The following is a 57,671-nucleotide window of genomic DNA, read 5'->3' on the forward strand; positions in this document are numbered from 1 at the left end:
GTCCTTCTCGATCAGGTGCCAGCCGCTCCAGGCGTCGCCGTCCACGAGGTCGGCCTCGCGCAGGTCGAGCAGCGGGTCGAGGTCGCCGAACGACTCGGCGACGGGCTCGACGCGCTCCCAGTGCACGCGCGTCGGCGCGTAGAGCTCGCGCGCGCGGGCGTCGTCGCCGGCCGCGTACGCGTCGGCGAGCTCCTGCGTGCCGGCGATCAGCGTGCCGACCTGGTCCTTGACGTACGCGACGTAGGACGCCTCGGCGGCTGCGAGCTGCTCGGCGACGTCGCCCGTGGGCCCCGTGCCGGCGCCCGAGTCGGTCACCGTGAACGCCGCGCGGATGCCCTCGCCGACCATGCCGGGCTTGCAGGCCGTGAAGTAGTCGCCCGGGCGGGCCTGGATCACGAGGTCACGCGAGATGCCGGGGCCGATGTTCTCGACCTCGGACACGACCCGCAGCCCGTCCTCGCCCAGCAGGTAGAACTCGGTGACGTCGTCGCCGGTGTTGGTGACCGTGAACGTCAGCGTGCCGGAGGGCGCGGACGTGGTGGAGACGTCGCACGCGTCGGCGCTGGACGACACCGTGATGGGGCCGCCATCCCCGGCCGCGCCGGTCGCGGCGTCGGTCGGCGTGTTGGCGACGCACGCGGCCAGCAGGGGCAGCGTGAGCGCGGCCGTGAGGCCGCCGCGCAGGCGGGTCGTGCGGACGGTGGGCCGCGGGGCGGGGCGCAGGGTCGGGGACACGGGTCTCCTCGGGAGCGGGCGCGGGGTGCGCGGGCGTCGGTGCGGGTGGGGCACGCGGTGTCGCGTGCGGGGGTGGGGCGGCGGTGGGGCGGCGGCTCAGGCCGGCGGGGCGGCCGCGGCGACGGGCGTCGGGGTCGCACGGCGCGGCGCGCCGCCGCGCACGGTGCGCAGGAAGACGGTGCCGGTCGGGACGACGTAGCAGGTCCACGCGATCGCCTGCAGCCACGTCGTGGCGGGCGAGAAGTTGAGGACGCCCTTGAGCAGCGCGCCGTACCAGCTGGACGGCGGCACGGCGGCGGAGACGTCGAACGCGAGGTCGTGCAGCCCGGGCAGGAGGCCGGCCTCCTGCAGGTCGTGCACGCCGTAGGCGAGCACGCCGCCCGCGACCACGACGAGGAAGGCGCCGGTCCACGCGAAGAAGCGCCGCAGGTCGAGGCGGACGGCGCCGCGGTAGAGGGCCCAGCCGAGCGCGATCGCGACGACGAGGCCGAGCAGGGCCCCGAGCAGCGGTGCGGCGCTCGTGCTGCCGGCGGCGCGTGCCCCGGCCCACAGGAAGAGCGCGGTCTCGAGGCCCTCGCGACCGACCGCGAGCAGCGCGACGACGGCGACCGCGCGGCGCCCGGACGCGACCGCGCCGTCGAGCTTGTGCTCGAGGTCGCCGCGCAGCGTGCGCGCGGTCCGCGCCATCCAGAAGATCATCCACGTGAGCAGGCCCACGGCGACGATGGACAGCGAGCCGCCGATGGCCTCCTGCGCCTCGAACGTCAGCCCCTGCGGACCGAACGTGAGGAGCGCGCCGAACGCCAGGGACGCGAGCGCGGCGACGCCGACGCCCGCCCAGACGGCGGGCAGCTGGTCGCGGCGTCCGGTGCGCACGAGGTACGCGACGAGGATGCTGACGACGAGGGCGGCCTCGAGGCCCTCGCGCAGGCCGATGAGGAAGTTCGCGAGCACGGGCGTCCCTGGTGGTGCGGGGGACGGCGGGCGGGGGACCCCGGACGCCGGGTGAGGTAAGGCTCACCTCATCGGTCGGGAGCGTACTCCTGCTCCGCGCGTGCGCACACCCCCGGACCACGTGGCGCGGCTCACGCCGCCAGGCGCTCCAGCAGCGTGGGCCACGCGTCGGCGAACGCGGGCAGCAGCGGGCGGTCGGGCACCTCGGCGAGGGGCACCCACGCGACCGCGAGGCTCTCGGCGTCCGTCACCGCGGGCTCGAACGGCGTCAGCGCCTCCGCGAGCACGGTCGTGTACGACCAGTCGGGGTGCGTCAGCACGTGCTCGCCGCGCACCGCGACCGTCGCGGGGTCGACCCCGGCCTCCTCGTGCGCCTCGCGCAGCGCGGCGTCGACGGCCGTCTCCTGCGGCTCGCGCGCACCGCCGGGCAGCCCCCAGGTGCCGCCCTGGTCGCTCCACGGCGCACGGTGCTGCAGCACGACGTCGGTCGCCGCACCGGTCGCGTCGCGCCGCACGAGCAGCAGCCCGGCCGCGCCGTGCAGGCCCCAGTGGCGCCGCCCGCACGCGCACTCGACCCAGCCGTCGCCCGGACGGCGGTGGGTCGGGCGCGGCGCGCTCACGCGGACGTCAGCCGACGATCTCGCAGATCGCGGTGCCCGCGCTCACGCTCGAGCCGACGCCCGCCGTGAGCGACTGCACCGTGCCCGCGCGGTGCGCGACGAGCGGCTGCTCCATCTTCATGGCCTCGAGCACCACGACGAGGTCGCCCTCGGCGACCTGCGCGCCCTCGGCGACCGCGACCTTGACGATCGTGCCCTGCATGGGCGACGCGAGCGTCGTGCCGTTGCCGGCGGCGCGCGTGCTGCGTGCGCGCGGCGAGCGGCGCGGACCGGCGCCGGGACGCGCGCGCCCGGGCCCGGTGCCCGGCACGCGGCCCAGGCCGAGCGCGGCGGGCAGCACGACCTCGAGCCGCTTGCCGCCGACCTCGACCACGACGCGCTCGAGCGCCGCGTCGGGCTCGTCCTCGGTCTCCTGCGCCGGGGCGGGCGTGCGGCCGAGCGCCGCGACGGTCTCGGCGAACTCGGTCTCGATCCAGCGCGTGTGCACCGAGAACGGCTGCGCGTCGTCGGCGGGCACGAACGCCTCCGAGTCCAGCACGGCGCGGTGGAACGGCACGACCGTCGGGATGCCGACGACCTCGAGCTCGGCCAGCGCGCGGCGCGCCCGCTCGACCGCCTGGCGGCGCGTCGCGCCCGTGACGATGACCTTGGCGATCATCGAGTCGAACAGTCCCGACACGGTGTCGCCCTCGGCGACGCCCGAGTCGACGCGCACGCCCGGCCCGGACGGGTAGCGCAGCCGCGTGATGCGGCCCGGTGCGGGCAGGAAGCCGGCGGCCGGGTCCTCGCCGTTGAGGCGGAACTCGATCGAGTGCCCGCGCGTCTCGACCTCGGTGTAGCCCAGCGGCTCGCCCGCGGCGATGCGCAGCTGCTCGCGCACGAGGTCGATGCCGCTGATCTCCTCGGTCACGGGGTGCTCGACCTGCAGACGCGTGTTGACCTCGAGGAACGACACCGTCCCGTCGACGCCCACGAGGAACTCGCACGTGCCCGCGCCGACGTACCCGGCCTCGCGCAGGATCGCCTGCGACGCCGTGACGAGCGTCGCGCGCTGCTCGTCGGTGAGGAACGGCGCGGGCGCCTCCTCGACGAGCTTCTGGTGGCGGCGCTGCAGCGAGCAGTCGCGCGTCGAGACGACGACGACCGTGCCGTGCTGGTCCGCGAGGCACTGCGTCTCGACGTGCCGCGGCCGGTCGAGGTACCGCTCGACGAAGCACTCGCCGCGCCCGAACGACGCCACGGCCTCGCGGACCGCCGACTCGTACAGCTCGTCGATCTCGTCGGCCGTGCGCGCGACCTTGAGGCCGCGCCCGCCGCCGCCGAACGCCGCCTTGATGGCGATCGGCAGGCCGTGCTCGGCGACGAACGCGTGGATCTGAGAGGCGTCCGCGACCGGGTCGGGCGTGCCCGCGACGAGCGGCGCACCGGCGCGCTGCGCGATGTGCCGCGCGCTGACCTTGTCGCCGAGGCCCTCGATCGCGGCCGGCGGCGGGCCGACCCACACGAGGCCGGCGTCCATGACGGCCTGCGCGAAGTGCGCGTTCTCGGACAGGAAGCCGTAGCCGGGGTGCACGGCGTCGGCGCCCGAGCGGCGCGCGACGTCGAGCAGCTTGGCGACGTCGAGGTACGTCTCGGCGGCGCGGGCGCCGTCGAGCGCGTACGCCTCGTCGGCGACGCGCACGTGCAGGGCCTCGCGGTCGGTGTCCGAGTACACGGCGACCGACGCGATCCCGGCGTCACGGCAGGCACGGGCGATGCGGACGGCGATCTCGCCGCGGTTGGCGACGAGGACCTTGGTGATGGCGGGCACGGCTCACGGTAGCGCGCGATCCGTCCGGGTCCGCGGTGTCGTCCGGGCGGCGCCGCAAGATTGCCGCATCCCCCCAGCGCGGCCCGGTTCGTTTTGGAGGAACCCACCACTGCGCGTCGCCCAGGGGCCCTGCTGCCCGGCGCGGTTGTGGCGACCGCACAACCCGCGCCTCGGCGGGGAGGGGCCGCGGGGTGGGGAGGGGGAATGGCGGGTGTCGTGCGACGTCGTGGCGGCTCAGCGGCGCCAGAGGCCAGGGATCGTGAGGTCCACGTCGGCCAGCAGGTGGCGCAGCAGCGGCAGGCTCACGCCGACGACGGCGTGGTGGTCGCCCTCGATCCGCTCGACGAACGGCCCGCCCAGCCCGTCGATCGTGAACGCACCCGCGACGGCGAGCGGCTCGCGCGTCGCGACGTAGGCCGTGACCTCGTCGTCGGACAGGTCCGCGAAGTGCACGACCGTCGACGCGGTCGCCCCGAGCGTCGCGCGCGTGCCGCCGTTCTCCGGGTCGCGCTCGTCGACGAGCCAGTGGCCCGTGTGCAGCACGCCCGACCGGCCGCGCATCGCGTGCCACCGTGCGACCGCGTCGTCGGCGTCGCGCGGCTTGCCGAGGACGTCGCCGTCGAGCTCGAGCATCGAGTCGCAGCCCAGCACCACGACGTCCTCGTCGTCGTCCCAGCCCGCGACGTCGAGCTCGTCGAGCCGGCGGGCGACGTCCTCCGCCTTGGCCTGCGCGAGCACGAGCACGGCGTCGGCCGGGTCGAGCGCGCCGAAGCGCTCGCGGGCCGCGGCGAGCACCGCGTCCTCGTCGACGCCGGAGACCGCGACGAGCGGGTCGAGGCCGGCGGACGCGAGGGTCGAGCGGCGGGCGGGGGAGGCGGAGGCGAGCAGCAGCCGGGTCACGTGCCGACCCTAGCCGCCGGTAGAGCCCGTCCGGGCCGTCGGACGGCGTGCGTGCGGACGGTCCGGACGTCGTCGCGGGGGCGCAGGTGGTCGACGCGCGTCGGGACGTCCGACCCCTGCCGGACGCACAGGCGGGCAGGGCAGAATGACGCACCGGACCGCAGGGGCGAGGAGACCACGGTGAACGACACGACGCAGGTGCACGAGCACGACGACGAGCTCGACGAGATCGACGAGATCGACGGCCACCTGGTCGAGGACGACCCCGACCTGCTGCTGCCGGCCGCCCTGCCGTGGCGGCGACGCACCGCGATCGAGATGGTCGTGTCGGGGCTCATCGGCCTGTACACGTCGTTCGTGCTGTCGATCGAGGCGCTGACCCTCGCCGCGGACAAGGACGCGAAGCTCAGCTGCGACCTCAACTCGTTCATCAGCTGCGGCACGGTCGCGAAGTCGTGGCAGGCCGAGCTGTTCGGCTTCCCCAACGCGTTCCTCGGGATCGCCGCCGAGGCGGTGGTCATCACCCTGGCGGTCGCGCTGATCGGGGGCGTGGTGTTCCCGCGCTGGTTCATGCTCAGCGCGCAGGCGATCTACACCGCCGGCCTGGTGTTCGCGTGGTGGCTGTTCCAGCAGTCGTTCTTCGAGATCGGCGCGCTGTGCCCGTGGTGCCTGCTGATCACCGTGACGACGACGCTCGTCTGGGCGGGGTTGACCCGCATCAACGTCCGGGACGGGCACATGTCGTTGCCGGGGCGTGCGGGTCCGTGGGGTCGGCGCTTCGTCGCGTCGGGCAACGACTGGTTCATCACCGCGGCCGTGCTCGTGCTGTTCGGTGCCGTGATCTTCGCGAAGTACGGCTGGACGCTGCTCTGACCCGTCCCGACGGCCCGGTCGCGTCCTGGACGTGACCGGGCCGTCGTGCGTCCCCGGCCGGTGACGGCGCGCGTGACGGGCGGCGTGGCACGGGTTGACGGGCCGATCGACCCTCCGTAGTCTCCCGTTTCAGCAAGATTGCAGGCTCATCGCAATCCGTTGCAGCCTGTGCGCCCCGGGTCCGCCCGGGTCACCTCCTCCACGCGGCGCACGCCGCACCGGTCGGCGCACCGACGCGCCGACCTCCCGCCCGACACCGTCGTCGAGCCCGACCGAGGAGAGTCCCGTGCCCCGACCCTCACCGCGCCCCGCCAGCGGCGCACCCGTCCCGCCCGTGGCCCCGGCGCCCGCCCTCGGTGGTGCGACCGCCCGGCGCGCCGCCACCGACACCGCCACGGTGCGTCGGCTCACCGCCGCGGCTCTCGCGCTCGTGCTCGCGGCCGCGGCCCTCGTGGTCGCCGTCGCGCGCCCCGCCGCGGCCGGCCCGCCCGACGACCGCCCCGGCGTCACCCTCTTCCAGTGGACGTGGACGTCGATCGCGCGCGAGTGCACCGACGTCCTCGGCCCCGCCGGCTACGGCTGGGTCCAGACGTCCCCGCCGCAGGAGCACGCCGTGGTCGGCGGGCAGTGGTGGACGTCCTACCAGCCCGTGAGCTACCGCATCGAGTCCAAGCTCGGCACGCGCGCCGAGTACGCCGCCATGGTGTCGGCGTGCCGTGGCGCGGGCGTCGAGGTGATCGCCGACGCCGTCGTCAACCACATGAGCGGCCAGACCGGCGGCACCGGCTGGGCCGGCACGCAGTTCTCCACCGAGCGGTACCCCGGCCCGGCCGGCGGCTACGGCCCGCAGGACTTCAACGACTGCCGCACCAACATCGCGAGCTACCAGGACCGCTACCAGGTGCAGCACTGCCGCCTCGTCGGCCTGCAGGACCTGCGCACCGGCTCGGAGTACGTCCGCCAGGAGATCGCGGACTACCTGCTGGACCTCGTGTCGCTCGGCGTGCGCGGCTTCCGCGTCGACGCCGCCAAGCACGTCCCCGCGGCCGACCTCGAGGCGATCCTCGGCAAGGTGCGCGCGACGCCCCAGGGGCGCGACGTCTACGTCGTGCACGAGGTCATCGGCGCCGGCGGCGAGCCGATCCAGCCGGCCGAGTACCTCGGCTCGGGCGACTCGCACGAGTTCTCCTACGCGCGCCACCTCAAGGGTCAGGTGCAGTCCGGCCGGCTCGCGTCGCTGCGCGACCTGCGCACGCAGCCCTGGCTGCTGCCGTCGGACCGCGCGGGCGTGTTCGTCGACAACCACGACACCGAGCGCAACGGCGAGACCCTCAGCTACAAGGACGGCACCGACTACCGGCTCGCGAACGTCTTCATGCTCGCGTACCCGTACGGGTGGCCCACCGTCCACTCCGGGTACGCGTTCAGCGACCACGACGCCGGCGCGCCGCAGTCCGGCAGCGGCGAGGTGCTCGACGCCGCGTGCGGGCAGGGCACCTTCACGTGCGCGCACCGCTGGAACGAGACCGCGCACATGGTCGGGTTCCGCAACGCGGTGACGGGCACGGACCTCACGCAGTGGTGGGACGACGGCGGCAGCCGCATCGCGTTCGGTCGCGGCGACCGCGGGTACGTCGCGCTGAACGCCGGGTCGTCCGCGCTGACGCGCACGTTCGCGACGTCGCTGCCCGCGGGGGCCTACTGCGACGTGATCAGCGGGCAGGCGGCCGGTGGCGCGTGCACCGGGACGACCGTCACGGTCGACGCCGCGGGCCGCGCGACGTTCACCGTCCCCGCCGAGGGATCCGTCGCGCTGCACGTCGGCCAGCGACCGTCCGGGACGACGACGCCCACGCCCACCCCGACGCCCGCACCCAGCCCGACGGGCGCCGCGCAGGTCGCGTTCGGCGTCACCGCGACGACCGTGTGGGGGCAGGACCTGTACGTCGTCGGCGACCACGCGGCCCTCGGCGGCTGGGACCCGGCGCGCGCCGTGCCCCTGTCGTCCGCGACCTACCCGGTGTGGCGCGCGACCGTGACGCTCCCGCCGGGCACGGCCGTGCAGTACAAGTACGTCCGCAAGCAGGGCGCGACCGTCACGTGGGAGTCGGGGGCGAACCGCACGCTCACGGTGCCCGCGAGCGGCACGCTCACGACGACGGACACGTGGCGCCCCTGACCGGGGACCGGACGACGTCCGCCCGCCCGGCCCTCCGTGCGGAGGTCCGGGCGGGCGGCTGAGACGGGGGCGGCGTCGGGCGCGTGGAGGTGACCGGCGCCGCCCCTCCCGTCGTGCGAGGGACGACGGCCGGCGTCAGCCCGCGAGCGCGCCCGGCAGCACCGCCAGCGGCACGGACCCGAGCCGCAGCGCCCGCGCGTGGAAGTCGCGCAGGTCGAACACCTGGCCGCGCGCCTGCGCGGTCGCGCGCGCGGTGTCCCGCGCCTGCTCCCACAGGCGCTGCCCGACCTTGTACGACGGCGCCTGCCCGGGCCAGCCCAGGTACCGCGTGTACTCGAAGCGCACGAACGACTCGGGCATGTTGACGTTGGCGCGCAGGAAGTCCCACCCGGTGTCGGGCGTCCACGCCGCACCCACCTCGGCGGGGGCCGGCAGGCCCAGGTGCATGCCGAGGTCGAACACGACGCGCGCGGCCCGCAGCCGCTGGCCGTCGAGCATGCCCAGGCGGTCGCCCGGGTCGTCGAGGAACCCGAGGTCGGCCATGAGCCGCTCGGCGTACAGCGCCCAGCCCTCGCCGTGGCCGGACGTCCACGACGCGAGGCGCCGCCACGAGTTCAGCGTCGCGCGCTCGTGCACGGCCTGCGCGATCTGCAGGTGGTGCCCCGGGACGCCCTCGTGGTAGACGGTCGTGCGCTCGCGCCACGTCGCGAACGACGTGACCTCCGGCGGCACCGACCACCACATGCGCCCGGGGCGGCTGAAGTCGTCGCTGGGGCCCGTGTAGTAGATCGCGCCCGTGCGGGACGGTGCGATGCGGCACTCGAGCGTGCGCACCGGCACCGGGATGTCGAAGTGCGTGCCGTCCAGCGCCTCGATCGCGGCGTCGGACGTCGCCTGCATCCACGCGCGCAGCGCGTCGGTGTCGCCCAGCCGGCGCGCCGGGTCCGCGTCGAGCAGCGCGACGGCCTGCTCGACGGACGCGCCCGGTCCGGCGATCTGCTCGGCGACCTGCTGCTGCTCGGCCTGCACGCGGGCGAGCTCCTCGAGGCCCCACGCGTACGTCTCGTCGAGGTCGACCTCGGCGCCCAGCGCCTGCCGCGACCACAGCGCGTAGCGCTCGCGCCCGACCGCGTCCTGCTCGGGGGCGAGCGGTGCGATCTCCTCGGTCAGCACCTGCGCGAGGCGCGCGTACGCGTCGCGCGCGCCCGCGGCCGCGCGCTCCAGGTCGGCACGCAGCGCGTGGTCGTCGCCCAGCACGCGGCGCGCGTCGTCGCCGCGCACGAGCCGCGTGAACGCGGACTCGTCGGGGTCGGCGACCTCGCGGGCCTGCGCGACGACGGCCTCGACCTGGCGGCGGGCGGCGACGTCGCCGCGCGCGGCGGCCGCGCGCAGCGACGCGACGTACGAGTCGAGCGCCGCGGGCACGGCCGCGAGCCGCGCGGCGACGTCGTCCCACGCCTGCTCGGTGTCGGTCGCCATGAGGTCGAAGACCTCGACGACCTCCTGCGACGGCGACGCGATGTTGTTGAGCTCGCGCTGGCGCTCGCCCGCGTCGAGCAGGTCGAGCTCGGTGCGCAGCGCGTAGCCCATGGCGGCGACCGTGACCTCGTCGACCGCGTCGGCCGGCGCGAGGCCCTCGAGGGCGAGCAGCGTCGAGCGGGACTGGTCGGCCCGCTCGGCCCACGCGTCGGGCGAGTAGTCGGTGAGCTCGCGCTCGTGGCCGGGCACGCCGAGGTGGGTCGCGTGGATCGGGTGCAGGCGGGCGAGCGTCGCGACGAACGCGTCGGCGACGGCGTCGACCGGGCTGGCGGGGCGGGGATCGGTGGCGGGGGTGGTCACGCGCAGCACCCTACGACGACGCCGCGCGCGGCCGCCGCCGCCCGAGGCCGCGCGGCGCGCACCGCGGGATGGCTGCCCGACCCTCGTCCGGCCCGCCGACCCCGTCCTCCGTCGCGGGTCGGACGCGCGACGCGCGACCGATGACGGCCCCGCACCGCACCGCCCCGCACCGCACCGGCGCGGCCCGCGCGACCGTCGCCGGCGTGCGCGACCGTCAGGGGTGCAGGCTCCACCGCCACGCGTCGGGCCCGCGTACCGGACCCGTGGCGCCGCGCAGCCGCCCCGGCGCGGTCCAGCGGGCGCGCGCCGCGCGCGCCACGGCCTCGGTGTCGTCGCCGACCGGCTCGTGCCCGCTCGCCGCGGCGACCAGCCCCGCGACGAGCGCCGCGAGCTCGACGTCGTCCGGCGTGCCGCGCACGACCTGCACGTGCGGGTCGACGCGCGGCGCCACGCCGCCCGACGAGCCGTCCGCCGGCGCGCTCACGCGTCGCCCTCGTCGTCGTCCTCGTCCTCGTCGAGCAGGACCGGGCCGCCGCGCCCCGCGCCCCACTCGCCGACCACGTAGCCGCGGTCGCCCAGGGTGCGCGCGATCTGCGCGCCGCCGTCGTCGACGATGTCGATCACCGCGTCGAGCGTGAGGTCGGTGACCGTCGGGGGCAGCTCGACCACGAAGCCGAGGTGGAACGTGTCGTGGTCCCCGGGAGCCACCGGCGCGTCGGCGTCCCCCTCGGTCTCGTCCCACGTCATGCCCGTGAGGTCCGCGTGCAGGCCCAGCCGGTCGTGCAGCAGGTCGTACAGGCGCGCGTTGAGCGTGCCGACGCGGGACTCCAGCGCGAGCACGCGCGGGTCCTCGTCCGCCTCGCGCGCACCGAACTCGGCGCGCACGCCCACGGCCGTCTCGACGTACGCGTGCAGCGCCGCCGACAGCTCGTCGACCGTCGCGTGCAGGTCGCGCGCGTCGACCCCCGTGAGCGGCTCGCCGCCGTGCGACGCGGGGTCGTGCTCGTCGTCGTGGCCGTGGCCGTCGTGCTCGTCGGTCATGCGGGGCTCCGGTCGTCGCTCCGGTCGTGGGTCACAGCGGGATGTTCCCGTGCTTCTTGGGGGGCAGGCTCGCGCGCTTGGTGCGCAGCAGGCGCAGCGCGCGCACCACCTGCGACCGCGTCTGCGACGGTGCGATCACGTCGTCGACGTACCCGCGGTCCGCGGCGTCCCACGGGTTGACGATCGCGTCCTCGTACTCGTCGGTGAGGCGACGGCGCTCGGCCTCGACGTCGCCGCCCGCGTCCGCGACCTTCTTCAGCGCGCCGCGCTGCAGGATGTTCACGGCGCCACCCGCACCCATGACGGCGATCTGCGCGGTCGGCCACGCGAGGTTCACGTCGGCGCCGAGCTGCTTGGAGCCCATGACGATGTACGCGCCGCCGTAGGCCTTGCGCGTGATGACCGTGACGAGCGGGACCGTCGCCTCGGCGTACGCGTAGATGAGCTTCGCGCCGCGGCGGATGATGCCGTTCCACTCCTGGTCGGTGCCCGGCAGGAAGCCCGGCACGTCCACGAACGTCAGCACCGGGATGCCGAACGCGTCGCACGTGCGCACGAACCGCGCGGCCTTCTCGGCGGCGTTGATGTCGAGCGTGCCGGCCATCTGCATCGGCTGGTTCGCGACGACCCCGACGGGGTGCCCCTCGACGTGGCCGAACCCGACCACGACGTTCTGCGCGTACAGCGCCTGCACCTCGAGGAAGCTGCCGTCGTCCAGGACGGTCTCGAGCACCGTGTGCATGTCGTACGGCTGGTTGTCGGAGTCCGGCACGAGCGTGTCGAGCACGAGGTCGTCGTCGGTGACCTCGAGGTCGGCGTCGTGCGCGAACGCGGGCGGCTCGGCGAGGTTGTTGGTCGGCAGGTACGCGAGCAGCGTGCGGACCCAGTCGATCGCGTCGTCCTCGTCCGAGGCCATGTAGTGCGCGACGCCCGAGCGCGTCGAGTGCGTCGTCGCGCCGCCCAGCTCCTCGAAGCCGACGTCCTCGCCGGTCACCGAGCGGATCACGTCGGGGCCCGTGATGAACATGTTCGACGTGCCGTCGGCCATGACGATGAAGTCGGTGAGCGCGGGGGAGTACACCGCGCCACCCGCCGACGGCCCGAGGATGAGGCTGATCTGCGGGATCACGCCCGAGGCGGCGACGTTGCGGCGGAAGATCTCCGCGAACTGCGTGAGCCCCGCGACGCCCTCCTGGATGCGCGCGCCGCCGCCGTCGCTGATGCCGACCAGCGGCACGCCCGTGCGCAGCGCGAGGTCCATGACCTTCGTGATCTTCTGGCCGTGGACCTCGCCCAGCGAGCCGCCGAAGACCGTGAAGTCCTGCGAGTACACGCACACCGGCCGGCCGTCGACCGTGCCGTGCCCGACGACCACGCCGTCGCCCTCGACGCGCCGCTTCTCGAGCCCGAAGTTCGTGGACCGGTGCCGCACGAACGCGTCGATCTCGGTGAACGAGCCCGGGTCGAGCAGCGCCTCGACGCGCTCGCGGGCGGTCTTCTTGCCGCGCGCGTGCTGCTTGGCGGCCGCGTTCTCCTCGGCCGCGTCGACGGCCGCCGCGCGGCGCGCGCGCAGGTCGTCGAGGAGGGCCGCGGTGGTGCGGGGCGGGCGGGCCGGCTGCGGCGTCGCGGGCGTCGGCGCGGTGGGGTCGGTCTGCGTCACCCGACCGAGGCTAGTTGTCGCAGGGCCACCACGGGCGTGCACCGGCTCGACCGTGTTGTCGCGACCGCGCTGTGGAGACCCCACAACTCGTCCTGCCCGGGCGGCAGGCCGTGCGCCATCATGGGCGGATGACGAGCGCGCGACCGCCCCTCGACGTCGGCACGCTGCGCGAGCTGCTGCTCGCTCCGGCCGGGCCGCTCGCGCGGCTCGACGTCGTGCCGGCCTCGGCGTCGACCAACGACGACGTCGTCGCGGGGCTGCGCGCCGAGCCCGACGCGTGGCCGCACGCGAGCCTGCTGGTCGCGGAGCACCAGACCGCGGGCCACGGGCGCGCCGGGCGCACCTGGAGCACGCCCGCCAGGGCCGCGCTGACCTGCACGTTCGTCGCCCGTCCGCGGTCGGCGCCCGCGACGTACGGCTGGTTGCCGCTGCTGGCGGGCCTCGGCACCGTGCGCGCCCTGCGCGCGACCGCGGGCGTGCGCGCGGTCCTCAAGTGGCCCAACGACGTGCTCGTCGAGCTCGACGACGCGGCCGCGCCGCTCGACGGCTGGGGCACCGCGCGCAAGGTCGCCGGGATCCTCGCGTCGGCCGTGCCGCAGGTGCCCGCCGTCGCGGTGGGGATCGGCGTCAACGTCGACCAGGGCGCCGACGAGCTGCCCGTGCCGTGGGCGACGTCGCTCGCGCTCGCGGGTGCGCGCGCGGCGGACCGCGCGACCGTGCTCGTCGCGCTCGTCGCGTCGCTCGACGAGGTCGCGCGGCGGTGGTCGGAGCACGACGGCGACGCGGCCGCCGCGGGCCTGCTCGACGAGGTCGCGTCGGTGTGCGCGACGCTCGGCCAGGACGTGCGCGTCGAGCTGCCCGGCGGCGGGGTCCTCGCTGGTACCGCGCAGGGTCTGGCGGCCGACGGCGCGCTCGAGGTCCGGGACGCGGCGGGCGTCGTGCACCGCGTGCTCGCGGGCGACGTCGCGCACGTGCGCGTGACCGGCACCACAGGGGCGTGAACTAGGCTCGGACCCGTGCAGGACGGCGTCGCAGGACCGGGTGACGGACCCGGGGACGTGCCCGCGACCACCGTCGCGGGCACCGCGGAGGTACCCCCGCGCACCGGCCGCACGACCGACCAGCTCGACGAGCTCCTGCTCGGCGGCCCGCGCACGCTGACGGCGCGCGACCTCGCACGGATCGCGCACGTCGACCTCGAGATGGTCCGCACGTTCTGGCGCACGCTGGGCCTGCCGAGCCACGGCGACGACGAGGTGATGTTCACCGAGGCCGACGCGCGCGCCCTGTCGATGGCCGCGTCGCTCGTCGCCGAGCACGGGCTGGACCTGCGCACGGTCGTCACGGTCATCCGGTCGCTCGGGCACACCTCCGACCGGCTCGCGCTGTGGCAGGTCGAGGCGCTCGTCGAGGACATGTCGACGCGGTACGAGCTCGACGACACGTCGGCGCGCCTGCTCGTGCTCGACCGGTTGCGCGACCTCGCGCCGGTGCTCGAGCAGCAGCTCCTGCACTCGTACCGGCGCCAGCTCGCGGCGGTCGCCGACCGCTACGCGGCGGAGTTCGGCGACGCGCGCGGCCGCGCCGCCGACGCGGGGGCGCTGCCGCTCGCCCGGGCGGTGGGGTTCGCGGACATGGTGTCGTTCACGCGACGCACCGCGGGCCTGGGCTCGACCGACCTGTCGTCGTTCGTGCAGCGCTTCGAGACGGCGGCGCGCGACGTCGTCGTCGGTGCCGGCGGGCGCGTCGTGAAGACGATCGGCGACGCCGTGCTGTTCATCGCGGACACCCCCGGTGCGGGCGCCGCCGTCGCGGTGGGCCTGGCGGACGCGTTCGGCGACTCGCTCGACGTCGCGGCCGCGCGCGGCACGGGCGGTCTCGCCGAGGGCGCGCGGGGCGTCACGCCCGTGCGCGTGGGCCTCGTGTGGGGGCGCGTGCTGTCGCGGTTCGGCGACGTGTTCGGCCCGAGCGTCAACCTCGCGGCGCGGCTGACCGACGTCGCCGAGCCGTCCACCGTGCTCGTCGACGCCGCGACCGCGCAGGTGCTCGGCGGCGACCCGCGGTTCCGCCTCGCCGAGCAGCCGGTGCGCGACCTCCCGGGCCTCGGCCCGACCGCGTCGTTCCGGCTGTCGCGCGCGGACTGACGGCGGGCCCGGACGGCGTGCGCGCCGCGCCGCGGTCGGCCGAGCCACCCGCTGACGTCGACCGCGAGCGTGTGGCGTCCCGGCCGCTGGGTGGCCGCTGTGCAGCACGGCCCCGGTTCGTCCCCGGCCCCGACGCGCGTGCCGGCCGACGTCGACGGCGTGCCGGTGCCCGAGCTCGCCGCCGTCGACGAGCCCTCGTCCGGCGTCGGTCGTCCACAAGGTCGTCCGGGCTCCCGCCCTCGGGTCCGCGACGCTGCCAGGGTCGCAGCACGGGTCGCGACCAGACGTACCAGACCACCGTCCACGTCCCCGACGCGCACGCGCTCCCCGAGCCCGTGCGCGCCGTCGTCCTGCGGCACGACGGCGCCGCGACCGTGGCCCAGCTCGCGGCAGCAGGCGTCGCTGGGCGCACGGTACGAGGTCGGGTCGCCGCGGGACGGTGGCAGCGACCCTTCCGCGGGGTCGTCGTGCTGCAGTCCGGTGCGCTCGCCTGGCGGCAGACCGCGCACGCCGCACTCCTCGCCGCCGGCCCCGGCGCCGCGTTGTCGCACCGGTCCGCCGCGTTCGTCCACGGACTTGCGGCGACCCCGGGGACCGACGTCGTCGTCAGCGTGCCGGTACCACGCACGGTCCGGCCGCAACCGGGCCTGCGGGTCCGTCGACGGCGGTCCATGCCCCACGCGAGCGGCAGGCTCCGGACGGTCGACGTCGTCGAGACGGTGCTCGACCTGCTCGACGAGGCGCAGGACGAGGACGCCGCGGTCGCGGTCGTCACCGAGGGCGTCCGCCGCGGCGTCGCCCCGGTGGTGCTCCTGCACCGGTCACGGCTGCGTGCCTCGCTGCACCACCGGGCGCTGCTGAGAGCCGTGCTCGGCGACCCGACGCTCGCGGTCGAGTCCCCGCTCGAGCACCGGTACGTGCGGGACGTCGAGCGCCGTCACGGCCTGCCGCGGACCGTCGGCCAGGTCCGGCAGCGCGTCGACGGCGCGTGGATCCGTGCTGATCGCGTGCACCAGGGTCTGCGCGTCCGCATCGAGCTCGACGGCCGGCTCGCGCACCCGAGCGGCACGACCGACCGTGACGTGTGGCGCGACAACGCGGTGCTCCTCGAGCACGACGACCTCACGCTCCGCTACCGGTGGTCCCACGTCGTGGGCCGGTCGTGCGCGGTCGCCCTGCAGGTGGCGGCCGCGCTCACCCGGGCGGGGCGTCCGACCCGCGTGCGTCGGTGCCCGGAGTGCCCGTGAGGCCAGCGTGTGCGGCGTTGCGGCTCCCTGGAGGCCGGAACGTCACACAGCCCGTCGTGCTGCCCGGGGGCGACGGGTGCGATCGGCACGCGGGTGGCGCCACGGGCGTCCAGCAGGCGCGCCGAGTCAGGCCGGGGACTGCGACCCGTCCACGTCGACCGGGTCCAGCAGGGCGGGGAAGTTGTTCGCGACCGCGTTGACGCGCGTCGAGACGGGGACCGCCGTGAGCCGCGGGGGTGCGACCGTGAGCAGGTCGCGCGCCTCGTCGGCGCCGACCGCGGGGTCGAGCCACGCCGACCACGCGTCGCGCGGCAGGATCACCGGTTGGCGGTCGTGGATCGGGGCCATCGCCTCGGTCGCGGGCCGCGTCACGACCGTGACGGTGACGAGCCAGCGGTCGGGCGCGTCGTCCGCCTTGCTCGGGTCCCGCCAGAACTCGTAGAGCCCCGCGAGCGCCGCGAGGTCGTCGTCGGCCGGGTGGATCCAGAACGGCTGCTTCGGGGCCCGGCGCGGGCGGGGAGCCCCGGCGGGCGCGTCCGGCGGGGCCTGCCACTCGTAGTAGCCGTCGGCCGGGAGCAGCGCGCGGCGCGCGGCGAACGCGCGCGCGAACGCGGGCTTGTCGGCGACGGTCTCGACGCGCGCGTTGATCATGCGGCTGCCGACCGACGGGTCCTTCGCCCACGACGGCACGAGCCCCCACCGCGCGACCCGCAGCTGGCGCGTGATCTCGCCGGTCGCGCGGTCGGCGCGCTCGACGACCATGCGGACGCCGTCGGTCGGGGCGACGTTCCACGACGGCGGCAGCAGCCGGACGTCGTCGGCGACGGTCGCGACCGCGAACTCGTCGGCGATCGCCTGGTCCTCCCGGAACGACGCGTACCTCCCGCACATGCGCGCCAGCCTCCCACCGCCCACCCACACGCGCCGTCCGGGCGCCGAGGTGCGCGTCGACCCGCACGACGTGCGTCGCCCGCGCGCGCGCCGGGCGGGTGCCGGGCGTCGGGGGCGTGACGAGGCCCACGCCCCGTGCGACGTGACGCTGCGCACGAGTTCGTCGAATCGATTCGTGGCCGCCCTGGCGCGGTGCGACCATGGAAGGACCATGCGCGAGCCCGACCCGCAGGTGCCCGTCCCCGACGCCCCCGCCGTCCCGGCCCCCGGCACCGTCACGCCCTCCGTCCCCGCACCCTCCACCGCCGCCTCCGCCGCGCCCGCGACCGCCGCCGCAGCCGCCGCGGACGCCGCCGCGCCCGGCCCCGCCGTCCCGGGCGCCCCCGGGACCGCCGGCGCCGCCGACGCGCCCGACTCCCCGCGGTACCGCCCCGACGCCAAGCACGTGCTGCTGCTGGGCACGATGGCCGCGCTGCCCGCGGTCTCGACCGACATCTACCTGCCGTCGCTGCCCGAGGTCGCGCGCGACCTCGGCACCACCGCGGCGGCCGCGCAGCTGACGATCGCCGGGATGATGGTCGGCGGCGCGCTGGGCCAGCTCGTCGTCGGGCCGGTGTCGGACCGGTTCGGTCGGCGGCTGCCGGTGCTCGTCGGGGTCGCGCTGCACGTCGTGACGTCGCTGCTGTGCGCGATCGCCCCGGCCATCGTGCCGCTCGTCGCGCTGCGCGTCGCGCAGGGGTTCTTCAACGCCGCCGCCACCGTGGTGGCGATGGCGCTCATCCGCGACCGGTTCGTCGGGTCGGACGCGTCGCGGCTGATGTCGCGGCTCATGCTCGTGATCGGCGTCGCGCCGCTGTTCGCGCCGTCGGTCGGCGGGCTGATCGCCGGTGAGCTGGGGTGGCGCGCGGTGTTCGTGGCGCTCGCGCTGTTCGGTACCTCGGTGTGGGTGCTGGTGCTGCTCAAGATGCCCGAGACGCTGCCCGCCGAACGGCGCCGCACGGGCGGCGTGCGCACCGCGCTCGCCGGGTACGCGCACCTGCTGCGCGACCGGCACTTCGTCGCGCTCGCGGTGCTGCCGGGCCTCATGATGGCCGTCCTCATGACGTACGTCGTCGCGTCGCCGTTCGTGCTGCAGGAGGGCTACGGGCTCACCGAGCACCAGTTCGCGCTGCTGTTCGCCGTGAACGGCGTCGGGCTCGTGCTGGGGGCGCAGGTGAACGCGGCGATCGTGCGGCGCGTGTCGCCCATCCGGATCCTGCGCGTCGTGCAGGTGGCGACCGTCGTGCTCACGGGGGCGCTGCTGGTCGTCGCGCTCACCGGCGCGGGCGGCCTGTGGGGGCTGCTCGTCGTGCTGTGGCTCGTGCTCGCGCTGGTGAACTTCGCGCCGCCCAACGCGTCGGCGATCGCGCTGGGGCGGCACGGCGCCATCGCGGGCACGGCCGCGGCCTTCATCGGCGCGTGCCAGGCGGGCCTGGGCGGCCTGGTGAGCAACCTGTCCGGCCTGTTCGGCGGCGACGCGGTCGCGATGGCCGCGGTCATGACGGGCACGAGCGTCCTCGCGCTCGCGATCCTCGCGTTCGCGACGCCCGCGTTCCGCCGCGGCGGGGCCTGGTCGCTGGGCTGACGCCCGGCGGGACGCCCCGCGTCAGGCGCCGAACGCCACCCGCAGGCGCGCCACCGCGTCCTCCAGCACGTCCCGGCGCTTGACGAACGTGAACCGCACCCACGTGCGCAGCGCGTCGTGCGCCGCGGTGCCCGGGCGCGTGAAGGCACTGACGGGCACGCCCACGACACCGGCCCGCGCGGGCAGGTCGCGGCAGAACGCGACGCCGTCGCGTGCGCCGAGCGGCGCGGCGTCGGCGAGCACGAAGTAGGTGCCGTCGGGCCGCACGACGTCGAAGCCGGCGTCCCGCAGGCCCGCGAGCAGCAGGTCGCGGCGCTGCGTGAGCGACACGACGAGGTCGTCGACCCACGCGAGCGCGGCGGGGTCGGTGAGCGCGTGGGCGACCGCCGGCTGGAACGGTGCGCCCGACACGTACGTGAGGAACTGCTTGACCGTGCGCACCGCCGTCACGAGCTCGGCCGGGCCGGTGACCCACCCGATCTTCCAGCCCGTGAACGAGAACGTCTTGCCGCTCGACGACACCGTGAGCGTCCGGTCCGCCATGCCGGGCAGCGTCGCGAGCGGCACGTGCGGCACGCCGAACACGAGGTGCTCGTAGACCTCGTCGGTCACGACCAGCAGGTCGTGCGCGACCGCGAGGCGCGCGACCGCGGCGAGCTCGTCGGGCCGCAGCACCGCGCCCGTGGGGTTGTGCGGCGAGTTGAGCAGCAGCAGCCGCGTGCGGGGCGTCACGGCGGCGGTCAGCGCGTCGACGTCGAGCCGGAACCCGTCGGGCGTCGCGCGCAGCGGCGCCGTGGTGTGCGCGGCGCCGGCCATCGCGACGACCGCCGCGTACGAGTCGTAGTACGGCTCGAGCGTCAGCACCTCGTCGCCCGGGCCGACCAGCGCGAGGACGGCGGCCGCGAGCGCCTCGGTCGCACCGGTCGTGACGAGCACCTGCGTCTCGGGGTCCACGACGAGGCCGTACCGGGCGCGCTGGTGCGCGGCGACCGCCGCGCGCAGCGGCGCGGTCCCGGGGCCGGGCGGGTACTGGTTGACGCCCGCGAGGATCGCGTCGGCCGCGGCGCGCGCGACGGGCGCGGGGCCGTCGACGTCGGGGAACCCCTGGCCGAGGTTGAGCGCGCCGGTGCGCGCGGCGAGCGCTGACATCTCCGCGAACACGGTCGCGCGGACCGTGCCGTCGGCGTCGAGGAGCCCCGACGCCGCCGCGACCTGCTGCCACCGGCTGCTCACGCCCGCGAGCATAGGGCGGAGCGCCTCGGCCCGGTCCGACCGGTCGCGCGTCCGGCCCGGCTCAGAGCAGCCCGGCCGCCGCGAGCAGCCCGCTGACCACCAGCAGGGCGAGCGACGCCCACGCGGTCACCACCCACCACTCGGCGCGGTGGTGTCGCATCTCGCGGCTCTGCGTGCGGACGGCCATACCCCCACGATCGGCAGGTCCGGGCCGCTCGACAACGTCTGCGCCGGTGGGTCGTGAAGTTCACCCGGTCGGCCGCGACGCGGCGGTCCGCCACCCGCGACCCGCGCGGGTCAGCGCGTCGCGGTCTCCAGGTCCTGACCGAGGCTCGCGAGCTGCTCGCCGAGCCGCTGCAGCGCGCCGCCGGCCTCCGAACCCGCGCCGGAGGTCACGGCGTCGAGCTCGGTGCGCGCGGCCTCGACCTTGTCGCGCGCGGTCTGCAGCGCGTCGGCGGAAGCCGCCTCGCCGTCGGCCTTCGCCTGCTCGAGCGCGGTCCGGGCGTCGTCGACCGCCGACTGCGCCGACGTCACGGCCGCGTCGGCGCGCGTGCGGCTCTGCTCGTCGAGCGACGCGAGCGCCGCGCGGGCCTCCTCGACGCGCGCGGCCGCGGCGTCGGCGTGCGTCCGGGCCTCGGCGAGGGCCTCGCGCACCGAGTCTCCGGCCTCCGAGATGCCGGCCGCGGCGTCCTGCGCGGCGGTCGCGACCTCGTCGGCGATGTCCCGCGGGTCGCCGTCCGCGCACGCGCTCAGGCCCAGGGCCAGCGCGCCCGCGGTGGCGAGCCCGAGCAGGAGTCGCGCGGGGCGGTGACCGACGGGGCGGCGGGCGGGCGTGGGGGCGGTCACGGTGGCTCCTTCTCGACGGGGGCCGGGACCGTCGTGGTCCCGGGAGGCGACAGTCTGCCGCGCGGCGGGTGCCGCCGCGCGCCGTCTCACGAGGTCCTCACACGGCGGCCGTCGACCCCGCCCGGCCGGCCGTCGTGGGCCCGGGCAGGGCGACGCCCCCGCCGGCGTGGCCGGCGGGGGCGTCGGGAGCGGTGACGAGGGGGCGCCCCGTGGGGAGGGACGCCGGACCGTCGGGGAGTCGGTCAGGCCCCCGCCCGCTCGCGGCGGCCACGGACGTCCTCCAGCGACGTGCCGTAGTAGGCCGCGGTCATGATGTCCTTCATGTCGTCGATCATCGGCATGCGCGGGTTGGCCGGTGCGCACTGGTCCTCGTAGGCGCCCATGGCGACCTCGTCGAGGCGCGACATGAACTCCTGCTCGTCGACGCCCTGCGCCTGGAACGACGCCGGGATCCCGACCTTGGCGCGCAGCGCCTCGACCGCGATCGCGAACGACTCGACGCCCTCCTCGGGGGTCGACGCCGGCAGGCCGAGCATCTGCGCGATCGCCGCGAACCGCTCGGGAGCCACGTAGGACTCGTACTTCGGCCAGCTCGTGAGCTTGGTCGGGACGGTGCCGTTGTAGCGGATCACGTGCGGCAGCAGGGTCGCGTTCGTGCGGCCGTGCACCAGGTGGTACGTCGAGCCGACGACGTGCGCCATGGCGTGCACGATCCCGAGGAACGCGTTGCCGAACGCCATCCCGGCGATCGTGCCGGCGTTGTGCATCTTGGCGCGCGCGTCCTTGGTGGCCGGGTCGGCCGGGTCGCCGTTCACCGACTGCGCGAGGTTGTCGAAGATCAGGCGGATCGCCTGCAGCGCCATGCCGTCGGTGAAGTCGTTGGCGTAGACCGCGACGTACGCCTCGATCGCGTGCGTCAGGGCGTCGAAGCCCGAGTCGGCGGCGAGCGAGCGCGGCATCTTCGACGTGAGCACCGGGTCGATGATCGCGACGGTCGGCGTCAGCGCGTAGTCCGCGAGCGGGTACTTCTTGCCCGCGTCGGGGTCGGAGATGACGGCGAACGGCGTGACCTCGGCGCCCGTGCCCGACGTGGTCGGGATGCAGACGAGCTTGGCCTGCTCGCCCAGCGTCGGGAACTTGAACGCGCGCTTGCGGACGTCGAAGAACTTCTGCTTGAGGTCCGAGAACACGATCTCGGGGTGCTCGTACAGCAGCCACATGACCTTGGCGGCGTCCATCGGCGAGCCGCCGCCGAGCGCGATGATCGTGTCGGGGCGGAAGTGCCGCATGTTCGCGGCGCCCTTCTGCACGGTCTGCACGGACGGCTCGGGCTCGACCTCGTCGATGATCTGCACGGCCACGTTGTTCGAGCGGCGCCGCAGCACGTCGAGGACCTTGTCGACGAACCCGAGGGTCGTCATGGTCGTGTCGGTGACGATGGTGACGCGCTCGACGTCGGCCATGTCCGCGAGGTAGCGGATGGCGTTCGGCTCGAAGTACGTCTTGGCGGGGACCTTGAACCACTGCAAGTTGTTGTTCCTCCGGCCCACGCGCTTGACGTTGATGAGGTTCACCGCCGACACGTTGTTCGACACCGAGTTGTGGCCGTAGGAGCCGCAGCCCAGGGTCAGCGACGGGATGAAGGCGTTGTAGATGTCGCCGATGCCGCCGAGCGACGACGGCGCGTTGCAGATCACGCGGATGGCCTTGACGCGCTTGCCGTACTCGATCGTGAGCGCGTCGTCCTGCGTGTGGATCGCGGCCGAGTGGCCGAGGCCGTCGAACTCGACCATCTTCTCGGCGAGGGTCATGCCTTCCTCGGTGGTGCCGGCGCGCAGCACCGCGAGGACGGGGCACAGCTTCTCGCGCGTGAGGGGCTCGAACGGTCCGACGCCCGAGACCTCGGCGAGGATGATCGAGGTGTCCGCCGGGACCGTGAAGCCGGCCTGCTCGGCGATCCAGACGGGCGACTTGCCGACGACCGCGGGGTTGAGCTTGGCGCCGGCGCAGTTCTCGCCGCCGGCCTCGACGCCGAAGATGAACTGCTCGAGCTTGGCCTTCTCGGCGGGCGTCGCGCGGTACGCGTGCAGCCGGGCGAACTCGGCCATCGCGGCGTCGTAGATCTCGTCGTCCAGGATGACGGCCTGCTCGGACGCGCAGATCACGCCGTTGTCGAACGCCTTGCTGAGCACGATGTCGTTGATCGCGCGGGCCAGCTTGGCGCTCTTCTCGACGTAGGCCGGGACGTTGCCGGCGCCGACGCCCAGGGCGGGCTTGCCGCACGAGTAGGCGGCCTTGACCATGGCGTTGCCGCCGGTCGCGAGGATCGTGGCGACGCCCGGGTGGTTCATGAGGGCGCCGGTCGCGGCGAGCGACGGGAGCTCGACCCACTGGATGCAGTGCTCGGGCGCGCCCGCGGCGACCGCGGCGTCGCGCACGATGCGCGCGGCGGCGACCGACGACCGCTGCGCGTTCGGGTGGAACGCGAAGATGATCGGGTTGCGGGTCTTGAGCGAGATGAGCGACTTGAAGATCGCGGTCGAGGTCGGGTTCGTCACGGGCGTGATGCCGGCGATGACGCCGACGGGCTCGGCGATCTCGGTGATGCCGTTGAGCTCGTCGACGTTGATGACGCCGACGGTCTTGAGGTTCGCCATCGAGTTGGTGACGTGCTCGCACGCGAAGATGTTCTTCACGGCCTTGTCCTCGAAGACGCCGCGCCCGGTCTCCTCGACCGCGAGCTTGGCGAGCTGGCCGTGCTGGTCGAGCGCCGCGACCGCGCCCTTCTTGACGAAGCGGTCGACGTCCTCCTGCGTCATGGACTCGAACTGCGCGAGCGCCTTGGTGGCGTTGGCGACGAGCTCGTCGATCGCGAGCGCGACCGCGTCGGCCTCGCTGACGCCGAGGGCGGTGCCGGCGGGCTCCGCGACGGCGGTGGCCGAGGTCGCCTCGGCGGGCGCGTCGGCGGGGGCCTTCGCGCGGGTGCTCTTCTTGGTGGTCTCGGACACCTTCGACTCCCCTGGTAGTGGTGAGAAGGGGCGGACGCTGGAGTCGTCCGTCGCTGTCTCCGACGCTAGGGAGAGGGGGTCCCAGATACGTGGGATGAAAGTCCCCGCGCCCTGTGGACAACTCTCCCCGCGGGCCTCCGTCGGGGGTGCGCCGGGACCTGGGTCCCGCCCGGCGGCGCGGGCCTCGGCGCGCGCGGCCCGGCGCCGCACGCTGCACGGATGACACGTGCGCGACGCCTCGCCTAGCATCGGCCCGACTCGCCGGGGCCGTGCGCGCGACAGGGGACCTCGCCCCGCACCCGGGCTCCGGCAGTCCGACGCGCCCCGTGCGGGGCGCGCGGGACCCCGGGGACGCACTGTGATCAGGATCGGCATCGTCGAGGACGACAACGCGTGCGCGACGCGTCTCGTCGAGCACCTGCGACGGTACGAGCGCGAGCACGGCCGACGGTTCGCCGTCGCGCGCTTCGCCGACGGCGCGCAGGCCGTCGCGGCGCACCGCCCGGGCGCGGTCGACCTGCTGCTGCTCGACGTCGAGATGCCCGCGCTGGACGGCTTCTCCGCGGCCCGCGCGATCCGCGCCGTCGACCCGGACGTGCCGATCGTGTTCGTCACCCACCTCGCGCAGCAGGCCGCGCGCGGCTACGAGGTCGAGGCGCTGGGCTACGTCGTCAAGCCCGTGCCGTACTTCGCGTTCGCGCAGCAGGTGACGCGCGCGCTCGCGCGCGTGCGGCGCGACCACGAGGACGCGCTGCTGCTGACCGTCGACGGCGGGCTCGAACGCGTCCCCGTCGCCGACGTCGTGAGCCTCGAGAGCGCCCGCAACCGCACGACGGTGCGCACGCTCACGGCGCGGCACTCGGTGGTGCGTCCGCTCAAGGCGCTCGAGGCCGCGCTGCCGGGCGTCGGCTTCGCGCGCGCGGGGGCCGGGGCGGTCGTGCACCTGCGGCACGTGCTGGCGGTGCGCGACGGCGAGGCCGTGCTCGTCGACGGCCGGCGGGTGGCCATCAGCCGGGCCCGGCGCAAGGCGTTCCTCGCCGCGCTGACCGACCACCTCGGGGCGCGGGCGTCGTGATCCTCGCCTCGCTGGTCGACGCCCTCGCGGACGTCCCGCCCGACATCCCGCGCGTCCTCACGGGCCTCGCGGAGTGGCTCGCGTGCGTCGTGTACGTGCTGCTGCGGCGGCGCCGCTGGCCGTGGTCGCGGTTCGTGGTGCTCGCCGTCGCGGCGCTCGCGGTGCAGGTCGGCGTGCAGGTCGGCGCCGGGCACCTGCCGCTCGGGCTGTGGACCGTGGGCATGGCCGCCGCGGTCGCCGCGATGTACGGGTTCATCGTGTCGGCCGCGAAGGTGTCGGCGCGCGACGCCGGGTACTTCACGGCGCGTGCGCTCGTGCTCGCCGAGCTCGTCGCGGCGCTGCACTGGCAGATGCACGTGTTCTTCTTCGTGCCCGAGGGGCGCGCCGGCGGCGTGTGGTCCACGGGGTTCTTCGTGCTGGTGTACGCGGCGGCGTTCGCGGGCGCGTACGTCGCGGAGGCGCGGCACTTCCGGTCGCGGCAGTCGCTCGACGTCACGTCGGGCGAGCTCGCGTCGACCGTCGCGATCGCGCTCGTGACGTTCTTCATGAGCAACATCAGCTTCCTCAACGCGAACACGCCGTTCTCGGGCCGCCTCGGCCCCGAGATCTCGTACATCCGCACGCTCGTCGACCTGTGCGGCTTCGTCGCGCTGTACGCGCAGCAGGGGCAGCGGCTGCAGCAGCGGGCGCGCGCCGAGGTGCGCGCGGTCGACGAGATGCTGCGCCGCCAGCACGAGCAGTACCTGCAGTCCAAGCGCAGCATCGAGGTCGTCAACCGCAAGTACCACGACCTCAAGCACCAGATCGCGGTGATCCGCGCCGAGGACGACGACGACCGGCGCAGGTCCTACCTCGACGACCTCGACGCGAGCATCTCGGGCTACGCGCGGCAGGCGGACACGGGCAACGGCGTGCTCGACGTCGTGCTGACGACCAAGAGCCTGGAGTGCGCCGAGCGCGGCATCACGCTCACGTACGTCGTGGACGGCGCGGCGCTCGACTTCGTCTCGACCATGGACCTCGCGGCGCTGTTCGGCAACGCGCTCGACAACGCGATCGACGGGGCCGCGGCCGTGCCCGCGACCGACCAGCGCCTGGTGAAGGTCGCGGTGTACGCGCGCGACCGGTTCGTGCTGCTGTCGTTCGAGAACTACTTCACCGGCGAGCTGCGCACCGAGGACGGCGACATCGTCACGCGCCGCGCCGACCGCACGCGCCACGGCTACGGCCTGAAGTCGATCCGGCACACGGCCGAGAAGTACGACGGCTCGATGACGGTCAACACCGAGGGCGGCTGGTTCGTGCTGCGCATCCTGCTGCCCGTGCCGCAGGACGCACCCGCGCGACGCCCCTCGCGCCCCCGCCCGCGCGCCGCGGTCGAGCCGACCCCGTGAGGGCGGCGCGCTCAGCGCGCGTCGACCACCACGCCCGAGTCCCACAGGGACAGCGCGGACGCGATCGCCATGTGCATGTCGAGGTACAGGTACGACCCGAGGCGGCCGCCGAAGTGCACGCCGGGCTCGTCGGCGGCGAGCGCGCGGTACTCCTGCAGGCGGGCGCGGTCGTGCGGCGTCGCGACCGGGTAGTACGGCTCGTCGTCGGGCCCGGCCGCGCGCGACGTCTCGCGCATGACGACCGTGCGGTCCTGCGCGTGGCGGTCCTCGCGCTCGGGGTGGAAGTGCCGGAACTCGTGGACCCGGGTCCACGGCACGTCGAGGTCGGCGTAGTTCATGACGCTCGTGCCCTGGAAGTCCCGCACGGGCAGCACCTCGGTCTCGAGGTCGAGCGTGCGCCAGCCCAGCGGCCCGTGGTGGTGGTCGAAGTAGCGGTCGACGGGCCCGGTGTAGACGATCGGCACCTGCCCGCGCGCGGCGGCCTTCGACAGCGGCTGCGCGGGGTCGAGGAAGTCGACCCCCAGGCGCACGTCGATGCGGGGGTGCGACGCCATGGCCTCGAACCACGGCCCGTACCCGTCGGCGGGCAGACCCTCGTAGGTGTCGGAGAAGTAGCGCGCGTCGTACGTGTAGCGCACCGGCAGCCGCGAGATGACCGACGCGGGCAGCTCGCGCGGGTCGGTCTGCCACTGCTTGGCGGTGTAGCCGCGCACGAACGCCTCGTACAGCGGGCGGCCGATGAGCGAGACGGCCTTCTCCTCGAGGTTCGCGGCCGTGGCGGCGTCGACCTCGGCGGCGTGCTCGGCCACCAGGGCGCGCGCGGCGTCCGGTCCCATCGCGGTGCCGAAGAACTGGTTGAGCGTGCCCAGGTTGATGGGCAGCGGGTAGACCGTGCCCGCGTGCGTCGAGAACACGTGGTGCCGGTAGTCGGTGAACGCGGTGAACCGGCGCACGTACCGCCACACGCGCTCGTTCGACGTGTGGAAGATGTGCGAGCCGTAGCGGTGCACCTCGATGCCGGTGGCCTCGTCGACGCTCGACCACGCGTTGCCGCCCAGGTGGTCGCGCCGGTCGACGACCGTGACGCGCAGCCCCGCCTCCGCGGCGCGCTCGGCGACCGTGAGGCCGAACAGGCCGGCGCCGACGACGAGCAGGTCCATGCGACGACCCTCCGGTGCGGGGGAGCGCCGGGCCGGACGGCCCGGGCGGCTCGCAGTCTAGGCCGGGGCCGCGGCTGCCCCGGGCGCGCCCGGCGCGGGCGACCGAACGGCCACGGGATCCGACGGATCGTGCGAGCCGGGCGCCCCGGTGCGGCGTGCGGTGGTTGCGTGGTGGACGCCCGCGCCGAGCGCCGCCGCGGGTCGGCGGGACCCCGGCAGGCGGGTGCGGCCGCGACCGGCGAGGGAGGACCCCACCCGTGGACGGCGTGACCTACATCGGCGTGGTCGACGACGACCCGCACTCGCGTGCGACGGTCGTCGCGCACCTCCAGCGGTACGAGGAGGAGCACGGCGTCGAGTTCTCGGTGCGCACGTTCTCGGACGGCGCGCAGCTCACGCGCGGCTACCGCGCCGACTTCGACGTGCTGTTCCTCGACGTCGAGATGGCGCGCATGGACGGGTTCGAGACCGCGCACGCGGTGCGCGCGCTCGACGACCGCGTCGTCATCGTGTTCATCACGCGCATGGCGCAGATGGCGATCAAGGGCTACGAGGTCGACGCCCTGAGCTACCTGGTCAAGCCCGTGCCGTACTTCGCGTTCTCGCAGGAGCTCGCGAGGTCGCTGCAGCGCGTGCGTCGCACGCAGTCGGAGGGCGTCATGCTCCCGGTCGCGGGCGGCACGGCGCGCGTCGACGTCGCGGACATCGTGTACGTCGAGAGCATCAAGCACCGCATCGTCGTGCACGCGATCGGGCGGAGGTACGCGTTCACGGGGACCCTCAAGGCGATCGAGGAGCAGCTCGCGGGGCAGGGGTTCTTCCGCAGCAACAACTGCTACCTGGTGAACCTGCGGCACGTGCACGCGGTGCGGCAGTCGACGTCCGTGATGCTCGGCGGCGACGAGCTGCAGATCAGCCGCGCCCGCAAGCGCGCGTTCCTCGACGCGATGGCGGACCACCTCGGCGGCCGCGTGCCGTGACCTGCCCGTGACCTGAGGGACTGTTCGTGCACGCAAAGCGACGGTCCGTGTAGGGGCACGGTCCGGCGCCACGGCCGCTGCCTAGCGTGAACGCGCCGGCCACGGGACCACGACGTCCCGGGCGGCGACGGGTTCGCGAGTGCGCCGCGCGTGCACCGGCTCAGCGGTCCCACCCCGACGACGGGGCGGTGACGACGGGCGCGGGCGGGGCCACGAGACGACAAGGGAAGGTCGATGAAGACAACGAGTACGGCGCGGGTCGCCGCCAGCCGGTCGGCACGCCTCACGAGCGCCGCGCTGGTCGCGGGCCTCACGCTCACGGGCCTGGCGGCGTGCACCGCCGGCGACACCGACGACAAGGGCGCGTCCGCCGACGCGTTCACGACGCGCGAGGTGTCGGACGGCAAGACGACGTTCGTCGTCGTCGACAACCCGGGCGACGCCCCGACGCTCTCCTACGGCGCGGACAGCGACGTCGAGCTCCTCTCGGAGGACGTCGACGGCGCGAAGGTCGCGTTCAAGGACATGAACGGCAACGGCGAGCTGGACGCCTGGGAGGACTGGCGCAAGTCCCCGCAGGAGCGCGCCGCCGCCCTCGCCGAGGACCTGACGATCGAGCAGATCGCCGGCCTCATGCTCTTCAGCTCGCACGAGCGCTCGCAGGCCGACGGCCTCACCGACGCGCAGAAGGAGTACCTGACGGACTCCCACCTGCGCAACGTGCTGCACGCGGGCCCGAGCGACGTCAAGGCGACCGTCACGTGGGCGAACCAGATGCAGGCGTTCGCCGAGTCGCTCGCGACCGAGGGCGAGCCGTACGTGCCCGTCAACTTCGCGTCCGACCCGCGCTCGACCGCCGGCTCCGGCGGCTACAACGCCGAGGGCGACGACATCTCGCGCTGGCCGTCGAACCTCGGCCTCGCGGCCACGTTCGACGTCACGCACATGGACGAGTTCGCGCAGATGTCGTCCGCGGAGTACCGCGCGCTCGGCATCACCACGGCCCTCAGCCCGCAGATCGACCTCGCGACCGAGCCGCGCTGGCTGCGCGTCGGCGGCACGTTCGGCGAGGACGTCGACCAGAACACCGAGCTCGCGGCGGCCTACGTCCACGGCTACCAGAGCACGCGCGGCCAGGACGGCTGGGGCTCCGAGTCCGTCAACGCGATGATCAAGCACTGGGCCGGCGACGGCCCGGGCGAGGGCGGCCGCGAGGCGCACACCAACGCGGGCAAGTACGGCGTGTACCCGGGCGGCAACTTCGACGAGCACACCAAGGCGTTCCTCGGGTCGCTCGACTCGGCCGCCGTCATGACGGCGTACTCGATCGCGCTCGACGGCGACGGCGAGCCGCTGTTCGGCGAGCGTCGCGGCGCCGCGTACGACCACGGCCGCATGGACCTGCTCCGCAAGGAGAACGGGTACGAGGGCGTCGTCGTCACCGACTGGGGCGTCACGTCCAGCTACCTCGACCCCGAGAAGCCGTTCGGCATGGGCTGGGGCGCCGAGGACCTCACCGACGAGCAGCGTCACTACGAGGTGCTGCGCACGGGCCACGACATGTTCGGCGGCAACAACAAGGTCGAGCCGGTCCTGGCCGCTCACGACATGTGGCAGAAGGACTTCGAGGCCGGCAAGAACGACGTGGACGCGGACACCCGCTTCCGCGAGTCGGGCAAGCGCATCCTCACGATGTTCTTCCAGCCGGGCCTGTACGAGAACGCGTTCCTCGACCTCGAGGAGTCGCAGAAGGTCCTCGCGAGCGACGACAAGGTCGAGGCCGGCTACGCCGCGCAGCTCGACTCGGTCGTCATGCTGAAGAACGACGGCAGCACGATCGCGAAGTCCGACGCCGCGGCGTGGAAGGACAAGAAGGTCTACATCCCGCGGTCGTACAACGTCGGCTTCGCCGGCGCGTTCGGCCCCGCCGAGTACAAGGAGGCGCCCGGCCTCACGCTCGAGGTCGCCGAGGAGCTGTTCGGCGAGGTCGTCACCGACGAGGCCGAGCTCGACGCCGACGGCAAGGTCGTGAGCTACACCGCGCCCGACCTGTCCGACGTGGACCTCGTGCTGGTCGGCATGTCCAGCCCGGACAACGGCGGCACGTTCTCGAACATCGGCCACGACGTCGAGAACGACACGTGGTACCCGCTGTCGCTGCAGTACCGCCCGTACACGGCCGACGGCCCGAACGTCCGCCAGACGTCGATCGGCGGCGACCTCCTGCCCGACGGCACGAAGCAGAACCGCTCGTACTTCGGCAACACGTCGAAGATCGCGAACGAGTCCGACCTCGACGCGTTCGAGCGCGCGACGGCCGCCGTCGCGGCGTCCGGCAAGGAGATCCCCGTGATCACCGTGCTCAAGGCGATCAACCCGGTCGTCCCGGCCGAGTTCGAGGCCGCGTCCGACGCGATCGTCGTCGGGTTCGGCACGAGCGACAAGGCGCTCCTCGAGGTCGCGCTCGGGCTCCACGAGCCCGCCGGCCGCCTGCCGATCCAGTTCCCCCAGGACATGGACACGGTCGAGGCGCAGCAGGAGGACGTCAGCAAGGACATGACGCCCTACACCGACGCGTCGGGCAACACGTACGACTACGGCTTCGGCCTGAACTTCGCGGGCCCGATCGGCTGACCCGCGCACCGTCCGGGCCGGTCGGCGACCACGTCGTCGACCGGCCCGGGCACCGCACCGGCGGGCGTCCTGGGGACACCGACCGGCGCGGGCCTGGGCCGCGGGGTGGGCTCGCGGCCGGAACCCACGAAGGAGCAGAAGTGAAGCGGAACAAGGTGCTGCACACCGGGCTCGGCCTGCTGGTCGCCGCGACGGGCGTCTTCGGCCTCGCGGCCTGCGGCAACGACGACGGCGGCAGCCAGGACTCCGGCACGTCGGACAGCGCCGCGGCCGAGGTCGACGTCAAGGACGACCTCGAGAACGCGCGCAAGGCCGTCGCCGATGCGCTCGCCGAGGACGACTCGTGGGCGCAGATCATGCTCGCGAGCGACGTCGACGCGCCGACCGTGAAGTACGGCCTGCTGGTCGTGCCCTACTCCTACTCGGACGCCGCCTCGCGCGTGCAGGGCACCATCACGATCACCGACGGCAAGTACACGATCGACGCCGACTCGGCCGCGACGGGCGACACCTGGCGCATCGACCAGGACGGCAAGATCACCGAGGTCTCGGAGTAAGGACCCCCGCCGGCCCGCCCACCGGGCGGGCCGGCCTCCGTGCGCGCGCCAGGACGGCGCCGCACCCCGCGCACGAGCACGCCGACGGCCCCGTGGACGACGGTCCGTGCCCCGGAACCGACCGATCGTGCGGCCGCGGCGGGCGCTCACGACACCGCTCCTAGCCTGATTCGTGAGCCCGCACTCGAGGAGGAATGCAGTGAACGCCAGGTCGAAGAACGACCGCGCCAAGGCGCCGATGTCCAACAAGAAGTTCCTGTGGATCTGGGTCCCCGTGCTCGCCACGGTGACCGTGCTGACGGTGGTCGCGAACATCGCCCTGAGCGTCGCGGGTGGCTGGGTCGCCTCGCAGCTGGGCACCGGCACGTACACGTTCACCAACTCGGACGAGTCGAAGGACTGGGACACCGAGTACTACACGCCCGAGCTCGCGTCGATGGAGGACGTCGACGTCGCGGCGAAGGACCTCGTCGAGGAGATCGCCGGCTCCGGCATCGTCCTGGCGAAGAACGAGACCGCCGCGCTGCCGCTGGCGCCCGGCGGCCGCGTGACGCTCCTCGGCCGCGCCGCCGCCGACCCGGTGTTCGGCGGCTCGGGCTCCGGCTCGGTCGACACGAACTCGGCCGTCACGCCGCGTGCGGGCCTCGAGAACGCGGGCTTCCAGGTCAACGAGACCGTGCTCACCGCGATCGAGGAGTACGCCGCGGAGAACAAGCGCGGGCACATCGAGATGGACCGCCCCGACATCTCGACCTACGACATCGGCGAGCTGCCGGTCGCCGACTACCAGGCCGTCGCGTCGTCGTTCGCGGACTACGCGGACGCCGCGGTGGTCGTCATCGGCCGCCCGGGCGGCGAGGGCGGCGACCTCACGCAGGACATGTCCGGCTGGGACGACGACGCGGCCCCCGGGCAGCACCAGCTCGAGCTGAACAAGGCCGAGCGCGACCTGATCGAGCTCGCGAAGGCGAGCTTCGAGACCGTCGTCGTCGTCGTGAACGCGTCGACCACGATCGAGATGGGCGACCTGCAGGCCGACCCGGGCGTCGACGCGATCCTGCTCGCGGGCTCGCCGGGCGCCACCGGCTTCAACGCGCTGGGCGGCATCCTGTCCGGTGACGTGAACCCGTCGGGCCGCACGGCCGACGTGTGGGCCGCCGACTTCACGGCCGACCCGACGTTCGTCAACTTCGGCGCGTTCCTCTACGACGGCATCGAGGTCTCGTACCCGCAGTCGGCGGTCGAGCGCGCGACGTCGAACGCGACCGTCACCGACGAGGCGCCGTTCGTCAACTACGCCGAGGGCATCTACGTCGGCTACCGCTACTACGAGACCGCCGCCGCCGAGGGCTTCCTCGACTACGACTCCGCGGTCGTCTACCCGTTCGGCTACGGCCTGAGCTACACCGACTTCGCGTGGCGCCTGGTCGACCAGCAGCTCGGTGACGTGGACGGCACCGTCGCGCTCACGGTCGAGGTCACCAACACGGGCACGGTCCCGGGCCGCGACGTCGTCGAGCTCTACTACACGGCGCCCTACACCAAGGGCGGCATCGAGAAGGCCGAGGTCGTGCTGGGCGGCTTCGCCAAGACCGGCGTCGTCGCGCCGGGTGCGAGCGAGACCGTGACGATCGAGGTCGACGTCGAGGACATGGCGTCCTACGACCACCTGGGCGAGCGCGCGTACGTGCTCGAGGCCGGCAACTACGTGCTGTCGCTGCGCACGGACTCGCACACGGTCGCCGAGGGCGTCGCGCCCGTCACCTACACGGTCGACTCCGACGTCGTGTACTCGGGCGAGAACCACCGTGCGTCCGACCGCACCGAGGTCACGAACCTGTTCGACGACGTGTCGGACCGGTTCAGCACGACGCCGCAGGACGGCAAGATCCTGTCGATGTCGCGCGCCGACTTCGCGGGCACGTTCCCGAAGGCGCCGACGGCCGACCTGCTCGCGGCGGACGACGCGATCCGCGAGGGCTTCGCCGCGTGGGACGCGCAGGCGCAGGCCGACGCGTTCGACGGCCCGAAGCCGGCGACCGGCAAGAGCACCGACCTGACGCTCGCCGACCTGCGCGGCCTGCCCAAGGACGACCCGAAGTGGGACGAGCTGCTCGACTCGCTGTCGGTCGGCGACATGACGGACATGCTGCTCAACGGCGCGTACCAGACGGCCGCGATCGCCTCGATCGCCAAGCCGCAGACGCTCGAGCCGGACGGCCCCGCGGGCTTCTCGTCCTTCATCAACCAGTCGATCAACGGCGTGGCCTACCCGTCGCAGTTCCTCATCGCGCAGACGTGGGACACGCAGATCGGCGAGCGCATGGGCCGCATGCTCGGCGAGGAGGCCCTGCACAAGGGCATCAACGGCTGGTACGCGCCCGCCGTGAACCTGCACCGCTCGCCGTTCGGCGGCCGCAACTTCGAGTACTACTCGGAGGACCCGCTGCTGTCGGGCGCGATGCTCACGTCCGTCGCGAACGGCGTGGCCGAGAAGGGCGTCTACACGCTCATCAAGCACTTCGCGATGAACGAGCAGGAGACCAACCGCGTCAACAACGGCATCGCGACGTGGGCGACCGAGCAGACGATCCGCGAGCTCTACCTCAAGCCGTTCGAGATGGCCGTCAAGGGCATCACGATGGACGTGCGGTACGTCGCGGACGACAAGGGCACGGTCGAGCAGACCACCGTCGGGTCGACGGGCGTCATGAGCTCGTTCAACCGCATCGGCGCGACGTGGGCCGGCGGCTCGCCCGCCCTCATGGACGGCGTGCTGCGCGGGGAGTGGGGCTTCGAGGGCTTCGCGATCTCGGACTTCAACCTCTACCCGTACATGAACCCGAACGAGGGCATCGCCGCGGGCACCGACCTGCAGCTCACGTTCCAGCCGTCGAAGTCCTTCAACGACACGTCGTCCGCGAAGGCCCTGACGGACATCCGCGACGCGACCCACAACATCCTGTTCACGGTCGCGAACTCGAACGCGATGAACGGGCTCGCACCCGGCGCGACGGTCACCTACACGCCGCCCACCTGGGTGTACGTGCAGATCGGCGTGTCGGTCCTGCTCGGCCTGCTCGTCGTGGCCGGCGGCGTGCTGGTCACACGCCGCGTGCTGCGGCACCGCGGCACCACGGCGGCCTGATCGCCGGGCCGGGCCCCGCCCACGCGGCGGGGCCCGGCGCCCGGGCCCCCGTCGGGTCGGCGGCGCCCACCACCGTCGACCCGACGGCGAGGCCGCGCGCCCGCACCGCCCCGCCACACCCCTGAACCACCGAGGAGACACCGTGCGAACCGAGGACGCCGCCACCGCGTCGCCGCGCGCGACCGTGACGACCGACGACCTGACGCTGCTGGAGAAGGCGGCGCTGCTGACGGGTGCGTCGGTGTGGCAGACGCACGCGCTGCCGCGGCACGGCGTGCGCGCGCTGTGGCTGGCCGACGGCCCGCACGGCGTGCGCAAGCAGGTCGGCTCGGCCGACCACCTCGGCCTCAACGCGTCGGAGCCCGCGACGTGCTTCCCGACGGCCGCGACGGTCGCCAACACGTGGGACGTCGACCTCGCGGAGCGGGTCGGCGAGGCGCTGGGGACCGAGGCCGCGGCGCAGGGCGTCGACGTGCTGCTCGGCCCCGGCCTCAACGTCAAGCGCTCGCCGCTGGGCGGCCGCTCGTTCGAGTACTTCTCGGAGGACCCGCTGCTGTCCGGGCGGCTGGCCGCCGGCTACGTGCGCGGCATCCAGGCGCAGGGCGTCGCGGCGTGCCCCAAGCACTACGCGGCGAACTCGCAGGAGCTGCGGCGCATGGTGTCCGACTCCGTGGTCGACGAGCGCACGCTGCGCGAGATCTACCTCTCGGCGTTCGGGATCGTCGTCACCGAAGCGCGCCCGCGCTCGATCATGTCGGCGTACAACCTGGTCAACGGGGTCTACGCCAACGAGCACCCGTTCCTGCTGACGACGGTCCTGCGCGACGAGTGGGGCTTCGACGGCGCCGTCGTCACCGACTGGGGCGGCTCGAACGACATCGTGGCCGGCACGGCGGCGGGCTCGTCGCTCGAGATGCCGGCCGCCGGGCTGGACTCGGCGCGCCAGGTCGTCGCCGCGGTGCGCGACGGGCGCCTGCTGGGCTCCGACGTCGACGCGCGCGCGGCCGAGATCCTGCGGCTGGTCGCCGAGGCGCGCGACCCCGGGACCGCTCCCACCGTGGACGCCGACGCGCACCACGCGCTGGCCCGGGACGTCGCGGCGCGGAGCGCCGTGCTGCTGAAGAACGACGACGCGATCCTGCCGCTCGCGGCGGGCACGCGCGTCGCGGTGGTCGGCGACTTCGCGCGCACCCCGCGCTACCAGGGCTCGGGCTCGTCGGTCGTCAACCCGACGCGGCTCGAGTCGGTGCTCGACGTCATCGGCGCCTCGGGCCTGGAGATGACGGCCTTCGCACCCGGGTTCACGCGCAACGGCTCGCCCGACCCCGCGCTGCGCGCGCAGGCCGTCGAGGCCGCGCGCGACGCCGACGTGGTCCTGCTGTTCCTGGGCCTCGACGAGATCGCCGAGTCCGAGGGCCTCGACCGCTCGACGCTCGCGCTGCACCAGGCGCAGGTCGAGGTGCTCGACGCGGTCGCGGCCGTCAACCCGCGCACCGTCGTCGTGCTGTCGGGCGGCGGGGTCGTCGAGACGCCGTGGCTCGGGCAGGCGCGCGCGCTCGTGCACGGCTACCTCGCCGGGCAGGCCGGGGCCAGCGGGCTGCTCGACGTGCTCACGGGTGCGGTCAACCCGTCGGGGCACCTCGCCGAGACCATGCCGCTCGCGCTCGCCGACACCCCGACCGCGGGGATCTTCCCCGCGACGGGCCGCACGGCCGAGTACCGCGAGGGCCTGTTCGTCGGCTACCGCTACTACACGTCGGCCGGCGTGCCCGTCGCGTTCCCGTTCGGGTACGGCCTGTCGTACACGACGTTCGAGCACCGCGACCTCGTCGCGACGCCCGAGAAGGCGACCGTCACGGTGACGAACACGGGCGACCGGTCCGGCGCCGACGTCGTGCAGGTGTACGTCGCGCGCACGTCGTCGGGCGTGCACCGCCCCGTGCGGACCCTCGCCGGGTTCGCGCGCGTCGAGCTCGCTCCGGGCGAGTCCGCGACGGTCGAGGTGCCGCTCGGCGACGCCGCGTTCCGGCACTGGGACACGGCCACGGGTGCGTGGCAGGTCGAGCAGGGCACGTGGGACGTGCTCGCGGGCCACCACGTCGACGACCTGCCGCTGCGCGCCGCGGTCGAGCTCACGGGCACCGTCCCGTCGCGCACGCAGGACGTGACCGGCCCGTACCGCACGGGCCACGTCAAAGACGTCACGGACGCCGACTTCGCGGCGCTGCTGGGGCGGCAGGTCCCGGCGGGCGACTGGTCGGGGCCGCTCGGCGTCAACGACCCGCTGTCGCGCCTGGCCGACGCGCGCTCGCCGCTCGCGCGGGGCGCGTACCGCCTGCTCGCGTCGCGGCGCGACGCCGCGGCCCGCAAGGGCACGCCGGACCTCAACGTGCTGTTCCTGCTCAACATGCCGTTCCGCGCCATCGGGAAGATGACGAACGGCATGGTCAGCGCCGAGATGGTCGACGGGATCCTCCGCATCGTCAACGGCCACTTCCTCTCCGGCGCGGGCTTCACGCTGCGCGCCTACGTCCGCAACGTGCGCGCGAACCGCCGCACCGCCCGCGCGCTGCGCGGCGACTCCTGACCCCGGAGGCACCCCCATGCTCACGCGCCTGAAGTCCGCCTGGCACTCCTTCGAGGAGCGGCGCCCGGGAGTCGCGCAGTTCGTCGTGTTCCTCGTGCTCAGCAACGGCATCACCGCGCTGCAGCTCGCGCTCATGCCGCTCATCAAGTGGCTGTTCGGCATGACGGCGCTCGTCGACACCGCGTTCCAGGTGTGGCCGGTCGGGTCGAACCCCGACGGGTCGCAGTACTTCGTGTTCGACTACGCGGCCGGTGCGCTGCCGCTGGGCGGCGGCGGCCTCGCGTACTTCCTCGCGGTGCAGATCACGCTGCTCGTGGCGCAGGTCATCAACTTCTTCGCGCAGCGCAGCATCACGTTCAAGTCGAACTCGTCGATCGCCAAGGCCGCGTTCTGGTACGCGGTGGCGTACGTCGTCATCACGATCCTCGCCGCGGCGGCGCAGGGCTGGTACAAGGCGCCCATCTACGATCTGTTCATCGACACCTGGGGTCTGGGTGGCACCGGCGAGACGCTCGCCGACTTCGTCACCATGATCATCAACGCGGCGATCTCGTTCTGGGTGTTCTTCCCGATCTTCAAGGTCATCTTCAAGCAGGTTCCCGCCGAGGCGGGCGCGCAGGGGGCTGCGTCCGACTCGGAGGTACGTACGTCGTGAACCCGTTGCTGTCCGTCGTCATCCCGGCGTACCAGGCGCAGGACTGCCTGGCACGCGCGCTGGACTCGGTGGTGGGCTTCGGCGACGAGGTCGAGGTGATCGTGGTCGACGACGGGTCGACCGACGGCACGGCCGACCTCGCGCGCCGCTACGTCGAGCGGTTCGCGGGGCAGGTGCACCTGCTGAGCAAGCCGAACGGCGGGCACGGCTCGGCGATCAACGCCGGGCTCGAGCGCGCGACGGGCACGTACCTCAAGGTCGTCGACGCCGACGACTGGCTGGACCGCGACGCGCTCGCGCAGGTCCTGGCGACCCTGCGCGCGCAGGTGGCGGACGGCGGCGGGGTCGACCTGCTGGTGTCGAACTTTGTCTACGAGAAGGTCGGCAAGCGCCGCAAGACCGTGGTGCGCTACTGCGGCGCGCTGCGGCGCGGGCGCGTCTCGACGTGGGCGCAGACCCGGCACTTCGGCAAGCGGCAGTACCTCATGATGCACGCGCTGACGTACCGCACCGACGTGCTGCGCCGCTCGGGCCTGCGGCTGCCGGAGCACACGTTCTACGTCGACAACCTGTACGCGCTGGTGCCGCTGTCGCACGTGCACACGCTGTACTACCTGGACGTCGACCTGTACCGGTACTTCATCGGCCGGCCCGACCAGTCGGTGCAGGAGTCGGTCATGCTGCGCCGCCTGGACCAGCAGCTGCGCGTCAACTGGCTCATGCTCGACCACGTCACCGGCACGGTCGCGCACGACCGCCGGCTGCGGCGGTACCAGCTGCACTACGTCGAGATCATCTGCGCCGTCACGTCGATCCTGCTGCTGCGGGCCGGCACCGCGCAGGCCCTGGCGGAGAAGGAGGCCCTGTGGTCGCAGATGCGCGCGCAGGACCCTGAGCTCTACCGCAAGGTCCGCTGGTCGGGCCTGGGGCAGATGTGCAACCTGCCCGGCGCGACGGGGCGGCGCGTGTCCGTGCTGGCGTACCGGGTCGCGCAGCGCGCGATCGGGTTCAGCTGACGGTCCGGTCCGGCTGGCGGGTCGGCCTCGGCTGACGGGTCGGCGTCAGCTCGCCCGTCGCCGCGCGTGGCGGTCGAGCTCGCGCGCGAGCTGCGGTCGCACGACGCGTCCGCGGGCCCACGCCGTCCATCCGCGCGCCGAGACCTGCACCCACCGGTAGTTGACGACCTCGACGACCGTGAACGCAGCCGTGCCCGCGGCGACAGCCGCGGCGCGAGTGCCGACGTCGGGTCCCGCGCCCGTCGCCGCACCGAGCGCGAGCGCCGCGAGCACCGCGAGGGCGACCACGCCGCACGCGAGCAGCACGGCCTCGGTGACCCGCAGCCACCGCAGCGGCACGTGCCCGCGCGCCCGGCGCCACCAGAACGCCGCGGCGACCAGCAGCGCGACGCCCAGCGCGCCCGCCGCGGGCAGCAGCACGACCAGGTCGCCCGCCTGCGGGCGCGCGAACCACACGAGCAGCGGCGGCAGCAGCAGCCCGCTCACGGCCTCGCCCGACGCGAGCTGCCCGAGCTCGCGGCGCACCGCGGCGGGGGAGCGGCGGACGCCGCGGCGACCGTGCGTCGGGGCGTCGTCGGTCGTCGGCGGGGCGGCTGCGGGGTCGACCACGCGACCACCCTGCCATCGCTCGGCGTGGGCGGTGCGCCGGGACCGGGTCGACGTGGGCACGGAGGCGGAGGTGCGGTCGCGGTCCGTCGCACCTTCCCGTCGAACCCGTCCCCAGGCGTCGTCCGCGCCCCTACGGTGGGTCGATGAGGCCGATGCCGAGGACGGTCCCGCTGGCCGTGGGGCTCGTCGGCGGTGCCGTCGGGGTGCTGGCGGCGTGCTCCGGCCCCACCGACGGCACCGGGTACCTACAGGTGTGTCGGACCTGGAGAGCCTGTCCGGCAGCGACCACTTCGCCGCCGAGCCCGCGCGTCACGGCATGCTCGGTGTGACGTCGCGCGTTTGCGTGACGGTCCGGGTCGACAACATCGAGCGGATGCCGATGTGGCTGCAGGGCATGTAGGTCACCCAGGACGGCGACGTCCCTCTGGCGTCTGTCGTCGACCTGCCGGGCTGCCCTTCGGGGACAGGGCGGGGTCCAACCGCAGATCGCGGCCGTCCTCGGCTACTGCTCGCGCGCCGCGGCTGACTGGCTGCTCGGCTGAGACCGGGGCACGGTGCGAGGTGAGCGCTGCCGGCCTCCGGCCGCGTTCATGCGCGAACAGCTCCACTTGGCTCCTACCGACCTGCTGGGGGCGCGAGCTCGCGCCGTCATCAGGTGGCGCATCGGGCGAGGAATGCGCTTCATCGCGCGCCCCGCTCGCCTACCTCACTCCGAGACGACACGGACCAGTGACAGGCGCTACGACTGTCGGGCAGGCAGTCATTGACTCCGCACACTTGCGGACATTGCGGTCCTCCTGGCGTCGGCTGGCGGCGCAAGGCAAGGGGGCAGGGATGCGTTCTGCAGTCAGTGGTTTCGCGCCAAGAGCGCTGGTGGCGGCCGTGGTGGCTGTCGCCACGGCACTGGTGACAGCCGGCAATGCGATGGCAGCGGAGACCCAGGTCGACCGGTGGCGGGCACAGATGCTGGAACTGGAGCAGGTGGCCGACACGATGACCGCCGCGACGCCGGAGCGCACGCTGGAGGTGCTGGAGTCGCTGCCGGCTGACGCGCTGGCGACGAGCTCGGGGGCGGTCCCGACCGGCGAGGTGGCGAGCTGGGTCACTGCTGAGGGTGAGGAGCTGCTCGTCGTGGCGCTCGAGGACGACCTCGGTCTGTCGTCCCTGACGCTGCGGCTGGACGGGTCGGAAGTGAAGCAGTCCGTCGAGATCGCAGTCGCGGCCAGCAACCGTGGCGTGGTGCAGACGAGGCAGTGGACCAATGGTGCGCTCGTGTCCACCGAGACGATTCTCTCGGAGAGCCCGCGCCAGATCAGCAGGTCACTGACGACCGCGGCGGGGACGACAAGCTCCACTCAGTCGGTGAACCCGACCTTGGCGGGCGCAAAAACGCGCGTGGGAGCGACGGTCAACGCGAAGTGGCACCCGTTCTCGTGGTTGCGCTTCAAGTCGTGCATGCTGGACGCGCAGGTCAGTTGGGCGCTGCTGGCGATCTTCGCGACTGCGCGCGGAGCTGGTGCAGTCGTGACGGCGGGCCTCGCGCTGTTCGGCTGCGCCGCGGCCGTGGGCCTGCCCTCGGGCGCGATGGGTGCGTGCACTGCCTACGCGACCTACTGGTGAGGCCCGCCGCGGTGCACGTGAGGGTCGGTACGTCCTAGAAAGGGGCTGGCATGAGACCGCAGATGGCGGGCCCGTTCGCTCTGGCTGGCTTGTTGGCGTGGATCGCCGCGGGACTGGGCGAGGGCGGTGCATCCTCGTTGGTGCTCTGGCCGACGTCCCTGGTCCTGCTGGTGCTGGCGATGCTCGCCGCTCGCCGTCGGGCGCTTGAGGAGGACAGGCGCTCAGCTGCCACGTTGTTCGCGGCCCGCCCCGTGGTCCTCACGGCCGGGATGGCGTTCGGTGCGCTGATCGGGGTTGCGCTGGTGTGGCATCAGATCGCACCCCTGTGCCTGGGCGCAGCGGCTGTGGTGGTGGCAGCACTCGGGTTGTTCGGTGCCCGTGCGCGCCACGAGCGCCGCAGCAGTGAGCCGTGACCTGTCCGAGGCGGTGCGTCGTACCGGGCTGACGCGTTCGTGCCCACAGCTCACCAGCGGCACCCCCTGTCGGCGCCACGCCGACGGGGTGCCGCTGGTGACGGTCAGCCGGACATCGCTTCCAGGGCCGAGGCGTCCTCGGCCTTGAGGAGGCCGGCTCCGACAGCGGGCCGTCCTTGCCGGCGCCCTCATCGCTCTCGCGCTGCACCGCCCCGGGTTCAGTGGAGGCGGGACACTACCGCCGCCTGTCGCCGGTTCCGGCCTTCGCGTGTCAGTGCGGGCCGCCGAGTGCGTCGGGCCGGGCCTCGCGGTGCGCAGCTCTCGCGTGGTCTGTTCGATGTCGGCGTCGGTGCACGGCATCGCCCCGGCGTCACCCGAGTGGCGCTGCGGTGCACCCGAAAGGCCTGCTGATGTGGGCGTGTGTGGGCCGGGCAGGGCCGGTAACGCCGCGAGCCGCCCCGCCGGTGACGGCGGGACGGCTCGTGGTGGTGGTGCGCCCGAAAGGATTCGAACCTTCGACCTTCTGCTCCGGAGGCAGACGCTCTATCCGCTGAGCTACGGGCGCGCAGCGATCACCGAGACTACCAGCCCGCGGGCGGGTGCTCCGACCCGCGCACGGGCGCGCGCGTCAGGCGTCCTCGAGCAGTCCTGACAGGTACGCGCTGGTCTCGCTCGCGGCGCGCTCGGGGTTGCCCGCGACGATCGCCTCGACGAGCGAGTCGTGCGCGTCGTCGGCGTGCGAGTCGGTGACGAAGTTGAAGCGGATGTTGTCGCCGATGGCCTCGAGCAGGTTGTCGTAGAGCGACTGCAGCACCGGGTTGCCGGAGGTCCGGACGATGGACCGGTGCAGCTCGAGGTCGGTCGCGACCATCGCGTCGAGGTCGCCGCCCTCGTACGCGCGGGCGCGCGCGTCGCGCTTGGCCAGCAGGTCGGACGCGTCGGTCGCGGTGCGGCGGCGGGCCGCGAGGCGCGCGGCCTCCATCTCCAGCGCGCGGCGCACCGACACGACGTCGCGCTGCCGGGCGTCGGCGATCTGCCGGCCCATCGTCACGGCCATCTCGGAGCGCGACAGCACGTACGTGCCCGAGCCCTGGCGGCGCTCCACGAGGCCGGCGTGCACGAGCGACTGCACGGCCTCGCGCACGGTGTTGCGGCCCACGCCCAGCAGCTCGACGAGCGCCGGCTCGGGCGGGATGCGCGAGCCCACGGCCCACTCGCCCGAGCTGATGCGCGACCGCAGCGCCTCGACGGCGGTGTCGATCAGTCCCGTGCGTCGTGCCATGGGCGGTGTCTCCTCGTGTCCAGGGGGTGCCGCCGGCTGCGACGACCGCGGCGCCCCTGCCCGAGTCAACACGTCCGACGACCGGGGGACCAGTCCCGCGGCCCCAGGGTGTCGGCGGCGTGTCGCGGACGGCGGTCGACGGGCGGAACGCCGGGCTCGGTGGTCCGACGGTTCCCCTACCCTGGGAGGGTGACTCCCGACCAGCTCGCCGACGCACTGCGCGGCGCTCTCGTGCACGCCGTCGACGACGGCACGTTCGCCCTCGACCCGGCCGCGATCCCGGCCCGTGTGCACATCGAGCGACCCCGCCAGCGCGAGCACGGCGACTGGTCGACGAACGTCGCGCTGCAGCTCGCCAAGAAGGCGGGCACGAACCCGCGCGCGTTCGCCGAGGAGCTCGCGCGTCGCCTCGCCGACGTGCCGGGCATCGCGGCCGTCGAGATCGCAGGACCGGGGTTCCTCAACATCCGCCTCGACGCGGCCGCCGCGGGTGAGCTCGCGCGCGGCGTCGTCGAGCAGGGCGAGGCGTACGGGCGCAACGACACGTTCGCGGGCGTGCGCGTCAACCTCGAGTTCGTGTCCGCGAACCCGACGGGCCCGATCCACATCGGCGGCGTGCGCTGGGCGGCGGTCGGCGACGCGCTCGCGCGCGTGCTGCAGGCGTCGGGCGCCGACGTGGCCCGCGAGTACTACTTCAACGACCACGGCGTGCAGATCGACAAGTTCGCGCGCTCGCTCGTGGCGCGCGCGCGGGGCCTCGAGGCGCCCGAGGACGGCTACGGCGGCCAGTACATCACCGAGATCGCCGACCAGGTCGTGGCCGACGCGCTCGCGGCCGGCGAGCCCGACCCGCGCACGCTCCCGGACGACGAGGCGCGCGAGGCGTTCCGCGCGCGCGGCGTCGAGCTGATGTTCGCCGAGATCAAGCAGTCGCTGCACGACTTCGGCGTGGACTTCGACGTGTACTTCCACGAGGACTCGCTGCACGAGTCGGGTGCGGTCGACCGCGCGATCGCGCGCCTGCGGGACGCGGGGCACGTGTTCGAGGCCGACGGCGCGACGTGGCTGCGCACGACCGACTTCGGTGACGACAAGGACCGCGTCATCGTGAAGTCGGACGGCGAGGCCGCGTACATCGCGGGCGACATCGCGTACTACCTCGACAAGCGCGAGCGCGGCTTCGACCGCGTGTTCATCATGCTGGGCTCCGACCACCACGGGTACGTGGGCCGCATGATGGCCGTGTGCGCGGCCTTCGGCGACACGCCGCACGTCAACCTCGAGCTGCTCATCGGCCAGATGGTCAACCTCGTCAAGGACGGCGCACCCGTGCGCATGTCCAAGCGCGCGGGCACGGTCCTGACGATCGACGACCTCGTCGACGCGGTCGGCGTGGACGCCGCGCGCTACGCGCTGTCGCGCTCGTCGTCGGACCAGCCGATCGACCTCGACCTCGACCTGCTGGCCAAGGCCACCAACGAGAACCCCGTGTTCTACGTGCAGTACGCGCACGCGCGCACCGCCGCGGTGGCCCGCAACGCGGCCGAGGCGGGCGTGCGCCGCGAGGACGGGTTCGACGCGTCGCTGCTCGACCACGACTCCGAGGGCGTGCTGCTGGGCCTGCTCGCGGACTTCCCGCGCGTCGTCGCGCAGGCGGCCGACCTGCGCGAGCCGCACCGCGTCGCGCGGTACGCCGAGGACGTCGCGGGTGCGTACCACAAGTGGTACGACCAGAAGCGTCGCGTCGTGCCGTGGGGCGACGAGGAGCTCACCGACGCGCACCGCACGCGCCTGTGGCTCAACGACGCCACGCGTCAGGTGCTCGCGAACGCGCTCGCGCTGCTCGGGGTGAGCGCGCCGGAGCGCATGTGACGCGCGACGGGGCGACCACCGACGGGGGCACGCCGCTCGGGCTGCCGTGGTCGACGGGCGTCGTGCGCGGCACCGACGGGGCCGTGCGGGTCGCGGGCGTCGACGTGCGCGACCTCGCGGCGACGCACGGCACGCCCGCGTACGTGCTGGACGAGGCGGACCTGCGGGCGCGTGCCCGGGCGTACCGGTCGGCGTTCGAGACCGCGTGCGCGCAGGTCGGCACGGGCGTCGACGTCTACTACGCGGGCAAGGCGCTGCTGACGCGCGCGGTCGCGCGCTGGGTGCACGCCGAGGGGCTGCGCGTCGACACCGCGAGCGGCGGCGAGCTGGCGGTCGCGCTCGCGGCCGGCGTCCCGGGCGCCCACCTGGGCCTGCACGGCAACAACAAGTCCGACGACGAGCTGCGCACCGCGCTCGACACGGGCGTGGGGCGGATCATCGTCGACTCGCTCGTCGAGGTCGACCGGCTCGCGGACCTCGTGCGCGCGCACCGCGGCGACGGCGGTGCGCCCGCCCCCGTGATGGTGCGCGTGACCACGGGCGTGCACGCGGGCGGGCACGAGTTCATCTCGACCGCGCACGAGGACCAGAAGTTCGGGCTGTCGCTCGCGGCCGTGCCCGGCGGCGGCGACAGCCCGGCGCTGACGGCGCTGCTGCGGGTCGTCGCGCGTCCCGAGCTGCGGCTGCTCGGCATCCACTCGCACATCGGCTCGCAGATCCTCGACCCGTCGGGGTTCGCGGTCGCGGCGCAGCGCGTGCTCGCGCTGCGCGCCGAGCTGCACACCCGCACGGGCGTGCTGGTCGACGAGGTCGACCTGGGCGGCGGGTACGGCATCGCCTACCTGCCCGGCGAGGTGCCGCTCGACCCGGACCGGATCGCGAAGGAGGTCGCGCAGGCCGTGGCCGACGCGTGCCGCGACCTGGGGCAGCCGCTGCCGCGCCTGTCGATCGAGCCCGGCCGTGCGATCGTCGGGCCCGCCGGGCTCACGCTGTACACCGTGGGCACGGTCAAGCCCGTGCGCCTCGAGGACGGGCGCGTGCGCACGTACGTGTCGGTCGACGGCGGCATGAGCGACAACATCCGCCCCGCGCTGTACGGCGCGCACTACCACGCCGAGGTCGTGTCGCGGACGTCGGATGCGGCGCCCGTGCTGGCCCGCGTGGTCGGCAAGCACTGCGAGAGCGGCGACGTCGTGGTCCACGAGGTCCGGCTCCCGGGCGACGTGCGCGCGGGTGACCTGCTCGCGGTCGCGGCGACGGGTGCGTACGGGCGCTCGATGTCCTCGAACTACAACCTGCTGACGCGCCCGCCCGTGGTCGCGGTCACCGCGGGGGAGTCGCGCGTGCTCGTGCGCCGCGAGACGGTGGACGACCTGCTGGCGCTCGACGTCGCGGCCGACTGAGCCGCACCGACCACGCCCGGGTCCCCGTGAGGGGGCCCGGGCGTCCTCGTCCGCGCGCGTCGTGCGGTGCAGGACGTGCGTCCCACCACACCTCGGGACAGGTTTGATAGGTGAGCCTCACCTAGGTTAGGTTCCCCTCACCGACGCGTCCGCGTCGCTCCCCTCTCCTCGAAGGCGGTGGCCGGCGTGCGCACGCGTGCGACCCGAGCGTCCCTCGCGGCCCTCGCCGCGCTGCTCGTCGCGGTGAGCGCCGCGTGCTCGAACGGCACCGCGGCCGCGACCGGCGTCCCCGACGGCGGACGCCGCCTCGCGGACGTCACCCCGGTCGACGACCCGCGCACCCTCGAGGGGCCCGCGACGGCCGTCGTCGCCGACGCCGCCGTGCGTCCCGTCGTCGAGGGCCCGGTGCCCGCGCTGCCCGTGACCGTCACCGACGCGCAGGGCACCGCCGTCACGGTCGCCGACGTCAGCCGGATCCTCGCGCTCGACGTCCACGGCACGCTGTCGCGCACGGTCTTCGAGCTCGGGCTCGGTGACCACGTCGTCGGCCGCGACGTATCCTCGGGGTTCGCCGAGATCGCCGACCGGCAGCTCGTCACCTCCGGCGGGCACGACCTGTCCGCCGAGGCGATCCTCGACCTCGCCCCCACGGTCGTCGTCACCGACACGACCCTCGGTCCCTGGGACGTCGTGCTGCAGGTGCGCGACGCGGGCGTCCCCGTGGTCGTCGTCGACGCGCACCGCGACGTCGCGGGCGTCGGCGACCTCGTGCGCCAGGTCGCGGCCGCGCTCGGCGTCGTCGACGCGGGCGAGCTGCTCGCGCAGCGCGCGCAGGCCGAGATCGAGGCCAAGGTCGAGCAGATCGCCGCGGTCGCGCCCGCCGACCGCGCGCGGCGCCTGCGGATCATGTTCCTGTACGCGCGCGGCCAGGCCGGCGTCTACTACCTGTTCGGGGAGGGCTCGGGCGCCGACTCGCTCGTCGAGGCGGTCGGCGGCGTCGACGTCGCCCGGGAGATCGGCTGGCAGGGCATGCGCCCGCTCAACGACGAGGGCCTCGTGGCCGCCGCTCCCGACGTCATCCTCATGATGACCGACGGCCTGGAGTCCGTCGGCGGCGTCGACGGGCTGCTCGAGCGGCTCCCCGCGATCGCGTCGACGCCCGCGGGCGAGCGGCGGCGGGTCGTCGACATGGCCGACGCGCAGGTGCTGTCGTTCGGGCCCGCGACCGCCGACGTGCTCGACGCGCTCGCGGTCGCGCTGTACGCGCCGGGCGAGGACGCGGCGTGAGCGTCGACGCGACCCCCTCCGCCACGTCGCCCGCGCCCGCCGTGCCCGCCGCGGTCCCGGACGCCGCGGTCCCCGGGACCGCGGGGCGCCGCGCGGACCCGGCACCGTCCCGCCCGTCCCCGGGCGGTCCGTCGCGTCGCGCTGTTCGCCGGGCTCGGCGCCGCGCTGCTGGTCCTCGCGGTCGTCGCCGCGGGCACCGGGCAGCTGCACGTGCCGCCCGCCGAGGTGCTCGGCTCGGTGCTGCACCGCCTCGGGCTCGACGTCGGGCCGCTGCCCGCGCACGCGCACGGCGAGGCCGTGCTGTGGACCGTCCGGTTCCCGCGCGTCGTCATGGCCGTGCTCGTCGGCGCCGCGCTCGCGACGGGCGGCGCCGTCATGCAGGGCGTGTTCGGCAACCCCCTCGCCGAGCCGGGCGTCGTGGGCGTCTCGTCCGGCGCGGCCGTCGGCGCGTGCCTCGTCATCGTCACGGGGTGGACGTTCGCCGGGTCGTGGACCGTCGCGCTGCTCGCGTTCGCCGGTGGCCTCGCCGCGACCCTCGTGGTCTACGCGACCGCACGCGAGGCGGGTCGCACCGAGGTCGTGACGCTCGTGCTCACGGGTGTCGCCGTCAACGCCGTCGGCGGCGCGGCCGTCGCGTTCCTCACCTTCCTGGGCGACACGCAGGCGCGCGAGCAGATCGTGTTCTGGCAGCTCGGCAGCCTCAACGGCACGCGCTGGGCGTACGTCGCGGTCGTCGCGCCGCTCGTCGTCGCCGGCCTCGTCGCGGCGGTCGTCCTCGCGCGGCGGCTCGACCTGCTCGCGCTGGGGGAGCGGCCCGCACGGCACCTCGGCGTCGACGTCGAGCGGCTGCGGCTGGTCGTCGTCGTGGTCGTCGCCGTGCTCACCGCCGCGGCCGTCGCGTTCTGCGGCGTCATCGCCTTCGTCGGCCTCGTCGTGCCGCACGTCGTGCGCATGGTCGTCGGGCCCGGGCACCGCGTGCTCGTGCCCGCCTCGGCGCTGGGCGGCGCGACGCTGCTGCTGGGCGCCGACCTCGTGGCCCGCACGGCCGTGCCCTACGCCGACCTGCCGATCGGCATGCTCACCGCGCTCGTCGGCGGGCCGTTCTTCTTCTGGCTCATCCGCCGCACGCGCCGCGCCGCCGGGGGCTGGGCGTGAGCGCGCGGCTCGCGGCGCGCGGCGTGCGCGTCGCGTACGGCCCGTCCGTCGTCCTCGACGACGTCGACCTGGACGTGCGCGGCGGCGAGCTCGTCGCGCTCGTCGGGCCCAACGGCGCGGGCAAGTCGACCCTGCTCGCGGTGCTGTCGGGCGACCCCCGGCCCGACGCGGGACGCGTGCTGCTCGACGGCGTCGACCTGCGGCGGCAGCCGCTCGTCGACCTCGCGCGGCGACGCGCGGTCATGCTGCAGGAGGCGCGCGTGTCGTTCGCGTTCCGTGCGCTCGACGTCGTGGCCATGGGTCGCCACCCGTGGCGCGGCACGCCCCGCGCGGCCGAGGACGACGCCGTCGTCGCGCGGGCCATGGCCGACGCCGACGTCGCGCACCTCGCGCCGCGCACGTTCCCCACGCTGTCCGGCGGCGAGAAGGCGCGCGTCGCGTTCGCGCGCACGCTCGCGCAGCAGGGCGACGTCCTGCTGCTCGACGAGCCGACCGCCGCGCTCGACGTGCGGCACCAGGAGGCCGTGCTCGCGCGGGCCGCGCCGCCGCGCGCGCCGGGGCCGCGGTCGTCGTCGTGCTGCACGACCTCACGCTCGCGGCGGCCTACGCCGACCGAGTGGTGGTCCTCGCGGCCGGCCGCGTGCGCGCCGACGGGCCGCCGCACGACGTGCTCACCGCCGCGCTGCTCACCGAGGTGTACGAGCACCCCGTCGACGTCTGGCACCGCCCCGGCGCCACGGACGACGGGCTCCCCGAGCTCGTGGTGCTGCCCGTCCGCGCGGCGTCCGCCGCCGCCCCCGCCCGTGTCACGGAGGAGACCGCATGACCCGCCCGGCCCCGACCGCCCGTCGCACGCGCGCCCCCCGGCGCGCCCTCGTCACGCTCGCGGCCGCCGCGCTGCTCGGCGTCGCGGCCGGCGCACCCGCGCTCGCCGCCGCCGACCGCACGCTCGGCGCGTCCGGCGCGACGGTCACGGTCGAGGCGCCCGCGGGCGTCGCGGCCGACGCGGCGACCACGGTCGAGGTCCGCGGCGCCGGGTTCCAGGTGGTGCCCGGCGGGTTCGGCGGCCTCTACGTGCTGTTCGGCTGGGTCGACGACCCCGCGGGTGGCACGTGGCGGCCGTCCGCCGGCGGCACGACCGGCACGACCCTGCGCTACGCGGTCGACGACGCGGCCCGCGAGAACGCCGGGTACCAGCGGTTCGTCGCGTTCCCGGGCGCGAGCACCGCGGTCGAGGCGAACGGCGGCGAGCTCGCCGCCGACGGCTCGTGGGCGACCACGCTCACCGTCCCCGGCGCGCGGTTCACGGCGCTCGACGCGTCGGGAGGCACGGTCGAGGTCGACTGCACGACCGTGACCTGCGGCGTCATCACCATCGGTGCGCACGGCGTCGCGAACGCCCACAACGAGACGTTCACCCCGGTCGTGCTGACGGGCGCGACGCCCGACGACGCGGCGGTCGGGACGCCCCCGAGCCGCCGCCCGCCGCGACCGACGCACCGACCGGGCCCGCGGTCGCGGACGAGGGCCCCGCGTCCGTCGCGACGTCGGCCGACGACACCGCGCGCCCGGCCCGGTCGCTCGCCGTGCCCGTGGGTGCCGCGGCGGCCGCGCTCGCGGCGGTGGCGACGGCTGTCGTCGTGCGCCGCCGACGCAGCGCGTCGTGACCGGCGCGCGGCCGCCCGCCGCCCGCCGCGACCCCGTGCGGCTCGACCGCACCACCCCTGACCCCCACCCCCCGAGGCGCCCCCGCCCGGTCCCGCACGTCCCGAGGAAGGAACACGATGGAACGACGAACGACGACCCGCGCGAGACGCGGGCTGACGGCGGCGCTCACCGCGCTCGTCATGAGCCTGGGGGCCGCGGTCGCCGCGCTGCCGGCCGCCGCGGCGGGGGGACCCGAGGTCACGGTGCGGCAGACGCCCGCGGCCGACGGCACGCTCGACCTCGTGGTCACGGGGACGGGCTTCGAGGCGGCCGTGGCCGGCCCCGGCGTCTACGTGGCCGTGGGCCCGAAGGTCGGTGCCGACTGGTTCGTCGACGCGTCGCGCTTCCAGAAGGTCAAGTGGGTCAGCGTGTCGGCCACCGCCGAGACCGACTCGCGCGCGCCGCTCACGCCGCAGGGCACGTTCGAGCTCACGATCACCGGCGTCGCACCGACGTTCACGGGCGGCGGCACGACGTACGACCACGCGACCACGCCGTTCCAGGTGCTGACGATGGCCGCGCACGGGTCGCCCGACCGGTCGCTCGACACCGCGACCGCGCTGACGTTCCCGACGCCCGAGCCGACCCCGGAGCCGAGCCCCGAGCCGACCCCCGAGCCGACGGTCGAACCCTCCCCGGAGCCGACGCCCGACCCGGGCGCCGCTCCCGCCGTGCGCGTGTCGCGCACCGCCCTCGCGGCGGACGGTCCGACCACCGTCACGGTCGAGGGCACGGGCTTCCTGCCCTCGCTCGCGACCGGGACGCGACCGCCGCTGGCGGGGCGCGCCGCGGGTGTGTACGTGGTGTTCGGCGCCTTCCCCGAGGTGTGGGGCGCGTCGCAGGGCGCACCGTCGTCCGCGCGCGCGGCGACCGGCGCGACGCGCTGGGCCGTGCCGGCGGACTCGATGGCGACGATCGGCGGTCCCGGCGCGGGTGCCGTCGAGCTGCGGCCCGACGGGTCGTTCACCGCCGAGGTCGTCGTCGACAAGGCGGCGGTCGACGCGAAGTCGCCGGCCGCGGGTGCGCGGTACGGCATCTACACGTACGCCGGCTCGGGTGCCGTCGTCGCCGCCTACGAGACGGCCACGCCGCTGACGTTCACGTCCCCCGAGCCGACCCCGGAGCCGACGCCCGAGCCCAGCCCGGAGCCGACGCCCGAGCCGACCCCGGAGCCCAGCCCCGAGCCGACGCCCGGTCCCGCCGTGACCGTGGACCGCACGGTCCGCGCCGACGGCCGGCTCGACCTCACGGTCCGCGGCACGGGCTTCGCCGCGGCCGCCGCCGGGCCCGGCCTGTACGTCGCGGTCGGACCGAAGGTCGGCGACCGCTGGTACGCCGACGCGTCGCGGTTCCAGCAGGCGAAGTGGGTGAGCGCGCGCACGACGGCCGAGACCGCGACGACCGCGCCGCTCGCGGCCGACGGCTCGTTCACGGTCCACCTCACGGGCGTCGCGTCGACGTTCACGGGCGGTGGCACGACGTACGACCACGCGACGACGCCGTTCCAGGTGCTGACGATGGCCGCGCACGGCTCGTCCGACCGGTCGTTCGACACCGCGACGCCGCTCTCGTTCGCCGGGACGCCCGCGCTCCCGGGCGTGGGCGAGCCGACCCCGGCCCCGGTCGAGGCCGGGACAGTCGCGGTCGAGGGCCTGACGTCGGGGCGGGTCGTCGCCGGTGGCGAGCTCACGGTGACCGGCAGCGGTTTCGGCCCGGGCGAGACGGGCATCCGTCTCGAGCTGCGCTCGGACCCGGTCGTGCTGGCCGCGAACCTCACGGCCGACGCGTCGGGCGTGGTCACGGCGACGGTCACGGTCCCGGCGGGCACGCCGGCCGGGCGCCACACCCTCGTGCTGGTCGGCGCCGGGCAGACGCTCACGCAGGAGATCACGGTCACGGCGGCGCCCGCACGGTGCGTCGCGCGTGCCGTGACGGGTGCGACCCTCACGTGGGGCGTGCGGGACTCGTTCCGCACGTACGTGACCGGGCCGGTCGCGGGTGGTGCGGTGAGCGCCTCCGGCGTCTCGGGCGACGGTCCGTGGACGTGGTCGGGCGGCACCGGCCGGTTCAACCCGGACGGTCCCGCCGGGGCCGCGTCGTGGTCGGGCCGGGTGCACTTCACGGGCCACCACGGCCAGCTCGACCTCACGGTCGCCGACCCGCGCGTGCAGGTGACGAGCGCGTCGTCGGCCGTGCTGACCGCGAGCGTGACGTCGCCCGAGGGCTCGTCGCGCGTCACGCTCGCGACGCTCGCGCTGGGGTCGGGCTCGCGCACGGCGACCGCGGACCGGGTCGCGTACAGCGGCGTGCCGGCGACGCTGACCGCCGCGGGCGCGACGGCGTTCGCGGGCTTCTACCAGGCCGGTGAGTCGCTCGACCCGGTGTCGTTCACGCTGCCGCTCGGCGGCGAGGTGGAGTGCGACACGTCGACGGGGCTCGCGGTGACGGGTGCGGACGCGGCCGGTGCCGCCGGTGCGGCGGTCGTCTTCGTCGTGCTGGGCAGCGTGCTCGCGCTCGCGGCCCGTCGGCGTGCGCGGCTCGTGACCGTCTGACGTGCGGACGACGACGGGGGCGGCACCGGTCGGTGCCGCCCCCGTCGTCGTCGGCGCGGGTGCTCGCGGCCGCTCAGGGCGGGCGCGCCGCGCCCCGTCAGGCCAGGTGCGCCGCGCCCAGGTCGGCGAACATCGCGCGGTTGAGGCGGAACGCGAGGCGCGCCTCCTCGACCACGTCGGCGCGCTGGGCGGGCGTGAGGTCGAGCGCGTCGAGGCGCTCGCGGTACACGTCCTTGAACGGCTTGAGCTTGTGGATCTGCGGGAAGTCGTAGAACCGCACGCCGTCGCCGTCGAGCCCGTGGTGGCGCTCGATCATGCGCTTGAGCACCTGCCCGCCGGACAGGTCGCCGAGGTAGCGCGTGTAGGCGTGCGCGGCGTAGCGGGGCAGGTCGTCGCCGACCTCCTCGAGCCGCGCGACGTAGGCGGCGGTCGCGGGCAGGACGCGCACGCGGGCGCGCCAGTCGGGCCCGTGCAGGTGCGCCAGGTCGGCCTCGATCGCGGGCACGCGCTCGAGCTCGGCGAACACGAGCCCGGCGTCGGCGCCCGCGGCGACGAGCCGGTCGCCCGCGGCCTCGAGCGCGCGGTAGACGGCGTGCTGCTGGGCCGCGAGGTCGGCGTACCCGGCGAGCGGCAGGCGTCCGTCGACGAGGTGCTCGACGAACGGCGAGCGCTCGGCGTCCTCGTGGTCGGCGCGCGTGCCGGCGCGCAGCGCGGCGGACAGCGGCACGTCCGCGTCGGTCCCGGGGGCCCGCTCGTCGGTCTGTGCGGTCATGGGCGGGCTCCTCGGTGCGGCGGGGGCATGGACGGGCATGGACGGGCACGGACGCGCGCGGCGGTGCCGCGACGGTTGCTGACAGAACGTCAGGACGACACCGTAGATCAGGTGAGCCTCGCCTAACAAGACCGTCCGTCCAGGACCGCCGCGCCCGCAGCCCGGACGGTCCGGACGGTGCGCGGGCCGCCGCCCTATCCTGGGCGGCGGTCGACGCCCCGCACGCGCGTGCGGGGCGGCGCCGACGACACCCGCGCGGCCCGCCGGCCGCCCCGTCCGGAAGGCACCCCGTGGTCCTCTCGCCCGACGCCCCGTCCGTCCTGCGCATCGCCGTCCTCGGCTGCGGCGTCGTCGGCACGGAGGTCGTGCGCCGCCTGGTCACGGAGGCCGACGAGCTCGCGGCGCGCACGGGCGCGAAGCTCGAGCTCGTCGGGGTCGCGGTCCGCTCGCTCGACGCCGAGCGCGACCCGGTCGTCGACCGCGCGCTGCTGACCACCGACGCCGAGGCCCTGGTGACCCGCGCCGACGTCGTCGTCGAGCTCATGGGCGGCATCGAGCCGGCGCGCTCGCTCGTGCTGCGCGCCGTCGAGCACGGCGCGTCGGTCGTCACCGCCAACAAGGCGTTGCTCGCGCAGGACGGCCCGGCCCTGTACCAGGCGGCCGACGCGGCGGGCGTCGACCTGTACTTCGAGGCCGCGGTCGCCGGCGCGATCCCGATCGTGCGGCCCGTGCGCGAGTCGCTGGCCGGCGACACCGTGCAGCGCGTGCTCGGGATCGTCAACGGCACCACCAACTACGTGCTCGACTCGATGACCACCACGGGCGACGGGCTCGACGAGGCCGTCGCCGAGGCGCAGGCGCTCGGCTACGCCGAGGCCGACTCCACCGCCGACGTCGAGGGCTACGACGCCGCCGCGAAGGCCGCGATCCTCGCGTCGCTCGCGTTCCACACGCGGGTCGCGCTCGACGACGTCGAGCGCGCGGGCATCACCGGGCTCACCGCGCAGGACGTCGAGTGGGCGGGGCGCACGGGCCACGTGCTCAAGCTCCTCGCGGTCGCCGAGCGCGCGCACGACGACGACGGCACGGCCGGCGTGCTCGTGCGCGTGCAGCCGACGCTCGTGCCCGCCGAGCACCCGCTGGCCGGCGTGCGGCAGGCGTTCAACGCGGTGTTCGTCGAGGCCGAGGCCGCGGGCGAGCTGATGTTCTACGGTCGCGGCGCGGGCGGTGCACCCACCGCGTCGGCCGTGCTCGGGGACCTCGTGTCGGTCGCGCGGCACCGCGTCCTGGGCGGCAAGGGCCCGGTCGAGTCCTCGCACGCCGACCTGCCGGTGCTCGACGCGGGCCACGCGCGCTCGCGCTACCAGGTGCGCCTCGAGGTCGACGACCGCCCGGGCGTGCTCGCGCGCGTCGCGCACGCGCTGGCGGACCAGGACGTGTCGATCGAGTCGGTGCGCCAGACGCCCCAGGTCACCGGCGACGACGCGTCCGCCACGCTCGTCATCACGACCCACACCGCCCCCGTGCGCGCGCTGCGCACGACCGTCGACGCCGTCGCGGCGCTCGACGTCGTGCGCCGCGTCGTGTCCGTGCTGCCGGTGCTCTGAGACCCACCCCACCCACCCGAGAGAGCCGAACCCATGGCCCACCAGTGGCGCGGCGTCATCGCCGAGTACGCCGACCGTCTGCCCGCGCACGTCCAGGAGCGCGTCGTCACGCTGGGCGAGGGCGGCACGCCGCTCGTGCCCGCCCCGGCGCTGTCGGCGCTCACGGGTGCCGACGTGCACGTCAAGGTCGAGGGCATGAACCCGACCGGGTCGTTCAAGGACCGCGGCATGACGACGGCGATCTCCGCCGCCGCGGCGCGGGGCGCGCGCGCGGTCGTGTGCGCGTCGACGGGCAACACGTCGGCGTCGGCCGCGGCGTACGCGACGCGCGCCGGCATGGTCTGCGCCGTGCTCGTGCCGGACGGCAAGATCGCGATGGGCAAGCTCAGCCAGGCCGTCGCGCACGGCGCGCGCCTGCTGCAGGTCGACGGCAACTTCGACGACTGCCTGGTCGCGGCGCGCAAGCTCGCCGAGGCGTACCCCGTCGAGCTCGTGAACTCGGTGAACCCCGACCGCATCGAGGGGCAGAAGACCGGCGCGTTCGAGATCGTCGACGCGCTCGGCGACGCACCCGACATCCACTGCCTGCCGGTCGGCAACGCGGGCAACATCACGGCGTACTGGCAGGGCTACCGCGAGTACGCCGGGCTCGACGCGGGCGCCGCGCTGCCCGCCGTCGCGACGCGGACGCCCGCGATGTGGGGCTTCCAGGCCGCCGGCGCCGCACCCATCGTGCTCGGGCACCCGGTCGACCACCCCGAGACCATCGCGACCGCGATCCGCATCGGCAACCCCGCGTCGTGGCGGCAGGCCGAGGACGCGCGCGACGTGTCGGGCGGCGTCATCGAGTCCGTGACCGACGAGCAGATCCTCGCGGCGCACCGCGTGCTGTCGGCCGACGTCGGCGTGTTCGTCGAGCCCGCGTCCGCGTCGGGCGTCGCGGGCCTGCTGGCGCGTGCCGAGCGCGGTCTCGTGCCGGCGGGCGCACGCGTGGTCGTGACCGTCACGGGCCACGGGCTCAAGGACCCGCAGTGGGCGCTGCGCACGGCCGACGGCGGCGAGGTGCAGCCCGTGCGCGTGCAGGCGGACGTCGTGTCGATCGCCGACGCGCTCGAGCTGGCCTGACCGCCGTGCGGCTGCGTGCGGCGCACGTCCGGGTCCGGGTGCCCGCGACGTCGGCCAACCTGGGCCCGGGCTTCGACGCGCTCGGCGTCGCCCTCGGGCTGCACGACGAGATCGACGTCCGCGCGCTCGGCACGCCCGACGTGCGGGTCGAGGTCACGGGGGAGGGTGCCGGCGAGGTGCCCGACGGCGAGGACCACCTCGTGGTGCGGGCGCTGCGCGCCGCGCTGGACCACGTGGGCGCGCCGCAGACGGGCCTGCACCTCGTGTGCCGCAACCGCGTGCCGCACGGCCGCGGCCTGGGCTCGTCGGCCGCCGCGGTGGTCGCGGGGATCCTGGCGGCGCGTGGCCTGGTCGCCGACCCCGCCGCGCTCGACGACGACGTGGCGCTCGCGCTCGCGACGCGCCTCGAGGGGCACCCCGACAACGCGGCCCCCGCGCTGCTCGGCGGCCTGACCGTCGCCTGGTCGGACGACGCGCCCGCGGGCGGCGTCGCCGCGACCGGCCTGCCCCCGGTCCGCGCCGCGCGTCTCGCGGTGCACCCCGACGTCGCGCCGGTCGCGATCGTGCCGCCCGGTCACCTGTCGACGCACGCCGCGCGCGGCGTGCTGCCCGCGCAGGTCCCGCACGCCGACGCCGCGTGGCAGGCGGGTCGTGCCGCGCTGCTCGTCGAGGCGCTCGGCCGGCGCCCCGACCTGCTGCTCGCGGCGACCGGCGACCGCCTGCACCAGGGGTACCGGCGCGCGGTCATGCCCGCGTCGCTCGCGCTCGTCGACGCGCTGCGGGCGCGCGGCGTCGCCGCCGTCGTCTCGGGCGCCGGTCCGACCGTCCTGGCGCTCGCGCGGCGTGCGGGCGAGCGCGACGGCACCGAGGGGACGGACGCCGACGCCGCGGTCGCCGACGCGTTCGGCGGCGTCATGGCGGGCTGGCGCGTCCTCCCGCTGCCGGTCGACGCGACCGGCGGCACGGTCACGACCCTGCTCGACTGACGCGCGCGCGGCCGGGTCCGGGCGGTCGCGGGTGAACCCCCGCGACCGGCCACGGGCGTCGGACCCGCGGTGCTAGGCTGTTCGACGTTCCCCGGACCTCGTCCTCCGGCCCCCTGCGGATCCGACCGTCGACACCGTCGACGGACGACCGAGGTCTGCGACCTCCTGCTCGCGGACACCGCCGGACGGTCACCCGAGTCGACGACGAGGGGAACATCCCGCCCGCGTGAGCACACGTCGTCGTACGCAGCACGCGTGGTCACGCTCCACCTGGTCGCCGACCGGGTGCCGGCCCTGCCCCGGGAGCACCGGGAGGGCCCCGACGAGGGGGAAGGATCCTTCGTGACAGACACCATCGACGCCGCCGCGGGCGGCTCGGCCGCGGGCAGCATCTCCGCCATGAAGCTGCCCGAGCTCCAGTCGCTCGCCGCGCAGCTCGGCGTCAAGGGCACGAGCAAGATGCGCAAGGGC

General features: G+C 74.8%; 47 protein-coding genes, 1 tRNA gene and 1 pseudogene (1 of these 49 running past the window's edge). 30 read left to right on the forward strand and 19 right to left on the reverse strand.

Translation table 11 applies throughout. From position 1 onward, the window contains the following. The 5 genes from efeO to GY42_RS00025 form a co-directional block, all read right to left on the reverse strand. Nucleotides 1-735, reverse strand: a 735-nt coding sequence (gene efeO / locus GY42_RS00005) for an iron uptake system protein EfeO (RefSeq protein ID WP_442856782.1), incomplete at its 3' end; no start/stop codon positions are given. Nucleotides 736-831: 96 nt separating this feature from the next. Then, on the reverse strand, nt 832-1,689 hold the full coding sequence (gene efeU / locus GY42_RS00010; RefSeq protein WP_046527750.1) for an iron uptake transporter permease EfeU: 858 nt from the start codon (nt 1,687-1,689) through the stop codon (nt 832-834). A 131-nt stretch (nt 1,690-1,820) separates the two neighbouring features. Beyond that, the gene (locus GY42_RS00015; RefSeq protein WP_046527751.1) at nt 1,821-2,309 is read right to left on the reverse strand and encodes an NUDIX hydrolase; all 489 of its coding nucleotides are present in this window, start codon (nt 2,307-2,309) and stop codon (nt 1,821-1,823) included. A gap of 7 nt (nt 2,310-2,316) precedes the next feature. Then, complete coding sequence (locus GY42_RS00020; protein ID WP_201775244.1) at nt 2,317-4,119, reverse strand: acetyl/propionyl/methylcrotonyl-CoA carboxylase subunit alpha; 1,803 nt, start codon at nt 4,117-4,119, stop codon at nt 2,317-2,319. A gap of 234 nt (nt 4,120-4,353) precedes the next feature. After that, nucleotides 4,354-5,019, reverse strand: a complete 666-nt coding sequence (locus tag GY42_RS00025; protein WP_046527752.1) for a Maf family protein — start codon at nt 5,017-5,019, stop codon at nt 4,354-4,356. A gap of 180 nt (nt 5,020-5,199) precedes the next feature. Between GY42_RS00025 and GY42_RS00030 the strand changes: the two genes are divergently transcribed. Together GY42_RS00030 and GY42_RS00035 are read left to right on the forward strand one after the other, a co-directional pair. Beyond that, nucleotides 5,200-5,892: a vitamin K epoxide reductase family protein gene (locus tag GY42_RS00030; RefSeq protein ID WP_052748131.1), complete on the forward strand. Its 693-nt coding sequence runs from the start codon at nt 5,200-5,202 to the stop codon at nt 5,890-5,892. Between the two features lie 286 nt (nt 5,893-6,178). Then, nucleotides 6,179-8,071 carry a carbohydrate-binding module family 20 domain-containing protein gene (locus GY42_RS00035; protein WP_269082292.1) on the forward strand — a complete coding sequence of 631 codons (1,893 nt, stop codon included), beginning with the start codon at nt 6,179-6,181 and terminating at the stop codon, nt 8,069-8,071. Between the two features lie 135 nt (nt 8,072-8,206). Here GY42_RS00035 and GY42_RS00040 read toward each other — a convergent pair whose 3' ends face one another. From GY42_RS00040 to GY42_RS00055, 4 genes are all read right to left on the reverse strand, one after another. Beyond that, a complete protein-coding gene (locus GY42_RS00040; RefSeq protein WP_082131282.1) occupies nt 8,207-9,919 on the reverse strand; it encodes a DUF885 domain-containing protein in 1,713 nt (570 codons plus the stop codon). Between the two features lie 205 nt (nt 9,920-10,124). After that, nucleotides 10,125-10,394, reverse strand: coding sequence for an acyl-CoA carboxylase epsilon subunit (locus GY42_RS19250; protein ID WP_160309381.1), 270 nt, complete (start codon nt 10,392-10,394; stop codon nt 10,125-10,127). Continuing rightward, nucleotides 10,391-10,951 (reverse strand): hypothetical protein, encoded by a 561-nt coding sequence (locus GY42_RS19255; protein WP_046527753.1) that lies wholly within the window; start codon nt 10,949-10,951, stop codon nt 10,391-10,393. The genes GY42_RS19250 and GY42_RS19255 overlap by 4 nt, the downstream gene beginning before the upstream one ends. A gap of 31 nt (nt 10,952-10,982) precedes the next feature. After that, complete coding sequence (locus GY42_RS00055; RefSeq protein WP_046527754.1) at nt 10,983-12,611, reverse strand: acyl-CoA carboxylase subunit beta; 1,629 nt, start codon at nt 12,609-12,611, stop codon at nt 10,983-10,985. 128 nt (nt 12,612-12,739) lie between these two features. On the opposite strand from GY42_RS00055, the gene GY42_RS00060 reads away from it, so the two are divergent. The 3 genes from GY42_RS00060 to GY42_RS19715 all read left to right on the forward strand — a co-directional run bounded on the left by GY42_RS00060 (nt 12,740) and on the right by GY42_RS19715 (nt 16,002). After that, a complete protein-coding gene (locus tag GY42_RS00060) occupies nt 12,740-13,612 on the forward strand; it encodes a biotin--[acetyl-CoA-carboxylase] ligase (RefSeq protein WP_046527755.1) in 873 nt (290 codons plus the stop codon). Between the two features lie 57 nt (nt 13,613-13,669). After that, on the forward strand, nt 13,670-14,755 hold the full coding sequence (locus GY42_RS00065) for an adenylate/guanylate cyclase domain-containing protein (protein ID WP_046527756.1): 1,086 nt from the start codon (nt 13,670-13,672) through the stop codon (nt 14,753-14,755). Nucleotides 14,756-15,426: 671 nt separating this feature from the next. After that, a complete protein-coding gene (locus tag GY42_RS19715) occupies nt 15,427-16,002 on the forward strand; it encodes a hypothetical protein (RefSeq protein WP_236686674.1) in 576 nt (191 codons plus the stop codon). 126 nt (nt 16,003-16,128) lie between these two features. Here the strand turns inward: GY42_RS19715 and GY42_RS00075 are convergent, their stop codons facing one another. Continuing rightward, nucleotides 16,129-16,893: an SOS response-associated peptidase gene (locus GY42_RS00075; RefSeq protein ID WP_046527758.1), complete on the reverse strand. Its 765-nt coding sequence runs from the start codon at nt 16,891-16,893 to the stop codon at nt 16,129-16,131. A gap of 211 nt (nt 16,894-17,104) precedes the next feature. On the opposite strand from GY42_RS00075, the gene GY42_RS00080 reads away from it, so the two are divergent. Beyond that, complete coding sequence (locus tag GY42_RS00080) at nt 17,105-18,517, forward strand: multidrug effflux MFS transporter (protein WP_046527759.1); 1,413 nt, start codon at nt 17,105-17,107, stop codon at nt 18,515-18,517. 21 nt (nt 18,518-18,538) lie between these two features. Here the strand turns inward: GY42_RS00080 and GY42_RS00085 are convergent, their stop codons facing one another. The 4 genes from GY42_RS00085 to adhE form a co-directional block, all read right to left on the reverse strand. Further along, the gene (locus tag GY42_RS00085; RefSeq protein WP_046527760.1) at nt 18,539-19,762 is read right to left on the reverse strand and encodes a pyridoxal phosphate-dependent aminotransferase; all 1,224 of its coding nucleotides are present in this window, start codon (nt 19,760-19,762) and stop codon (nt 18,539-18,541) included. A gap of 49 nt (nt 19,763-19,811) precedes the next feature. Then, nucleotides 19,812-19,937, reverse strand: coding sequence for a hypothetical protein (locus GY42_RS00090; RefSeq protein ID WP_046527761.1), 126 nt, complete (start codon nt 19,935-19,937; stop codon nt 19,812-19,814). Nucleotides 19,938-20,047: 110 nt separating this feature from the next. Beyond that, nucleotides 20,048-20,596, reverse strand: a complete 549-nt coding sequence (locus GY42_RS00095; RefSeq protein WP_046527762.1) for a hypothetical protein — start codon at nt 20,594-20,596, stop codon at nt 20,048-20,050. Between the two features lie 242 nt (nt 20,597-20,838). Beyond that, on the reverse strand, nt 20,839-23,604 hold the full coding sequence (adhE, locus tag GY42_RS00100; protein WP_052748132.1) for a bifunctional acetaldehyde-CoA/alcohol dehydrogenase: 2,766 nt from the start codon (nt 23,602-23,604) through the stop codon (nt 20,839-20,841). Nucleotides 23,605-23,962: 358 nt separating this feature from the next. Here adhE and GY42_RS00105 point away from each other — a divergent pair, with 358 nt between their 5' ends. Beyond that, nucleotides 23,963-24,679, forward strand: coding sequence for a LytR/AlgR family response regulator transcription factor (locus GY42_RS00105; RefSeq protein WP_046527763.1), 717 nt, complete (start codon nt 23,963-23,965; stop codon nt 24,677-24,679). Next, complete coding sequence (locus tag GY42_RS00110; RefSeq protein ID WP_052748133.1) at nt 24,676-26,073, forward strand: ATP-binding protein; 1,398 nt, start codon at nt 24,676-24,678, stop codon at nt 26,071-26,073. Before GY42_RS00105 ends, GY42_RS00110 begins: the two co-directional genes overlap by 4 nt. A gap of 11 nt (nt 26,074-26,084) precedes the next feature. Here the strand turns inward: GY42_RS00110 and glf are convergent, their stop codons facing one another. Further along, entirely contained in the window at nt 26,085-27,233 is a 1,149-nt protein-coding gene (gene glf / locus GY42_RS00115) for a UDP-galactopyranose mutase (RefSeq protein ID WP_046527764.1), read from the reverse strand. Nucleotides 27,234-27,490: 257 nt separating this feature from the next. On the opposite strand from glf, the gene GY42_RS00120 reads away from it, so the two are divergent. The 7 genes from GY42_RS00120 to GY42_RS00150 all read left to right on the forward strand — a co-directional run bounded on the left by GY42_RS00120 (nt 27,491) and on the right by GY42_RS00150 (nt 38,810). Continuing rightward, entirely contained in the window at nt 27,491-28,213 is a 723-nt protein-coding gene (locus tag GY42_RS00120; protein ID WP_236686676.1) for a LytR/AlgR family response regulator transcription factor, read from the forward strand. A gap of 234 nt (nt 28,214-28,447) precedes the next feature. After that, complete coding sequence (locus tag GY42_RS00125) at nt 28,448-30,847, forward strand: glycoside hydrolase family 3 N-terminal domain-containing protein (protein WP_052748134.1); 2,400 nt, start codon at nt 28,448-28,450, stop codon at nt 30,845-30,847. Between the two features lie 140 nt (nt 30,848-30,987). Further along, nucleotides 30,988-31,404, forward strand: a complete 417-nt coding sequence (locus GY42_RS00130) for a hypothetical protein (protein WP_046527765.1) — start codon at nt 30,988-30,990, stop codon at nt 31,402-31,404. Nucleotides 31,405-31,603: 199 nt separating this feature from the next. Further along, nucleotides 31,604-34,552 carry a glycoside hydrolase family 3 protein gene (locus tag GY42_RS00135; protein ID WP_046527766.1) on the forward strand — a complete coding sequence of 983 codons (2,949 nt, stop codon included), beginning with the start codon at nt 31,604-31,606 and terminating at the stop codon, nt 34,550-34,552. A gap of 142 nt (nt 34,553-34,694) precedes the next feature. Beyond that, the gene (locus tag GY42_RS00140; RefSeq protein WP_046527767.1) at nt 34,695-37,139 is read left to right on the forward strand and encodes a glycoside hydrolase family 3 C-terminal domain-containing protein; all 2,445 of its coding nucleotides are present in this window, start codon (nt 34,695-34,697) and stop codon (nt 37,137-37,139) included. Between the two features lie 16 nt (nt 37,140-37,155). Beyond that, on the forward strand, nt 37,156-37,794 hold the full coding sequence (locus tag GY42_RS00145; RefSeq protein ID WP_046527768.1) for a hypothetical protein: 639 nt from the start codon (nt 37,156-37,158) through the stop codon (nt 37,792-37,794). Continuing rightward, nucleotides 37,791-38,810, forward strand: coding sequence for a glycosyltransferase family 2 protein (locus tag GY42_RS00150; protein ID WP_052748135.1), 1,020 nt, complete (start codon nt 37,791-37,793; stop codon nt 38,808-38,810). Before GY42_RS00145 ends, GY42_RS00150 begins: the two co-directional genes overlap by 4 nt. Before the next feature lie 45 nt (nt 38,811-38,855). Here GY42_RS00150 and GY42_RS00155 read toward each other — a convergent pair whose 3' ends face one another. Continuing rightward, a complete protein-coding gene (locus GY42_RS00155; RefSeq protein WP_046527769.1) occupies nt 38,856-39,419 on the reverse strand; it encodes a hypothetical protein in 564 nt (187 codons plus the stop codon). A gap of 253 nt (nt 39,420-39,672) precedes the next feature. Between GY42_RS00155 and GY42_RS19260 the strand changes: the two genes are divergently transcribed. The 3 genes from GY42_RS19260 (at nt 39,673) to GY42_RS00165 (ending at nt 41,452) form a co-directional block, all read left to right on the forward strand. Then, complete coding sequence (locus GY42_RS19260) at nt 39,673-39,819, forward strand: hypothetical protein (protein ID WP_160309382.1); 147 nt, start codon at nt 39,673-39,675, stop codon at nt 39,817-39,819. A gap of 434 nt (nt 39,820-40,253) precedes the next feature. Continuing rightward, nucleotides 40,254-41,039, forward strand: a complete 786-nt coding sequence (locus GY42_RS00160; RefSeq protein ID WP_152667186.1) for a hypothetical protein — start codon at nt 40,254-40,256, stop codon at nt 41,037-41,039. 50 nt (nt 41,040-41,089) lie between these two features. Continuing rightward, a complete protein-coding gene (locus tag GY42_RS00165) occupies nt 41,090-41,452 on the forward strand; it encodes a hypothetical protein (protein WP_046527771.1) in 363 nt (120 codons plus the stop codon). Between the two features lie 489 nt (nt 41,453-41,941). Here the strand turns inward: GY42_RS00165 and GY42_RS00170 are convergent. Together GY42_RS00170 and GY42_RS00175 are read right to left on the reverse strand one after the other, a co-directional pair. After that, nucleotides 41,942-42,017 (reverse strand) — tRNA-Arg (locus GY42_RS00170). Nucleotides 42,018-42,080: 63 nt separating this feature from the next. Further along, the gene (locus GY42_RS00175) at nt 42,081-42,734 is read right to left on the reverse strand and encodes a FadR/GntR family transcriptional regulator (protein WP_046527772.1); all 654 of its coding nucleotides are present in this window, start codon (nt 42,732-42,734) and stop codon (nt 42,081-42,083) included. Nucleotides 42,735-42,923: 189 nt separating this feature from the next. Here GY42_RS00175 and argS point away from each other — a divergent pair, with 189 nt between their 5' ends. From argS to GY42_RS19265, 8 genes and pseudogenes are all read left to right on the forward strand, one after another. After that, entirely contained in the window at nt 42,924-44,606 is a 1,683-nt protein-coding gene (gene argS, locus GY42_RS00180; protein ID WP_046527773.1) for an arginine--tRNA ligase, read from the forward strand. Then, nucleotides 44,603-46,009 carry a diaminopimelate decarboxylase gene (gene lysA / locus GY42_RS00185; RefSeq protein ID WP_046527774.1) on the forward strand — a complete coding sequence of 469 codons (1,407 nt, stop codon included), beginning with the start codon at nt 44,603-44,605 and terminating at the stop codon, nt 46,007-46,009. The genes argS and lysA overlap by 4 nt, the downstream gene beginning before the upstream one ends. A 186-nt stretch (nt 46,010-46,195) precedes the next feature. Then, nucleotides 46,196-47,296, forward strand: a complete 1,101-nt coding sequence (locus GY42_RS00190; RefSeq protein WP_052748504.1) for a heme/hemin ABC transporter substrate-binding protein — start codon at nt 46,196-46,198, stop codon at nt 47,294-47,296. Nucleotides 47,297-47,437: 141 nt separating this feature from the next. Continuing rightward, entirely contained in the window at nt 47,438-48,451 is a 1,014-nt protein-coding gene (locus GY42_RS00195) for a FecCD family ABC transporter permease (RefSeq protein ID WP_046527776.1), read from the forward strand. A gap of 74 nt (nt 48,452-48,525) precedes the next feature. Beyond that, nucleotides 48,526-48,888, forward strand: a pseudogene (locus GY42_RS20075) (ATP-binding cassette domain-containing protein); the annotation flags it as partial. Between the two features lie 137 nt (nt 48,889-49,025). After that, nucleotides 49,026-49,277, forward strand: coding sequence for a hypothetical protein (locus tag GY42_RS20080; RefSeq protein WP_330217822.1), 252 nt, complete (start codon nt 49,026-49,028; stop codon nt 49,275-49,277). Continuing rightward, complete coding sequence (locus GY42_RS00205; protein ID WP_052748136.1) at nt 49,274-50,179, forward strand: hypothetical protein; 906 nt, start codon at nt 49,274-49,276, stop codon at nt 50,177-50,179. Before GY42_RS20080 ends, GY42_RS00205 begins: the two co-directional genes overlap by 4 nt. A gap of 56 nt (nt 50,180-50,235) precedes the next feature. Continuing rightward, complete coding sequence (locus GY42_RS19265) at nt 50,236-52,710, forward strand: HtaA domain-containing protein (RefSeq protein WP_052748137.1); 2,475 nt, start codon at nt 50,236-50,238, stop codon at nt 52,708-52,710. A gap of 97 nt (nt 52,711-52,807) precedes the next feature. On the opposite strand, the gene GY42_RS00215 is transcribed toward GY42_RS19265, so the two are convergent. Continuing rightward, nucleotides 52,808-53,482 carry a biliverdin-producing heme oxygenase gene (locus tag GY42_RS00215; RefSeq protein ID WP_046527777.1) on the reverse strand — a complete coding sequence of 225 codons (675 nt, stop codon included), beginning with the start codon at nt 53,480-53,482 and terminating at the stop codon, nt 52,808-52,810. A 290-nt stretch (nt 53,483-53,772) separates the two neighbouring features. Between GY42_RS00215 and GY42_RS00220 the strand changes: the two genes are divergently transcribed. The 4 genes from GY42_RS00220 to rho form a co-directional block, all read left to right on the forward strand. Continuing rightward, entirely contained in the window at nt 53,773-55,089 is a 1,317-nt protein-coding gene (locus GY42_RS00220) for a homoserine dehydrogenase (RefSeq protein WP_046527778.1), read from the forward strand. A 33-nt stretch (nt 55,090-55,122) separates the two neighbouring features. Beyond that, entirely contained in the window at nt 55,123-56,214 is a 1,092-nt protein-coding gene (gene thrC / locus GY42_RS00225; RefSeq protein ID WP_046527779.1) for a threonine synthase, read from the forward strand. Between the two features lie 5 nt (nt 56,215-56,219). After that, nucleotides 56,220-57,200, forward strand: coding sequence for a homoserine kinase (gene thrB, locus GY42_RS00230; RefSeq protein ID WP_046527780.1), 981 nt, complete (start codon nt 56,220-56,222; stop codon nt 57,198-57,200). A 342-nt stretch (nt 57,201-57,542) separates the two neighbouring features. Beyond that, a protein-coding gene (gene rho, locus GY42_RS00235; protein ID WP_046530355.1) for a transcription termination factor Rho crosses the window boundary here: on the forward strand, nt 57,543-57,671 show its 5' portion. Its footprint extends 1,893 nt past the window's final position; 129 of the gene's 2,022 nt are visible here — the first part of the coding sequence; its start codon is at nt 57,543-57,545; its stop codon lies beyond the right edge, outside the window.

It is taken from the genome of Cellulomonas sp. FA1, assembly GCF_000986825.1.
GTDB classification, from domain to species: domain Bacteria; phylum Actinomycetota; class Actinomycetes; order Actinomycetales; family Cellulomonadaceae; genus Cellulomonas; species Cellulomonas iranensis.

Bases quoted from the DNA above. Each gene is read 5' to 3' on its own strand.
- GY42_RS00205 (WP_052748136.1), top strand. From the start codon at position 49,274: ATGACCCGCCCGGCCCCGACCGCCCGTCGCACGCGCGCCCCCCGGCGC.
- GY42_RS00165 (WP_046527771.1), top strand. From the start codon at position 41,090: ATGAGACCGCAGATGGCGGGCCCGTTCGCTCTGGCTGGCTTGTTGGCG.
- GY42_RS00090 (WP_046527761.1), bottom strand. From the start codon at position 19,937: ATGGCCGTCCGCACGCAGAGCCGCGAGATGCGACACCACCGCGCCGAG.
- GY42_RS19265 (WP_052748137.1), top strand. From the start codon at position 50,236: ATGGAACGACGAACGACGACCCGCGCGAGACGCGGGCTGACGGCGGCG.
- GY42_RS00125 (WP_052748134.1), top strand. From the start codon at position 28,448: ATGAAGACAACGAGTACGGCGCGGGTCGCCGCCAGCCGGTCGGCACGC.
- GY42_RS00060 (WP_046527755.1), top strand. From the start codon at position 12,740: ATGACGAGCGCGCGACCGCCCCTCGACGTCGGCACGCTGCGCGAGCTG.
- GY42_RS00085 (WP_046527760.1), bottom strand. From the start codon at position 19,762: ATGCTCGCGGGCGTGAGCAGCCGGTGGCAGCAGGTCGCGGCGGCGTCG.
- GY42_RS00145 (WP_046527768.1), top strand. From the start codon at position 37,156: ATGCTCACGCGCCTGAAGTCCGCCTGGCACTCCTTCGAGGAGCGGCGC.
- thrC (WP_046527779.1), top strand. From the start codon at position 55,123: ATGGCCCACCAGTGGCGCGGCGTCATCGCCGAGTACGCCGACCGTCTG.
- GY42_RS00175 (WP_046527772.1), bottom strand. From the start codon at position 42,734: ATGGCACGACGCACGGGACTGATCGACACCGCCGTCGAGGCGCTGCGG.
- GY42_RS00080 (WP_046527759.1), top strand. From the start codon at position 17,105: ATGCGCGAGCCCGACCCGCAGGTGCCCGTCCCCGACGCCCCCGCCGTC.
- GY42_RS00160 (WP_152667186.1), top strand. From the start codon at position 40,254: ATGCGTTCTGCAGTCAGTGGTTTCGCGCCAAGAGCGCTGGTGGCGGCC.
- GY42_RS19715 (WP_236686674.1), top strand. From the start codon at position 15,427: ATGCCCCACGCGAGCGGCAGGCTCCGGACGGTCGACGTCGTCGAGACG.
- glf (WP_046527764.1), bottom strand. From the start codon at position 27,233: ATGGACCTGCTCGTCGTCGGCGCCGGCCTGTTCGGCCTCACGGTCGCC.
- GY42_RS00215 (WP_046527777.1), bottom strand. From the start codon at position 53,482: ATGACCGCACAGACCGACGAGCGGGCCCCCGGGACCGACGCGGACGTG.
- GY42_RS00075 (WP_046527758.1), bottom strand. From the start codon at position 16,893: ATGTGCGGGAGGTACGCGTCGTTCCGGGAGGACCAGGCGATCGCCGAC.
- GY42_RS19255 (WP_046527753.1), bottom strand. From the start codon at position 10,951: ATGACCGACGAGCACGACGGCCACGGCCACGACGACGAGCACGACCCC.